Source organism: Mycobacterium sp. NPDC004974 (assembly GCF_053600815.1).
Genome location: NZ_JBSGAQ010000017.1, coordinates 1 through 57671 on the forward strand (window position 1 = coordinate 1; position 57671 = coordinate 57671).

At 64.8% G+C, this 57671-nt stretch carries 55 protein-coding genes; 30 read left to right on the forward strand and 25 right to left on the reverse strand.

The window, feature by feature from the left end:
* The first annotated feature begins 217 nt into the window (after nt 1–217).
* Complete coding sequence (locus ACWEFV_RS28220) at nt 218–715, forward strand: hypothetical protein (protein ID WP_450072597.1); 498 nt, start codon at nt 218–220, stop codon at nt 713–715.
* Here the strand turns inward: ACWEFV_RS28220 and ACWEFV_RS28225 are convergent, their stop codons facing one another.
* On the reverse strand, nt 716–1408 hold the full coding sequence (locus tag ACWEFV_RS28225; protein WP_450072598.1) for a hypothetical protein: 693 nt from the start codon (nt 1406–1408) through the stop codon (nt 716–718). It abuts the gene before it with no gap.
* Between the two features lie 54 nt (nt 1409–1462).
* On the opposite strand from ACWEFV_RS28225, the gene ACWEFV_RS28230 reads away from it, so the two are divergent.
* Both ACWEFV_RS28230 and ACWEFV_RS28235 read left to right on the forward strand, forming a co-directional pair.
* Nucleotides 1463–2203 carry a hypothetical protein gene (locus tag ACWEFV_RS28230; RefSeq protein WP_450072599.1) on the forward strand — a complete coding sequence of 247 codons (741 nt, stop codon included), beginning with the start codon at nt 1463–1465 and terminating at the stop codon, nt 2201–2203.
* 14 nt (nt 2204–2217) lie between these two features.
* Complete coding sequence (locus tag ACWEFV_RS28235) at nt 2218–4212, forward strand: YhgE/Pip family protein (RefSeq protein WP_450072701.1); 1995 nt, start codon at nt 2218–2220, stop codon at nt 4210–4212.
* A gap of 61 nt (nt 4213–4273) precedes the next feature.
* On the opposite strand, the gene ACWEFV_RS28240 is transcribed toward ACWEFV_RS28235, so the two are convergent.
* Nucleotides 4274–5743 carry a carboxyl transferase domain-containing protein gene (locus ACWEFV_RS28240; protein WP_450072600.1) on the reverse strand — a complete coding sequence of 490 codons (1470 nt, stop codon included), beginning with the start codon at nt 5741–5743 and terminating at the stop codon, nt 4274–4276.
* A 26-nt stretch (nt 5744–5769) separates the two neighbouring features.
* Between ACWEFV_RS28240 and ACWEFV_RS28245 the strand changes: the two genes are divergently transcribed.
* From ACWEFV_RS28245 to ACWEFV_RS28270, 6 genes are all read left to right on the forward strand, one after another.
* Entirely contained in the window at nt 5770–6504 is a 735-nt protein-coding gene (locus ACWEFV_RS28245) for an enoyl-CoA hydratase (protein ID WP_135458191.1), read from the forward strand.
* A gap of 1 nt (nt 6505) precedes the next feature.
* Nucleotides 6506–7621, forward strand: coding sequence for an MBL fold metallo-hydrolase (locus ACWEFV_RS28250; RefSeq protein WP_450072601.1), 1116 nt, complete (start codon nt 6506–6508; stop codon nt 7619–7621).
* Nucleotides 7622–7680: 59 nt separating this feature from the next.
* The gene (locus ACWEFV_RS28255) at nt 7681–9267 is read left to right on the forward strand and encodes a serine hydrolase (RefSeq protein ID WP_450072602.1); all 1587 of its coding nucleotides are present in this window, start codon (nt 7681–7683) and stop codon (nt 9265–9267) included.
* Nucleotides 9268–9295: 28 nt separating this feature from the next.
* Complete coding sequence (locus ACWEFV_RS28260) at nt 9296–11788, forward strand: cation-translocating P-type ATPase (protein ID WP_450072603.1); 2493 nt, start codon at nt 9296–9298, stop codon at nt 11786–11788.
* Nucleotides 11789–11856: 68 nt separating this feature from the next.
* Nucleotides 11857–12036 (forward strand): antitoxin, encoded by a 180-nt coding sequence (locus ACWEFV_RS28265; RefSeq protein WP_135458181.1) that lies wholly within the window; start codon nt 11857–11859, stop codon nt 12034–12036.
* Nucleotides 12037–12039: 3 nt separating this feature from the next.
* The gene (locus tag ACWEFV_RS28270) at nt 12040–12489 is read left to right on the forward strand and encodes a type II toxin-antitoxin system Rv0910 family toxin (protein ID WP_450072604.1); all 450 of its coding nucleotides are present in this window, start codon (nt 12040–12042) and stop codon (nt 12487–12489) included.
* Nucleotides 12490–12560: 71 nt separating this feature from the next.
* Here the strand turns inward: ACWEFV_RS28270 and frdD are convergent, their stop codons facing one another.
* The 10 genes from frdD to ACWEFV_RS28320 all read right to left on the reverse strand — a co-directional run bounded on the left by frdD (nt 12561) and on the right by ACWEFV_RS28320 (nt 22298).
* Complete coding sequence (gene frdD, locus ACWEFV_RS28275; RefSeq protein WP_135458177.1) at nt 12561–12920, reverse strand: fumarate reductase subunit FrdD; 360 nt, start codon at nt 12918–12920, stop codon at nt 12561–12563.
* Complete coding sequence (locus tag ACWEFV_RS28280) at nt 12917–13291, reverse strand: fumarate reductase subunit C (protein WP_450072605.1); 375 nt, start codon at nt 13289–13291, stop codon at nt 12917–12919. The genes frdD and ACWEFV_RS28280 overlap by 4 nt, the downstream gene beginning before the upstream one ends.
* Nucleotides 13288–14031 carry a succinate dehydrogenase/fumarate reductase iron-sulfur subunit gene (locus ACWEFV_RS28285; protein ID WP_450072606.1) on the reverse strand — a complete coding sequence of 248 codons (744 nt, stop codon included), beginning with the start codon at nt 14029–14031 and terminating at the stop codon, nt 13288–13290. Before ACWEFV_RS28285 ends, ACWEFV_RS28280 begins: the two co-directional genes overlap by 4 nt.
* 1 nt (nt 14032) lies before the next feature.
* The gene (gene frdA / locus ACWEFV_RS28290; protein ID WP_135458171.1) at nt 14033–15775 is read right to left on the reverse strand and encodes a fumarate reductase (quinol) flavoprotein subunit; all 1743 of its coding nucleotides are present in this window, start codon (nt 15773–15775) and stop codon (nt 14033–14035) included.
* A gap of 9 nt (nt 15776–15784) precedes the next feature.
* Nucleotides 15785–16027, reverse strand: coding sequence for a hypothetical protein (locus ACWEFV_RS28295; protein ID WP_135458169.1), 243 nt, complete (start codon nt 16025–16027; stop codon nt 15785–15787).
* A gap of 77 nt (nt 16028–16104) precedes the next feature.
* Complete coding sequence (locus tag ACWEFV_RS28300) at nt 16105–17586, reverse strand: acyl-CoA synthetase (protein ID WP_450072607.1); 1482 nt, start codon at nt 17584–17586, stop codon at nt 16105–16107.
* A complete protein-coding gene (locus ACWEFV_RS28305) occupies nt 17583–18368 on the reverse strand; it encodes an SDR family NAD(P)-dependent oxidoreductase (RefSeq protein WP_450072608.1) in 786 nt (261 codons plus the stop codon). Before ACWEFV_RS28305 ends, ACWEFV_RS28300 begins: the two co-directional genes overlap by 4 nt.
* Before the next feature lies 1 nt (nt 18369).
* Nucleotides 18370–19923 carry an AMP-binding protein gene (locus ACWEFV_RS28310; protein WP_450072702.1) on the reverse strand — a complete coding sequence of 518 codons (1554 nt, stop codon included), beginning with the start codon at nt 19921–19923 and terminating at the stop codon, nt 18370–18372.
* Between the two features lie 18 nt (nt 19924–19941).
* Complete coding sequence (locus ACWEFV_RS28315; protein WP_135458163.1) at nt 19942–20679, reverse strand: GntR family transcriptional regulator; 738 nt, start codon at nt 20677–20679, stop codon at nt 19942–19944.
* A gap of 5 nt (nt 20680–20684) precedes the next feature.
* Nucleotides 20685–22298, reverse strand: a complete 1614-nt coding sequence (locus tag ACWEFV_RS28320; RefSeq protein WP_450072609.1) for an SMP-30/gluconolactonase/LRE family protein — start codon at nt 22296–22298, stop codon at nt 20685–20687.
* Between the two features lie 162 nt (nt 22299–22460).
* Between ACWEFV_RS28320 and ACWEFV_RS28325 the strand changes: the two genes are divergently transcribed.
* From ACWEFV_RS28325 to ACWEFV_RS28385, 13 genes are all read left to right on the forward strand, one after another.
* Complete coding sequence (locus tag ACWEFV_RS28325; RefSeq protein WP_450072610.1) at nt 22461–23318, forward strand: SDR family NAD(P)-dependent oxidoreductase; 858 nt, start codon at nt 22461–22463, stop codon at nt 23316–23318.
* Nucleotides 23319–23347: 29 nt separating this feature from the next.
* Nucleotides 23348–24679, forward strand: a complete 1332-nt coding sequence (locus ACWEFV_RS28330) for an aromatic ring-hydroxylating oxygenase subunit alpha (RefSeq protein WP_450072703.1) — start codon at nt 23348–23350, stop codon at nt 24677–24679.
* Between the two features lie 65 nt (nt 24680–24744).
* On the forward strand, nt 24745–25917 hold the full coding sequence (locus tag ACWEFV_RS28335) for an LLM class flavin-dependent oxidoreductase (protein WP_450072611.1): 1173 nt from the start codon (nt 24745–24747) through the stop codon (nt 25915–25917).
* Nucleotides 25914–27761, forward strand: coding sequence for a flavin-containing monooxygenase (locus ACWEFV_RS28340; RefSeq protein ID WP_450072612.1), 1848 nt, complete (start codon nt 25914–25916; stop codon nt 27759–27761). The genes ACWEFV_RS28335 and ACWEFV_RS28340 overlap by 4 nt, the downstream gene beginning before the upstream one ends.
* Complete coding sequence (locus ACWEFV_RS28345) at nt 27758–28600, forward strand: TauD/TfdA dioxygenase family protein (protein ID WP_450072613.1); 843 nt, start codon at nt 27758–27760, stop codon at nt 28598–28600. The genes ACWEFV_RS28340 and ACWEFV_RS28345 overlap by 4 nt, the downstream gene beginning before the upstream one ends.
* On the forward strand, nt 28597–29517 hold the full coding sequence (locus ACWEFV_RS28350; RefSeq protein ID WP_450072614.1) for an SDR family NAD(P)-dependent oxidoreductase: 921 nt from the start codon (nt 28597–28599) through the stop codon (nt 29515–29517). Before ACWEFV_RS28345 ends, ACWEFV_RS28350 begins: the two co-directional genes overlap by 4 nt.
* A complete protein-coding gene (locus tag ACWEFV_RS28355) occupies nt 29514–30665 on the forward strand; it encodes a CaiB/BaiF CoA transferase family protein (RefSeq protein WP_450072615.1) in 1152 nt (383 codons plus the stop codon). The genes ACWEFV_RS28350 and ACWEFV_RS28355 overlap by 4 nt, the downstream gene beginning before the upstream one ends.
* A gap of 33 nt (nt 30666–30698) precedes the next feature.
* Nucleotides 30699–31853, forward strand: a complete 1155-nt coding sequence (locus ACWEFV_RS28360) for an acyl-CoA dehydrogenase family protein (protein WP_450072616.1) — start codon at nt 30699–30701, stop codon at nt 31851–31853.
* Between the two features lie 5 nt (nt 31854–31858).
* A complete protein-coding gene (locus ACWEFV_RS28365) occupies nt 31859–32779 on the forward strand; it encodes an acyl-CoA dehydrogenase family protein (protein WP_450072704.1) in 921 nt (306 codons plus the stop codon).
* The gene (locus ACWEFV_RS28370) at nt 32776–33939 is read left to right on the forward strand and encodes an acyl-CoA dehydrogenase family protein (protein ID WP_450072617.1); all 1164 of its coding nucleotides are present in this window, start codon (nt 32776–32778) and stop codon (nt 33937–33939) included. The genes ACWEFV_RS28365 and ACWEFV_RS28370 overlap by 4 nt, the downstream gene beginning before the upstream one ends.
* Complete coding sequence (locus ACWEFV_RS28375) at nt 33939–34973, forward strand: acyl-CoA dehydrogenase family protein (RefSeq protein WP_450072618.1); 1035 nt, start codon at nt 33939–33941, stop codon at nt 34971–34973. Before ACWEFV_RS28370 ends, ACWEFV_RS28375 begins: the two co-directional genes overlap by 1 nt.
* 18 nt (nt 34974–34991) lie before the next feature.
* Nucleotides 34992–35549: a hypothetical protein gene (locus ACWEFV_RS28380; RefSeq protein ID WP_450072619.1), complete on the forward strand. Its 558-nt coding sequence runs from the start codon at nt 34992–34994 to the stop codon at nt 35547–35549.
* Between the two features lie 39 nt (nt 35550–35588).
* Nucleotides 35589–36395, forward strand: a complete 807-nt coding sequence (locus ACWEFV_RS28385) for a VOC family protein (RefSeq protein ID WP_450072620.1) — start codon at nt 35589–35591, stop codon at nt 36393–36395.
* A gap of 38 nt (nt 36396–36433) precedes the next feature.
* On the opposite strand, the gene vph is transcribed toward ACWEFV_RS28385, so the two are convergent.
* Complete coding sequence (gene vph, locus ACWEFV_RS28390) at nt 36434–37297, reverse strand: viomycin phosphotransferase (RefSeq protein WP_450072621.1); 864 nt, start codon at nt 37295–37297, stop codon at nt 36434–36436.
* Nucleotides 37294–37737 (reverse strand): cupin domain-containing protein, encoded by a 444-nt coding sequence (locus ACWEFV_RS28395; RefSeq protein WP_450072622.1) that lies wholly within the window; start codon nt 37735–37737, stop codon nt 37294–37296. Before ACWEFV_RS28395 ends, vph begins: the two co-directional genes overlap by 4 nt.
* A gap of 19 nt (nt 37738–37756) precedes the next feature.
* Between ACWEFV_RS28395 and ACWEFV_RS28400 the strand changes: the two genes are divergently transcribed.
* Together ACWEFV_RS28400 and ACWEFV_RS28405 are read left to right on the forward strand one after the other, a co-directional pair.
* Nucleotides 37757–38200, forward strand: coding sequence for a hypothetical protein (locus ACWEFV_RS28400; protein WP_450072623.1), 444 nt, complete (start codon nt 37757–37759; stop codon nt 38198–38200).
* Nucleotides 38201–38203: 3 nt separating this feature from the next.
* Entirely contained in the window at nt 38204–38809 is a 606-nt protein-coding gene (locus ACWEFV_RS28405; RefSeq protein ID WP_450072624.1) for a GNAT family N-acetyltransferase, read from the forward strand.
* Here the strand turns inward: ACWEFV_RS28405 and ACWEFV_RS28410 are convergent.
* Nucleotides 38806–39252 (reverse strand): Hsp20/alpha crystallin family protein, encoded by a 447-nt coding sequence (locus tag ACWEFV_RS28410; RefSeq protein ID WP_450072625.1) that lies wholly within the window; start codon nt 39250–39252, stop codon nt 38806–38808. The two genes, ACWEFV_RS28405 and ACWEFV_RS28410, sit on opposite strands and share 4 nt — an antisense overlap.
* A gap of 524 nt (nt 39253–39776) precedes the next feature.
* Here ACWEFV_RS28410 and ACWEFV_RS28415 point away from each other — a divergent pair.
* Nucleotides 39777–40949 (forward strand): Cmx/CmrA family chloramphenicol efflux MFS transporter, encoded by a 1173-nt coding sequence (locus ACWEFV_RS28415; RefSeq protein ID WP_450072626.1) that lies wholly within the window; start codon nt 39777–39779, stop codon nt 40947–40949.
* Here the strand turns inward: ACWEFV_RS28415 and ACWEFV_RS28420 are convergent.
* From ACWEFV_RS28420 to ACWEFV_RS28430, 3 genes are read right to left on the reverse strand one after another with little or no spacing between them, the layout of a single operon-like run.
* Complete coding sequence (locus tag ACWEFV_RS28420) at nt 40915–41784, reverse strand: winged helix-turn-helix transcriptional regulator (protein ID WP_450072705.1); 870 nt, start codon at nt 41782–41784, stop codon at nt 40915–40917. The genes ACWEFV_RS28415 and ACWEFV_RS28420 overlap by 35 nt on opposite strands.
* 34 nt (nt 41785–41818) lie before the next feature.
* A complete protein-coding gene (locus ACWEFV_RS28425) occupies nt 41819–43270 on the reverse strand; it encodes a carotenoid oxygenase family protein (protein ID WP_450072627.1) in 1452 nt (483 codons plus the stop codon).
* 2 nt (nt 43271–43272) lie between these two features.
* A complete protein-coding gene (locus ACWEFV_RS28430) occupies nt 43273–44487 on the reverse strand; it encodes an acetyl-CoA acetyltransferase (RefSeq protein ID WP_450072628.1) in 1215 nt (404 codons plus the stop codon).
* Nucleotides 44488–45136: 649 nt separating this feature from the next.
* Between ACWEFV_RS28430 and ACWEFV_RS28435 the strand changes: the two genes are divergently transcribed.
* Nucleotides 45137–45955: a mycofactocin-coupled SDR family oxidoreductase gene (locus ACWEFV_RS28435; RefSeq protein ID WP_450072629.1), complete on the forward strand. Its 819-nt coding sequence runs from the start codon at nt 45137–45139 to the stop codon at nt 45953–45955.
* Between the two features lie 56 nt (nt 45956–46011).
* Here ACWEFV_RS28435 and ACWEFV_RS28440 read toward each other — a convergent pair whose 3' ends face one another.
* Nucleotides 46012–46731, reverse strand: coding sequence for a DUF1326 domain-containing protein (locus ACWEFV_RS28440; RefSeq protein WP_450072630.1), 720 nt, complete (start codon nt 46729–46731; stop codon nt 46012–46014).
* A gap of 105 nt (nt 46732–46836) precedes the next feature.
* Between ACWEFV_RS28440 and ACWEFV_RS28445 the strand changes: the two genes are divergently transcribed.
* Entirely contained in the window at nt 46837–47274 is a 438-nt protein-coding gene (locus tag ACWEFV_RS28445) for a rhodanese-like domain-containing protein (RefSeq protein WP_450072631.1), read from the forward strand.
* A 24-nt stretch (nt 47275–47298) separates the two neighbouring features.
* Here the strand turns inward: ACWEFV_RS28445 and ACWEFV_RS28450 are convergent, their stop codons facing one another.
* Nucleotides 47299–47823: a hypothetical protein gene (locus ACWEFV_RS28450; RefSeq protein ID WP_450072632.1), complete on the reverse strand. Its 525-nt coding sequence runs from the start codon at nt 47821–47823 to the stop codon at nt 47299–47301.
* On the reverse strand, nt 47810–48751 hold the full coding sequence (locus ACWEFV_RS28455) for an oxidoreductase (protein WP_450072633.1): 942 nt from the start codon (nt 48749–48751) through the stop codon (nt 47810–47812). Before ACWEFV_RS28455 ends, ACWEFV_RS28450 begins: the two co-directional genes overlap by 14 nt.
* 395 nt (nt 48752–49146) lie before the next feature.
* Between ACWEFV_RS28455 and ACWEFV_RS28460 the strand changes: the two genes are divergently transcribed.
* Both ACWEFV_RS28460 and ACWEFV_RS28465 read left to right on the forward strand, forming a co-directional pair.
* Nucleotides 49147–50307 (forward strand): tyrosine-type recombinase/integrase, encoded by a 1161-nt coding sequence (locus ACWEFV_RS28460; protein WP_450072634.1) that lies wholly within the window; start codon nt 49147–49149, stop codon nt 50305–50307.
* A gap of 49 nt (nt 50308–50356) precedes the next feature.
* Complete coding sequence (locus ACWEFV_RS28465) at nt 50357–51304, forward strand: AbiTii domain-containing protein (RefSeq protein WP_450072635.1); 948 nt, start codon at nt 50357–50359, stop codon at nt 51302–51304.
* 102 nt (nt 51305–51406) lie between these two features.
* Here the strand turns inward: ACWEFV_RS28465 and ACWEFV_RS28470 are convergent, their stop codons facing one another.
* From ACWEFV_RS28470 to ACWEFV_RS28485, 4 genes are all read right to left on the reverse strand, one after another.
* Nucleotides 51407–52552, reverse strand: coding sequence for a hypothetical protein (locus ACWEFV_RS28470; protein WP_450072636.1), 1146 nt, complete (start codon nt 52550–52552; stop codon nt 51407–51409).
* Between the two features lie 269 nt (nt 52553–52821).
* Nucleotides 52822–54129 carry an AAA family ATPase gene (locus tag ACWEFV_RS28475; protein ID WP_450072637.1) on the reverse strand — a complete coding sequence of 436 codons (1308 nt, stop codon included), beginning with the start codon at nt 54127–54129 and terminating at the stop codon, nt 52822–52824.
* A 332-nt stretch (nt 54130–54461) separates the two neighbouring features.
* The gene (locus tag ACWEFV_RS28480) at nt 54462–55106 is read right to left on the reverse strand and encodes a hypothetical protein (protein WP_450072638.1); all 645 of its coding nucleotides are present in this window, start codon (nt 55104–55106) and stop codon (nt 54462–54464) included.
* A gap of 184 nt (nt 55107–55290) precedes the next feature.
* A complete protein-coding gene (locus ACWEFV_RS28485; protein ID WP_450072639.1) occupies nt 55291–55518 on the reverse strand; it encodes a hypothetical protein in 228 nt (75 codons plus the stop codon).
* A 552-nt stretch (nt 55519–56070) separates the two neighbouring features.
* On the opposite strand from ACWEFV_RS28485, the gene ACWEFV_RS28490 reads away from it, so the two are divergent.
* Nucleotides 56071–57246, forward strand: coding sequence for a hypothetical protein (locus ACWEFV_RS28490; RefSeq protein ID WP_450072640.1), 1176 nt, complete (start codon nt 56071–56073; stop codon nt 57244–57246).
* Nucleotides 57247–57671 lie beyond the last annotated feature (425 nt).

Sequence of the window (57671 nt, forward strand, 5' to 3'; positions counted from 1 at the left end):
CCGATGATACTACCCTTTCGGGTGGAAAAGTAGGACACCGCCGAACACAAATTAAGAATCGCCCCCCACTTTTTAGTGGGGGGCGATTCGCTTTTTAACCCACAATTCCATTTCCGATATTCGCAAGTATTAATTGCGGCGGCGCTGTGGCATTCGTCCGTTGTCGCGTCGTCGTCGCGGGCGAGTCGCAGTCGATGTTGTGCTCGGGCGATGAGTTTTGGCGGCGTGGCTGCTCTACCCAAGTGTGAAGTGTTTGCGTGCCGTTAAGACAGCGGCGGACGCCGATGGCTGCGACGATGAGGGTATGTCGGCCGCCGCGCACGTCTGCACTGTTCTGGGGCGGCGGACGTGTGCGCTCTTGGGTGCCGGCTCGGCACTCCTGCATGCGGTGATGCTCGGCTCGTCTGCCAACCCGGCGGCCGGGGCGGTGCTGGCCGTCATGATCGTGGGTTGTCTGTTCTGCGCGGCACATCTGTGGCAGCGCGGTACTTCCGCAATCTGGTGCACGATCGCGTTGATGAACCTGGCGATGGTTGCTTTACACATGCCGATGCCTTCGCACCATCATGGCGTGGTTCTGGCCGGAGCTGCGATGCCGGCGCCGGCTTCAGCGATGGCGGCGGTGATGACATTGGCAGTGGTGCTGGCGCTGACCGAAGCCACCATCGCCGCAGTGGTGCTGTATTACCGCACCCGCCATACCTCGGTCATCTGATCAGGCCTCCAGCTCTCCGACGATCCTGCGCTCGATGCTCGCCCGGGTGCTGGCCGGCAGCACGATGAGCCCTTCGAGCTCCTTCTGGGCTCGCACGTAGGCGCTGCGGCGTTCGTCCGGTGTGGCGCCGTCGTCGGAGGCGAGTCGCAGCAGTTGTTGGGCCCGGGCAATGCGGTCCTGGGCGGCTTCCGAGAAGTCACTGCGTCGCCGGCGGATCGCCTCGGCCTCGGCGATGTCGAAGGCCGTCACGTAGTCATGCACCGCGTCGCGGTATTCGAGTTGGGCGTTGCGGTCGCCGAGCAGATCCTCGGGTTTCTCGGGCCGGATCAGATCGGCGCGCCCGCGCGCCCGGTGAAACGCGATCGTCAACGGGTCCCGCATGTCGGTCATCAGCGGGAAGTCCAGCAGTTTGGCGAGGTCGATCTCGTAATCGAGCCACCGGGCATCGGTGCGGTCATGCTGTTCCAGCACCTTGGTCAGCTCCCGTTGGTACTTCGTGTCAGCCGATTTGGCCGCCCCGGCGGCCCTGGCGATCTCGACCTTCGTCTGCTGCTTGATGCGGTACCGCTCGAGTCGGCGTTGGGCCCGGCGCTCGTTGGCAGCGGCGACGGCCCGAATACCGCCGCCGACCATTCCTCCCAGTGGAAAGATCAGCCACCAGAAATTTCCGGCGAAGTGCCACAGAGGCTCCACAAATCCAGAATGCCATTCCCGGTGCGGGCCCATCGGATGTGTTGTGATTGGCCCATGCCTGAGCAAAGTCCAGAGCCTGATCCCGGCGCGGACGAGCAAAAGCCTCCAGCCATCACCGCCCGCGGGATCACGATGCGTGGGCCGTGGGGTCCGGTTTACGGCCCAATCGATCTCGATATCGCCGAGGGCGGGGTGACGGTGTTGGCGGCACCGGCCGGTACCGGCCGGACCGCGCTGCTGATGACACTGGCCGGGCGGATGAAAACGGTGCGCGGAAAGCTGACCGTGTTCGGACATACCCGGGTGTCCGACATCTTCCGGTCTGCCGCGCTGGCCGGGATCGATGAGCTCGACACGGTGTCGGAGTCGGTGACCGTGCGCGACCTGGTGACCGAGCAACGTCGTTGGGACGCACCCTGGTACACGCTGGTCGGTCGGTCCGACGCCGACGACCTGGCGACGATGTGCGCCCCGGTGTTCGGTGATCTGCCGCTGCCGTCGTTGACGCAGTATTTCGACGGGCTCACCGAGCTCGACCAGCTGCTGCTGCGTATCGCGCTGGCCAATACCAAAACGCCACCGCTGCTGGTGGTCGGCAACCTCGACCATCTCACCGATGACCGCAATCGCGACGCCGTGCTGGGGCGTCTGATCGCGTTGGGGGAGAAGCAGACCGTGATCACCGCGACGGTCAACGGGGTGCCCGGCGATCTGGCGTTGGCGGTGCGAGATCAACTGACAGTGCCCAACACCACGCCGGCCGAGCTGGCCGGTTCGCAGAAAGGTGGCGAGTAGCCGTGCTTGCCGGAATGTCGCTGGGCACCGACCTCAAGCGTTTCTCGCGCGGCACGTTGCCTCGTGTCGCGCTGGTGACGGTCATCCTGTTGCCGCTGCTCTACGGTGCGATGTACCTGTGGGCTTTCTGGAACCCGTTCGGTGAGGTGAACAAGGTTCCGGTGGCGCTGGTCAACGAGGACCGGGGCACGGTCGCCGAAGGACAACTGATCAAGGCCGGTGACGAGGTCGCCGATGCGTTGGTGGATTCGGGTCAGCTTCAGCTGCACCGGGTTTCGGCGCAGGAGGCGGCCGACGGGTTGGCGAGCGGCAAGTACTACTTCTCGATCACGCTGCCCGAGGATTTCAGCACCAGCATCTCGTCACCGTCGGGCGGCTCACCGCACCAGGCCGACGTCCGCTTCACGTTCAACGACGCCAACAACTATCTCGGCTCGATCATCGGCCAGAATGCGGCTCGTGAGGTGATCAACCAGATCAACGCGAACATCGGTGAACGCACGGTCGGCACCGTTCTGACCGGATTGACCGACGCCGGAGCCGGCCTCGTCAAGGCATCCGACGGTGCGCAGCAGTTGGCCACCGGGAGCGCCGCGGCCAATGACGGTGCGCACCGCCTCTCCGCCGGGGCCGACGCCCTTTCCGCGGGCCTGGTCACCGCGCGTGACGGGTCCGCGCAGCTGGCCGCGGGCACCAGGCAGCTGTCGGCGGCGGTCGACAAGGCAACCGATCCACTGCTGACGGTGCTGGACCGGGTCAGTGGACTCGGTCTGGACCCCAACGAGGTTGGCATGGCCGCACAGCGGCTCTCGGGTGCGGTGCGCTCGACCACCGACCGGATCGCGGCGTTGAACATCGACCAGGCCCAGGCCGCGGCGATCGTCGACCAGGCGGTCGGCATCCTGCGCAACAGCCCCGATCCCGCGGTGCGCGACACCGGGGAGTTCCTGGCCGGCGCACAACGGCTCCTAGTCGCCCGCGGCCTCGACCCCACCACCGATGAGGGTCTGATCCGCCTGCGCGACAACGCCACCCAGTTGGAGAACGAGCTGGGTGACCCGAACAGCAAGCTGCGGGTGTTCATCACCAAGGCGGTCACCGGCGGGTTGCGCTCCGACGTCGTCAAATTGCGCGACGGCGCACACCAACTCAACGACGGCGCCCAGCGGCTCAACAGCGGGCTGGTGCAGCTTTCCAGCGGAGGGCGCCAACTATCCAGTGGGGCAGGCGAACTCGCCGCGGGCACGGAAAAGCTGCAGGCCGGCAACCAGCAGCTGGCCACCGCGCTCAAGCAGGGCTCGACCCAGGTGCCGTCCTGGACCCCGCAGCAGCGCACCGAGGTGGCGCGGACCCTGGCCGCCCCTGTGGCGCTGGACATCCAGACACACAATCCGGCCGCCACGTTCGGCACCGGATTCGCGCCGTTCTTCCTGCCGCTGGCGTTGTTCATCGGTGCACTCATCATCTGGATGTTGTTGAAGCCGTTGCAGTCCCGCCCGGTGGTCAACGGACTGGGGGCACTGCGGGTGGTGCTGGCCTCCTACTGGCCCGCCCTGCTGATCGTGTTCTGCCAGGTCGTCGTGATGTACGTGGTCGTGCATTTCGGGGTGGGTCTGCAAGCGAGATACCCGCTGGCCACCGTGGCGTTCCTGCTGCTGGTCGCGGGCACGTTCCTGGCCCTGATCCAGGCGTTCAACGCACTGTTCGGGGTGTCGGTGGGCCGGGTGGTGACGCTGGCCTTCCTGATGCTGCAACTGGTCTCGGCCGGCGGTATCTATCCGGTGGAGACCACCGCGAAACCCTTCCAGATACTGCACCCGGTCGATCCGATGACGTACGCGGTCAACGGCCTTCGCCAGTTGATCGTGGGCGGGATCGATTCGCGGTTGTGGATCGCGATCGCGGTGCTGTTCGGTGTGCTGGTGGTGTCGCTGGCCGGCAGTTCCTGGGCCGCGCGAAGAGACCGGCAGTACACCATGGACAGGTTGCACCCGCCGATCGAAGTGTGACAGGTGATTTGTGGAGTTCTAGCCGCGCTGTGGACGGCTGAAACTCCACAAATCGCTGGAGTCAGAGCCCGATCCGCCGGTAGCGGTCAAGCCGGGTCTGCAATCGCTGCTCGTCGGGCACCGCGCGCAGTTGGGCCAGCTCGTTGGCGATGGCCGTCGACAGCCGCTCGGTGAAGGCCCGCGGTTCGTCGGCGGCATCGGGATGTTCGGGCACGATCGCGTCGGCAATGCCGTTGCGTAGCAGGTCGACAGAGCGAACCCCTTGTCCGGCAGCCAGTTCCGCGGCATGTGCGGTATCGCGGTACACGATCGCGCTGGCGCCCTCGGGCGGCAGCGGGGCCAGCCAGCCGTTCGCGGCGGCCAGCACCCGGTCGGCGGGCACCATCGCCAGTGCGGGACCGCCGCTGCCCTGGCCCATCAGCACCGACACCGTGGGCGTGTTCAGCGTGACCAATTCGGCCAGGCAGCGGGCGATCTCGCCGGCCAGCCCGCCCTGCTCGGCCTCGATAGACAGGGCCGGGCCCGGGGTGTCGATCACCAGTACCAGCGGCAGTTGCAGTCCGGCCGCCAAGGCCATGCCACGTCGTGCCTCCCGCAGTGCGCCGGGCCCGACCAGCCCACCCTCGCTGTGGCGCTGGCCGAGCACCACCGCGGGCTGCCCACCAAAACGGGCCAGGGCCAGCAGCATCGTCGCGGCCTCGCCGCGTTCGGTACCGGACAGCAGCACCCGGTCGGTCGCGCCGTGCCGCAGCAGGTAGCCGACCCCGGGCCGGTCCGGGCGCCGCGAAGCCAGTACCGACTCCCAGGCCGGCACATCGGGCAGAGGCTCGGGGGCCGCGGCGGCGGGGGGCGGGCCAGGCGGGTCGGCGACCACGCGCAGCGTGCGGTCCAGGGTGTCGCGCAGCAGCGCGAGCGGCACCACCCCGTCGATCACACCGTGGGCGTGCAGGTTTTCGGCGGTCTGCACGCCGGACGGGAAGGGTTCGCCGTACAGGTGCTCATAAACCCGTGGGCCGAGAAAGCCGATCAGCGCACCCGGCTCGGCGGCGGTGACGTGCCCCAGCGAACCCCAGGAGGCGAACACGCCGCCGGTGGTGGGGTGGCGCAGATACACCAGGTAGGGCAGGTGGGCCTGCTTGTGCAGTTCGACGGCCGCGGCGATCTTGACCATCTGCAGGAACGCCACCGTGCCTTCCTGCATACGGGTGCCGCCGGAGCTCGGTGAGGCCAGCAGCGGCAGCCGCTCGGCTGTGGCTCTCGTCACCGCGGCGGTGATCCGCTCGGCGGCGGCCACCCCGATCGACCCGGCGAGGAAGTCGAACTCGCACGCCACCACGGCCACCCGGCGGCCGAAGATGGTGCCTTCCCCGGTCAGCACCGACTCGTCGAGCCCGGTCTTCGCCGACGCATCGGCCAGTTCGCGCTGGTAATCCGCAGAGCGGGCGACCTCGACGGGCGGTGCGTCCCAACTGCGGAACGAGCCTTCGTCGAGCACTGCATCACGAAGCGCGCGGGCGCCGATCCGACTCACGGCGCCAGCCTATATAGGCTGGCCACATGATTGGTGTGACCAGAGACGGCAATGTCCTGACCCTGGAACTGCAACGCGAAGAGCGGCGCAACGCGCTGAACTGCGAGCTTGTCGACAGCCTGCGGGAAGCGGTCGAGAATGCTGCCGAGCAGGACGTCCGGGCAATCGTGCTGACTGGGGCCGGCTCGGTGTTCAGCTCAGGCGCGGACCTGACCGATGCCGCGGGCATGGCCGAAAAGCTCCCAGACAAGGCGCTGGCGCTGAACTTGGCGATCGACAGGACCCCGGTTCCGGTGATCGGCGCGATCAACGGCCCGGCGATCGGCGCGGGCGTCATCCTTTCGATGATCTGCGATCTGCGGGTCGTCGCCCCTGACGCCTACTTCCAGTTCCCCGTCGCCCGGTACGGCCTGGCCCTCGACAACTGGAGTATCCGCCGGCTGACCTCGCTGGTCGGCCACGGCCGGGCGCGGGGAATGCTGCTCGGCGCCGAGAAGCTCACCGCGGAGACCGCGCTTCAGACCGGGATGGCCAACCGCATCGGCACGCTGGCCGACGCGCAGAAGTGGGCCGCCGAGCTTGCCGGGTTCGCCCCGCTGGCGCTGCAGCACGCCAAGCGGGTGCTCAATGACGACGGTGCTTACGAGGAGTCGTGGCCGGCCCACAAGGAGCTGTTCGACAAGGCGTGGGGCAGCCAGGACGTCATCGAAGCCCAGGTGGCCCGGATCGAGAAGCGCCCGCCGAACTTCAACGGGGCCTGACGTGCTGCGCGCTGCGCTGCGGTTGGGCACCAGGTCGGCTTCGGTGCTGGCCGGCGGGTGGTTGGTGCGCGCGCTGAACGGGACCTATGCCTCGGTGGGGGCCCTGCCTCGCGACATCCGCCCGGCGGCGCAGCGGTCCACGCAGTACGCCGACGGTGTGTTCGTCAACGTCGAGCCGGCATCGCCCGGGATCAGCATGAGCTCCGAAGAGTGGCGCATGCTGATCGCCGAGATGTTCGCCCCGCGCTCGGCCAGCCGGCCGCCCGGGCCGATCCCGCTGGCCGAGCCGTCCGAAAATGCCGACGGGGAAGCCGCGGCCTGCGCGGTGTCCTGGTACGGGCACTCCACCGCGCTGGTCGAGATCGATGGCTACCGGGTGCTTACGGATCCGGTCTGGAGTCAGCGCTGCTCGCCGTCGCGGGTGGTGGGACCGCAACGCCTGCACGAGCCGCCGCTGCCGCTGGAGGCGCTGCCGGCCGTCGACGCCGTGGTGATCAGTCATGATCACTATGACCATCTCGACATCGAGACGATCCTGGGGTTGGTCCGCACGCAGCGGGCGCCATTCGTGGTGCCGCTGGGGATCGGCGCGCATCTGCGTAAGTGGCGGATTCCCGAAGACCGCATCATCGAGCTGGACTGGAACGAGAGCCACCGGATCGGCGAGCTGACCCTGGTGTGCACGCCGGCCCGCCACTTCTCGGGGCGGCTGTTCCAGCGCAACACCACGCTGTGGGCCTCGTGGGCTTTCATCGGGCCGCAACATCGGGCGTTCTTCGGCGGCGATACCGGCTACACCAAGAGCTTCTCCGAAATCGGTTCGGAATACGGGCCTTTCGATCTGACCCTGCTACCGGTCGGTGCTTACCACACGGCCTGGCCCGACATTCACATGAATCCCGAGGAAGCGGTGCGCGCCCACCTGGACGTCACCGATTCCGGTCTGCTGGTGCCGGTTCACTGGGGCACGTTCCGGCTGGCCCCGCACCCCTGGGCGGATCCGGTGCGGCGGTTGCTGGCGGCGGCCGACCCGGCCGGGGTGCCTGTCGTGGTGCCGAAGCCCGGCCAGCGGGTCGACCGGGAATCTCCTGTGGTGGACCCGTGGTGGCAGATGTAGCCCCACTTGTAACCGCATTGCACCGAGCCCGGGCGGGTTTGCGGGCATACTCGCGTCCTGTGTCGAACCTTCGCGTCGTGGCGCGTACCGCCGCAGTGGGCCTCGCGGTGGGTGTCGCCGCCCTGACGGGCTGCGCCAACGCCACCCAAACCGCCCAGCCGATCGCCGACCAGCCGCCGCCGCTGGTGCCCGCGATGCCGTTGCCGGAGAACGCCGTGCACAACGCTGTCGCCAGGCTGGACGGTATCGCCGAGGAGCTGGTGCGCGATGCGAAGATCCCCGGTATGGCCGTCGCCGTGGTGCATGGCGGAAAGACGGTGTACGCGAAAGGTTTCGGCGTCCGCGATGTGCGTGACGGCGATGCCGACGGCAACCGGGTGGACGCTGACACGGTGTTCCAGCTGGCCTCGCTGTCGAAATCGCTGTCGGCCACCGTGGTTGCCCAACAGGTCGGCGCGGGTGCTGTCGAATGGGACACCCCGGTGGTTTCCAAGCTGCCATGGTTCGCACTGTCGGACCCCACCAGCACCCGGCTGGTGACTGTGGGAGACATGTTCGCGCACCGGTCGGGTCTGCCCGACCATGCCGGGGACAAGCTCGAGGATCTCGGCTATGACCGGCGCTACGTGCTGGAGCATCTGCGCCGGCTCCCTCTGGAACCGTTCCGGATCTCCTACGCCTACACCAACTTCGGGCTCACCGCAGGGGCCGAGGCGGTGGCGGCGGGTGCCGGGAAGGACTGGGCGGACCTGTCCCGGGAGGTGCTGTACCGGCCGCTCGGGATGAGCTCGACGAGTTCGCGTTTCGCCGATTTCCAGGTCAGGGCCAACCGGGCCGTCGGGCACATCCGGATCGACGACCGATACGAGCCGCAGTACGTGCGGGATCCCGACCCACAATCGCCTGCCGGCGGGGTGAGCTCCTCGGTCAACGATGTCGCCCGCTGGCTGGCCATGGTGCTGGCCAACGGCAAGTATGCGGACCGGCAGATCGTCGACGAGAAGGCGCTGCTTCCCGCCCTCACCCCGCAGGCGGTGTCGAGCCGTGCGACGGAGCCCGCGATGCGGTCCGGGTTCTACGGTTACGGGTTCAACGTCGGGTCGACCTCGGCCGCCCGAATGCAACTCAGCCATTCTGGGGCTTTCGAGCTTGGGGCGGCAGCCAATTTCGTCGTCCTGCCGTCGGCCGATGTGGCCATCGTGGCGCTCACCAACGCCACACCGACGGGCGTACCGGAAACGCTGACCGCGGAGTTCGCCGACCTGGTGCAGTTCGGCGAGGTGCGCGAGGACTGGCGCAAGCGATTCGCCGACGCGTTCGCCGAGATGGATGCGCCGGAGGGCGAATTGGTGGGCAAGCAGCCGCCCGCGGATCCGGCACCTGCCAAGCCTCTTTCGGGCTACACCGGGGTGTATCGCAACGATTACTGGGGGCCGGCCACCGTGACCGAAAAGGACGGGAAGCTGAACCTGGCGCTGGGGCAGAAGCTCAGCGTGCCGCTTGAGCATTGGGACGGTGACGTGTTCACCTTCAGGTTCGTCACCGAAAACGCCCCGCCGGGGACCATCTCCAAGGCGACGTTTTCCGGTGACAGACTGACGCTGGAGTATTTCGACGAGGACGGGACGGGGGCTTTCGCCCGATGAGCAGCTTGCGCGAAGAGAGGCAGCCCCGATGACCATGACCACAGCAGCCGGTCTGAGCGAAGCCGAGGTGGCCCAGCGGGTTGCCGAGGGTAAGTCCAACGATGTCCCGACGCGTGCCGCGCGGACCATCTCCGAGATCATCCGCGGCAACGTGTTCACCCGGATCAATGCGATTCTGGGTGTGCTGTTCCTGATTGTGATATCGACGGGGTCGGTGATCAACGGCGCCTTCGGCCTCCTGATCATCGCCAACAGCGCGATCGGCATCATTCAGGAGATCCGGGCCAAGCAGACCCTGGACAAGCTGGCCATCGTGGGCCAGGCCAAGCCCACCGTGCGCCGCGAATCCGGTAGTCGCGCAGTGCTGCCCAGCGAGGTGGTGCTCGACGACATCATCGAACTCGGGCCCGGCGATCAGATCGTGGTGGACGGTGAGGTTATCGAGGAATCCAACCTTGAGGTCGACGAGTCGTTGCTGACCGGTGAGGCCGACCCGATCGTCAAGGAACTGGGCGAGGCGGTGATGTCGGGCAGTTTCGTGGTCGCGGGCTCCGGCGCCTACCGGGCCACCAAGGTGGGACACGAGGCCTACGCCGCCAAGCTGGCCGAAGAGGCCTCCAAGTTCACCCTGGTGAAATCCGAACTGCGCAACGGCATCAACAAGATTCTCCAGGTCATCACGTACATGCTGGTGCCGGCGGGGATGCTGATCATCTACAGCCAGCTGTTCACCACCGACCCCGAGATGCTGGATTCGCTCAAGCAGACCTACCACGACATCGTCGACAACGAGGGTGGTTGGCGAGAGTCACTGGCAATCATCATGAGTCAGATCTTCACCACCGATGCGGTGTGGCATGAACCGGTGCTACGCATGGTGGGTGCGTTGGTGCCGATGGTGCCCGAAGGCCTGGTGCTGATGACATCACTCGCGTTCGCGGTCGGGGTGGTGCGGCTGGGCCGGCGCCAGTGCCTGGTCAATGAGCTTCCCGCGATCGAGGGCCTGGCCCGCGTCGACGTGGTGTGTGCCGACAAGACCGGAACCCTGACCGAAAACGGTATGCGGGTAAGTGATCTCAAGCTCTGCCAGCAGGGCCGCGAAGATGCTGTTGCGCAGGTACTGGCGCAGCTGGCCTCCGATGACGCCCGGCCCAACGCCAGCATGGTGGCGATCGCCGAGGCCTACGGCACGCCGCCGGGCTGGACAGCCACCGCGACGGCCCCGTTCAAGTCGGCCACCAAGTGGAGCGGCGCGTCTTACGGCGAGCACGGCAACTGGGTGATCGGCGCCCCGGATGTGTTGTTGGACTCCAGCTCACCGGTGGCCGAGCAAGCCGAGGAGATCGGTGCCAAGGGGCTGCGGGTGCTGCTGGTCGGGTCCTCCGATCTGGCGGTCGACGCGCCGCGGGCCCCCGGAACCGTCACTCCCGTCGCGTTGGTGGTGCTGGAGCAGCGGATCCGGCCGGATGCCGGTGAAACGCTCGATTACTTTGCTTCCCAGCATGTCTCGGTCAAGGTGATCTCGGGTGACAACGCGGTGTCGGTGGGCGCGGTGGCGGGCAAACTGGGCCTGCACGGCGAGACGATGGACGCCAGGCAGTTGCCCCACGAGCCGGAGCAGCTGGCCGACGCGCTGGAGGAGTACACCACGTTCGGCCGGGTGCGCCCGGATCAGAAGCGGGCCATGGTGCATGCCTTGCAGTCGCGCGGGCACACGGTGGCCATGACCGGGGACGGCGTCAACGACGTGCTGGCCCTCAAGGACGCCGACATCGGTGTCGCGATGGGTTCGGGCAGTTCGGCCTCGCGCGCGGTGGCTCAGATCGTGTTGCTGGACAACAAGTTCGCCACGCTGCCCTACGTGGTCGGCGAGGGCCGGCGGGTGATCGGCAACATCGAGCGGGTCTCGAACCTGTTCCTCACCAAGACCGTCTACTCGGTCCTGCTGGCGATCCTGGTCGGGTTGGCCGGGTTGTCGTCCAAGTTGTTCGGCACCGATCCGCTGTTGTTCCCGTTCCAGCCGATCCACGTCACCATCGCGGCCTGGTTCACCATCGGCATCCCGGCATTCATCCTGTCGCTGGCCCCGAACAATGAACAGGCCCATTCGGGTTTCGTGCGCCGGGTGATGACGGCGGCGCTGCCCTCGGGCGTGGTGGTGGGTACTGCCACGTTCGTCTCCTACCTGGTGGCCTATGAGGGCCGGGCGGCCGGCCTGGTGGGGCAGACGCAGGCCTCGACGGCGGCACTCATCACCTTGTTGGTGTCTTCGTTGTGGGTGCTGTCGGTGGTGGCCCGCCCGTACGAGTGGTGGCGCGTGGCGCTGGTCGCGGTCTCCGGGCTGGCGTATGTGCTGATCTTCTGTTTGCCGCTGGCTCAACGCCTGTTCATGCTGGATCCGTCGAATCTCAAGGTCACCGCAATCGCGCTGGGCATCGGCCTGGTCGGGGCCGCGTTGATCGAGGCGCTGTGGTGGGTCCAGGGCATGGTCCTGGGGGAGAAGCGCCGGTTGTGGAGATAGCTGGCAGCGGGGAGAATGCGGAGCGTTCGGTAGACACCGAGAAGGTATCGAGAAGATAGGGTGGGATGATGGGATTCCTGGACAAGGCCAAGGACCTTCTGTCGCAGAATGCTGACAAGGTCGAGCAGGCCATCGACAAGGCCGGCGACATCGTCGACGAGAAGACGCAGGGCAAGTACTCCAGCGTGGTCGATAAGGCGCAAGAAGCGGCGAAGAACGCCCTCGACAAGGAAGAACCGCAGCAGTAGCTTATGGCCAAATTGTCTGTCTCCGTCGATGTTCCGTTGCCGCCGGAGAAGGCGTGGGAGTACGCCTCTGATCTGTCCCGATACGACGAGTGGCTCAGCATCCACCGGGCATGGCGGTCGAAGTTGCCCGAAACCCTGGAAAAGGGCACGGTCATCGACTCGATCGTCGAGGTCAAGGGCATGCTGAACCGCGTGAAGTGGACGCTGGTGAATTACAAGCCGCCGCAGTCCTTGACCCTCAACGGCGAGGGCCGTGGCGGGGTAAAGGTCAAGCTGATCGGAAAGATCACGCCGGCCGCCGTTGATGGGGGAGAGGGCGCGAAAGTGTCCTTCGATGTCCACCTCGGCGGACCTGCGCTGTTCGGGCCGATCGGCATGGTGGTCGCGGCCGCGCTCAAGGGCGATATCCAGCAGTCACTCAACAAGTTCAGGGCGCTCTACGCGTCGTCGTAATTTCTCTCGCCGAGCAGACGCAAAACTGCCCTTTCTCTAGGGAAAACAGGCAGTTTTGCGTCTGTTCGCCGTTAGAGGGTGAGCAACACCCAGATCGCTGCGATCGAGCCCAAAGCGGCCGCGCCGTAACTGCAGACCGCGATCGCCCGGTCGAAGCGACCGAGTTTCAGGCCGTGCTCGAGCATGAAGCGGAACCTGTGGGCCCAGTGGAAGAGTCCCAGCACAAAGATGCCGGCGAGCACGATCCTGGTCAGCGGATTGCGCACCACGGCCAGCAGATGTGTTGGATCTGGGGCGTCGAGAAGGCCGAGTGGGAACACCACGCCGAACAGCAACATCAGCACCGGTAGCGTCAGCGCGGTCACCATACCGCCGGCCGAGAACAACAGCCAGAAGTACGGTTCCGGTGTCCGACGGGCCGGCGTGCTCATGTCAGCACCACCCATGCGATCACCGCCGAGACGACGAGCCATGCGAGGTAATGGCCGGCGAGCACCGCGCCCGCGGGCACCCGCCGGCCCCGCAGGTGCACGATCATCGCGCGTGGCGCCAGGCTGAACCAGGTCACGGTGTGCAACAACAGCAATGCCAGCGTCACCAGGTTCAGTGCGATCACCAGCGGGTGGCTGCTGAAATCCTGAAACCAGTCATAGCGGCCCGTGCCGAGCGCCCACACCAGCAATCCCAGATACACCACCGACCAGGCCACGGCTTTGCAGCTGGCCTCGCGGAGCATGTACCGCAGGTAGGACGGTCGTTTGACCCACCACAACACGGGCACCGGCTGTCGATACGTCGTCACTGCGCGGCCCTCGGGAGAAGCAGGCTCTTCACCGAATGTGTTGCGGCCGTGAGCTTGTAGCGCTGGATCGCGCCGGCCGGATCGACACCCTTCGGGCAGGCCACCGAGCATTCACCGACATAGGTGCACGCCCAGGCTCCGTCCGCGGCGGCCAGCACATCGCGCCGGTCCTCCTCGCCTTCGTCGCGGGAATCCAGGTTGTACCGCTGGGCCAACGCGATCGCCGCCGGCCCCAGGAAGTCCGGGTCCAGCGCGTAGACCGGACACGCCGAATAGCACAGCATGCAGTTGATGCACATGCTGAACTTCTTGAACTCCTCCATTTCGGCTGGGGTTTGGAGGTATTCGGCATCCTCGGCCGGGGTGTCGCCGTCGCGGATGATCCATGGCTTCACCCGGGGGAGTTTGGTCATGAAGTCGCTGATGTCGACGACGAGATCGCGGATCACCGGGAAGTTGCGCATCGGCTCCACCCGCACCGGCCCGGGCAGATAGTCGACGAGAAAGGTGGCGCAGGCCAGTTTCGGGTCACCGTTGACGGTCATGCCGCAGCTGCCGCAGATCCCCATCCGGCAGGACCACCGGAAGCTCAGCGTGCCGTCGAGCCGGTCCTTGATGTAGTTCAGTCCGTCCAGGACCGCCCACTCCCGGGTGAGCGGAACATCGTAGGACTGCAGCACCGGCTCGGTATCGGTTTCGGGTCGATATCGAGCCACCTCCATGACAATTCGGTCAGCCATCTCATCTCCCGTAGACGCGTTCGCCCGGTGGCCAGCGGGTGATTTTGACCGGCATATAGTCGATCCGCGCTGAGCCGTCGGGCTCTCGATGGGCCATGGTGTGGGCGAGGAACTGCTCGTCGTCGCGGCTGGGGAAGTCGGTCCGCTGGTGAGCGCCGCGGGATTCCGTGCGGTGTGAGGCCGATTCGATGATCGTCTGGGCGATGTCGAGCATTCCCGACAGCTCCAGAAACGCCAGCAGCTCCGTGTTGAACGTGTGGCTGTGATCGTCGATGCCGGCATTGGCGAAGCGCGCCTGCAGTTCCCGCACCTGCTCGGCCGCCTTGGTCAGGGTGGGGCCGTCGCGGTAGATACCGGCCGCGGTCTCCAGCACGCTCTGCATGTCGGTGCGAATGTCGGCGATGCGTTCACCGCCGCTTTCGGCGCGCCGGCTCAGGTCGTGTTCCAGGCGCTGCTCCTCGGTGCGGGCCTGGGTCTGCACCGAGGCGGAGGCGGCACCGGCCCGAGACACGTACTCGGCTGCGGCGCATCCGGCCCGGGCGCCGAACACCAGCAGCTCGGGCAGTGAGTTCGAACCCAGCCGGTTGGCCCCGTTGATGCTGACGCACGCGGTCTCACCGGCCGCATAGAGACCGGGAAGTGTTGTGGCGCCGCTGATGTCGGTGTGGACCCCGCCCATCATGTAGTGCACGACGGGTCGCACCGGCACCAGTTCGGAGACCGGGTCGATGTGCTGATAGTCGCGGCACAGTTCCCGGACGAACGGAAGCTTGGCGTCGATGAGCTTGGCCCCCAGGTGTCGTAGGTCCAGGTAAACAACCGGACCGTAGGGGGTTTCGTCAGTACGGCCTTTCTCCAGCTCGTGGATGAACGCCTGCGACAGCCGGTCGCGCGGACCGAGCTCCATGCTGCGCAGCTTGGGTTCGGGTGTGGGCGTGCCCAGGTCGTAATCCTGCAGGTACCGGTAGCCGTCCTTGTTGAGCAGCCATCCCCCCTCGGCGCGGGCGGCCTCGGTGATCAGGATGCCGGTGAACGGCAACCCGGTGGGGTGATACTGCACGAATTCCATGTCCTTGAGCGGTGCTCCGGCCCGGAACGCCAACGCCATTCCGTCGCCGGTCTTGATGTTGGCGTTGGTGGTGAACGGGAACACCCGGCCGCATCCGCCGGTGCACATGATCACCGCGTCGGCCAGGATGGTCTCGATGCGTCCGGTGGCCAACTCGATCGCGACCAGACCGCGTACCGCGCCGTCGTCGACCAGCAATGTGGTGGCGAACCATTCGTCGTAACGTGCGATGCCCGGATAAGAAAGCACCCGCTGGAACAAGGTGTGCAGCAGGTGGAATCCGGTCTTGTCGGCGGCGAACCAGGTGCGCAGGTTCTTCATGCCGCCGAAGGCGCGGACGGCGATGTGCCCGTCCGGGGTGCGGCTCCACGGACAACCCCAATGCTCGAGCTGCATGAGCTCACGGGGTGCCTCGGCGACGAACGCCTCGACCGCATCCTGATCGCAGAGCCAGTCCCCGCCGGAAATCGTGTCGTAGGCATGCTCGTCGATGCTGTCGTCGGCTCCGGCCACGGCGGCCGCACCGCCTTCTGCCGACACCGTGTGGCTGCGCATCGGGTACACCTTCGACACGATCGCAACGGACAGACGCGGGTTCGCCTCGGCGATGGCGATCGCGGCGCGCAGACCGGCGCCGCCCCCTCCGATCACCACTATGTCGTGTGAGGCCGTCATCGGCGGTTCTCAGACTTCGAAAGCCTCATGTTCGCCGCAGCGCTCGTCTCTCAGGACTTTGCCGTCGTGCCTGATGGTGCGGATGCTGACGCAGCCGTCGTGGTAGGTGTGCCGAATATCGCGGCAGCCGCAGGCGAACGTGAAGTCGTCGAAGCTCAGGCCGTCGTCGTCATTCTCGATGTGGTGGTCGCCCTGTGTGGTTCGTCCACAGGGTGCCTTCTGGCTGGGGAAATGCGTCGTTGTGGCGGTCATCGTCCCGCCTCCTCGGGTCCGGCGTAAGTGATCCAGATCACCTCAGGGTATGCCTGTCGCAACCCACCCGTCCATGGCTACTTCAACTGGTCCCGGAGTTCCCGCTTGAGCACCTTGCCGTAGCTGTTCTTGGGCAGCGCGTCGATGAACTCGTAGCGCTTGGGCCGTTTGAACCGGGCGATGCGTTCCAGCAGGTGAGCGTCGAGCGCTGCCGCGTCGATCTCGCCGGTTCCGGCGGCGACCACGAACGCCACCACCACCTCACCCCAGTCCGCATCTGGTGCCCCCACCACGCCGGCCTCGACCACGCAGGGGTGTTCCAGCAGTGCTTCTTCCACCTCGCGGGGATAGATGTTGCTGCCCCCGCTGATCACCACGTCCTTGGAGCGATCGCGCAGGGTGAGGTAGCCGCGCGCATCGAAGGAACCCATGTCGCCGGTGTGCAACCAGCCGTCCTTGAGCGTGGCGGCGGTGGCGACCGGGTTGTTCCAGTAACCCGACATGACGACGTCCCCGCGGCAGACGATCTCGCCGATCTCGTCGACCGCAGCTGGGGTGCCGTCTGCGGTGAGCACGGCGACCTCGACGCCGGAACGCGGATACCCCACCGAGCCCAGCGTCGCATCGTCGGCATCAATGTGGTCGCGACGGCGCAGCCCGGTGATCGTCATCGGCGCTTCGCCCTGCCCGTAGAGCTGCACGAAGATCGGGCCGTAGGCCGCCAGCGATTTCTTGAGGCTGTCGACGTACATCGGTCCGCCCCCGTACACCACGGTTTTCAGGTTCTCGGGCCGGGGCCGGCCGGTCTGGATCAGGCGCTGCACCATGGTCGGTGCCAGAAAGGCGCTACTGCCGGGGTGGTGGCCGCACAGATCCAGAAACTCGTCGGGTTCGAACGCCGCGGATTCGGGCACCACCTGGCGGGCGCCGCGCAGCACGTAGGGCGGGATGTACAGGCCGGAGCCGTGCGACATCGGGGCGCCGTGGATCAGGCTGCAGTTATCGTCCGGGTCGTCGAAATCGGCCAGGTGCGCCACCGTCATCGCCATCAGGTTGCGGTGGGACAGCATGGCGCCCTTGGACTTTCCGGTGGTACCACTGGTGTAGAACAGCCAGGCAAGGGAGCTCGGGGCAGTGGTCGGCGGGTCTGCCGGCTCAGCGCCGAACCGGGCCGAGTAGCTGTCGGTGCCAATGGTCTCGACGGGTACGTCGGTTACCGTGGCCAGGCCGTCGGCGATCTTGGCCGACGCGAACACCTGCGCCGCACCGGAATCGGCCAGGATGTCGGCCATCTCGCGGGGATGCAGCTTGTAGTTGATCGGCACGAACACGCACTCGGCCGCCCAGATGGCGAACATCAGCTCGACGATCTCGGGCCGGTTCTCGCTGGCGACGGCGACGCGGGTGCCGAGGTCGCCGAGAGACTTCAGCGAGGTGGCCAGCCGCAGCACGCGGTCGCGCAACTGTGCCCAGGTGAGCAGTTGACGTTCGCCCAGAAAGACCGCGCCCCGGTCACCGAACCGGGCGGCGGCCTGATCGAGCACCGCGAAAACGTTCATGACTGAGACCCATCCTCAATCCATTTGGCGCGCAGCGCGAAATCGGAGAGATACTTCGTCGAGCTCCAGCCGCCGTCGACGACGATGGTCTGCCCGTTGATGAAGCTGCCGCCGTCGGAGCACAGGAACGCCACGGTGGCGGCGATGTCCTCGACCCGGCCCAGCCGGGTGTGCGGGGTCATCTCGGTCTGCATCTTGCGGAAGCCCGGATCGTCGAGACGTCGCTCGACCATCGGGGTGACGGTGACGCCGGGGGCCACCGCGTTGCACCGGATGCCCTGCGCGCCGTATTGGCACGCGATGTGGGTGGTCAGTGCGGTCAATCCGCCCTTGGCGGCCGAGTACGCTCCGCCGCGCAGCCCACCGACGATGGCGAAGGTAGAGGTCACGTTGATGATGGCCGAGCCAGGTCCCATGTGGGGCAGCACATCTCGCGCCAACCGAAAGGGCGCCCGCAACATGATCCCCAGGAAGCGGTCCAAGGTTTCGTCATCGGTCTCGTGCAGGGGTTTGGGGCTGCCGATGCCGGCGTTGTTGATCAGGAAGTCGATGCGGCCCCAGCGGGACAACGCCGCCTCGACGATGCGCTGTGGTGCGTCATCCTCGGTGAGGTCGACGGCCAGGGTCGCGATCCGGTCCGGGTCACCCACCGCTCGTTCGAGTTCGGCGAGCCGGTCCTGGTCTCGGCCGGTTCCGAGCACGGCCATGCCCGCGTCGGCAAGCGTGGTGGCACAGCCGAATCCGATGCCGCTGCTGGCTCCGGTGACGATCGCGACCTGCATTCTATTCGCCCTTCAACCGTGCTCGGATCTGATGCTTCAGTACTTTGCCCGCGTCGTTCTTCGGCAGAGCATCCCAGATCTCCACCTGCTCGGGTGTTTTGAACCGGGCCAGACCATGCTCGGCCAGGACCCGGCCCAGGTCGGTCACGTCGGGGCGCGGACCGTCGGCGGTCACCAGTACCGCGCAGGCACGTTCCCCGGTGCGGTCGTCGGGCAGGCCGACCACGGCCACCTCGATGATGCCGAGGTGACCGATCAGAAGGTCCTCGACTTCCTTGGGGGAGATGTTCTCGCCGTTGCGGATGATGAGGTCCTTGGTCCGACCGGTCACTTGAAGGTAGTCGCCGTCGACCCATCGCCCGAGGTCCCCGGTGCGGAAGAAGCCGTCCTCGTCAAAGGACTCGATCTCGTCCTCTGGGTGCAGGTACCCGAGCAGCATCTGCGGGCCTCGGGCCCGGATCTCGCCGGAAACCAGCCGGATCTCGGCGATGCCGGGACGGCCGTCGGTCTCCGCGGCGTGCTCGGTGCCCCCGGGGATCAATGAGCCGACAGTGGTGACCGGAACCTCGGTGGAGCCGTACACCCGGCTGACCGCGGCCCGCTCGAAGTAGTCCGAGGCCCGCCGGATGAGCGAGGGCGGCACCGATGCGCCACCGCAGATGAACACCTCGAGATCGGGCAGCCGGGTGCCGGATCGTTCGGCGGCCCCCAGGAGCTGCTCCAGAAACGGTGTGGCCCCGGCCATGTGGGTGCACTTGCGTTCGGTCAGCAGGGCCACGCCGTCCTCGGCGTTCCAGCGCTGCATCAGCACGGCGGTGCTGCCCAGTAACAAGGGGCATTCGAAGGCGTAGATGGAGCCACCGATGTGGGCGATGGGGGACGGCACCAGGAAGGTGTCCCCGGGATCGATCATCCAGTGCTCGCGCAGCTGCAGGATCAGTGCGTTGATCGAGTTGTGGCTGTGCAGCACGCCTTTGGGTCGCCCGGTGGTGCCTGAGGTGTACATGATCATCCGGACGTCGTCCGGGTCGAGCCTGGGCAGGTCCCGGTCGGGCGCGGCGGGCAGGGTGTCGAATGCGCGGTGCGGGCCCGGATCCCCGCGCAGCACCACCACTTGCGGAGGTGTGTCCATCTGACCGCACACCCGGGTGAGCATCGCGGCGTAGTCGTGGTTACCGAACTGGGCGGGGATGAAGATTGCGCGACTGTGCGCATCGTCGAGGATGAAGCACAGTTCCCGGTCGCGCAGTGAGGGCAGGATCGGGTTGACCGTCATGCCGGCGAGTGTGGCGCCCAGGTAGATGGTCGCGGCCTCGTGCCAGTTGGGCAGCATGAAGGACACCACGCTGCCCACCGGCATCCAATCGGTGAGCTGCAGTGCCAGTGCCCGTGCCCGGTCGTGCAATTCGCGGGCCGTCAGGGTGATGTCACCGTCGACCACCAGTACCCGGTCGGGGGTGTCACGCGCCGCGTCGGCGAGGGCGTCGGCCAACGTGGTGGACACCCACAACCCTCGGGCGTAGGCGTCCGCCGCACGCGCCTCGTCCCGTCGCACCAGATTCCGCACGGTGCCTCAGCCCTTGACCCGGCGCATCGTCATGGAGTGGCGGAACCGGTCCGACGGGTGGGTGTTGACGGTGACCTGGGCGATCTCCCCGTCGGAGGTGGTGTAGGTGCGTTGCATCTGCAGGGCCGCGGTGCCTGCGGCGACCTTGAGGCCCGCGGCGAGCTCCGGCGACGTGACGATCGCTGAGATCTCCTGGTGCACTTGGACGATGCTGACCCCGAACAGATCCTCGATCAGCGGGAAGATCGGACCGGAATGTCGCTGCAACAGCCGCCCGACGGCGGCGAAGCTGCGGTTGATGAAGTACTCGGTGCGGCACACCGGTGCCGGATCGCCATCGGCTTGCCGGTAGCCGCGGACCGCCAGCCATTGCTCGCCGAGCGGGAGTCCGGTGCGTTCGGCCAACTCGCCGTCGATCGTGACCATGGCGTTGGACTCGATGGTGAACTGGGCGCCGGTGGCGAAGGCCAGCAGGTCGTTGATCGAGACCACGTCCTGGGCATAGGTATTGGTCGCGGCCCGCTGGGCCACCGTGGTGCCGGCCCGCGGCCGCGACGTGACGAGGTTGTCGTCGCGCAGACGCCGCAGCGCCTCGCGCACCGTGTAGCGGCTGACTTCGAAGCGCTCGCACAGTTCGTGTTCGGTGGGCAATTGTGAGCCGACGGGGTACACCCCGTCGACGATCTCCTTGCGTAGGGTGCGTGCGACTTGGAGATAACGGTGGTCGGCGGGAGTGACGGTCATGGGTGTCAGCCCCTGCGCAGCGCCAGCACGCTGCCGTCGCCGTCGGCCGAGATGTACAGGGTTCCATCGCCTCCGGCGGTGATCCCGGCGAACGGGCCCTGCGGGCCGGAGAAGGGGGGCATGCCCTTGAGCGGCTTGGGGGTCACTCCGGGCGGCGGGCCGACCGGCAGCCCGGTGGCGATCGTGGTGCGGCCCGCATCGTTCAGGTCGTAGCCGATCAGTTCTTTGCTGCCCGAGTCGACGATGTAGAGCACGCCGTCGCGCACGAGAATGCCGTGCGGCGTGTGCAATCCGTCGACGAGCGGCGCGGCACTCCCACCGCTCACCCGGAGAACGGCACCGGCCACCGACACCAGCGGTGCACCGTCGGGTCCGATCACCACCCCGACCGGGGTGTCCAGGCCGGAAGCCAGCACGCTCACCGAGTCGTCGTGCACCGAAAGCAGCCGTCCCGCACCCTGTTCGACGACGACCACCGAGCCATCGGGCGCCTGTGCCACGCCGTAGGGCTGGTCGATACCGCTGGCGAGTACCTGGCTCACCTCATCTTCGGCGCCGCCCGGGCGGAACCGAGCCACCGTATCCGCAGCGGTAGTGACGATGAATTCTCCTGGCCCCGAGGCGATCACCCCGCGGAGGAAGCCCGGATAGCCGGGGGAAAACAGCATTGCGACGGTCTGCAGGCCACCGTCGGGGCCCACCCGGTAGAAGTAGGTGCCGTCGGCGACGTAGAGATCGCCGTCGGAGCCGACGGTCAGATCCAGCGGCCAGTTGAGCCCGCCCGGCAGCAGGGCCTCGGTGCCGCCGCCCGACAGGATCTCGGTGATCTCGCCGGTGAAGTTCGAGACGAACAGCCGGCCGTCGACAAAGGTGCAGTTGTCCAGGCCGGGGTTCAGCTGGGCGAGCAGCGTCTGCTCGCCGTTGCGCGGGTCGATGCGCAGCACCTGGCCGCTGGCCACCTGGGTGGAGACGATCAAGCCGTCGGCGTCGAACTTGACCGAGTCCGGTACTCCGAGCCCGCCGGCCACCACCTGGGGGTAGCCCCCGTCAGGATCGATACGCCAGATCTCGTTCGCGCCCATCACCGGGAAATACAGCAGCCCGTCGGGGCCCACCTCCATGGCATTGGGCGAGGGCACGTTCTCCAGCAGGATGCGCGGGGCGCCGCCGGATAGGTCGAACTCCATCAGCCGGCCGCCCTCGCGGCATTCTCCGACGAACAGCCGACCCTGATGGACGGTGATGCCGTTGGCCGAGGGGATGTCGTCGCGCAGCACGCGGGTGGTGCCGTCGGCTGCGCGCACGCTGACCCGGCCGTCCATTACCTCGGTGGCGTAGAGGTTGCCGCTCGAGTCGAACGCCACGTCGTCAGGGGCGATGATGTCGCCGCCCTTGGCACTGACGGTTTCCAGCCGGTCGGTTCCCAGGTCGAGCGCGCTGATCTGGCTGCCGGTGACCTGGGCGACGTAGATACGGCCGTCCGGGCCGGTGCGCAGGCCGTTCGCGCCGAAAAGTCGGCTGGGGCCCGTGACCTGCTCCAGCGTCCAATTCTCGTCCACGGACGGGTTTGCGGTGTACCTCGCGTTGGCGATGCCGGGATTTGCCGATAGGGCGCTCATGACCTCGGACGTTAGCAACTTGCCGTAGTCCAGACAATAGCCATCGAAACCTCAGATCCACCCTTGACGGTTGAATAACTGCTGCGGAATAGTGTTCTCCAATATGAAGATCGTCATTTGTTGTCCGGACAATTAAGACAATCGAGTCGGCAAGGGTTGCGAATGGACAGTTCCCTGAGCTTGGACGGCCGGGTTGTGGTGGTGTCGGGCGCCGGTGGTGGCGGCATCGGCACCACCGTCACGCGGATGGCGGCCGAAGCCGGGGCCACGGTGGTGGCGGTGAGCCGATCGCGGGACAACCTCGACACGCACGTCGCACCGCTGGCCGACAAGGGACTGAACGTGGTGGCGGTGGCCGCCGACGCCTCCACCGATGAGGGCATCGCGACGGTGCTGAATGCGGTGCGTCGCGTTCAATCTGACGGGCGGGGGACGCTGTACGGGCTGGTGAATGTCGCCGGCGGCGCGGCGCCGTCCACCTGGATGCCCGCCACCCGGGTGTCACGGGCCGACTGGCGCGAATTGTTCACCGCGAACCTGGAAACCATGTTCTTCATGAGTCAGGCCGTGGCCGAAGAGATCCGCGGCCAGGGGACCGGAGGCTCGATCGTGTCGGTGTCCTCGATCAGCGGGATGAACACCGCGCCCTATCACGTCGCCTACGGCACGGCGAAGGCCGCGATCGTGGCGGCCACCCGCACGATGGCCGCAGAGCTTGCCGCCGAAGGTATCCGGGTCAATGCCGTTGCTCCCGGGGTGACCGAAACCGCCGCCTCGGCAACCTATGTCGATGCCGACCCCGACCGTGACCAGCGGGCGATCGCGATGGGCCGGCGCGGTACCCCCGAGGAGCAGGCGGGGGCCATCCTGTTCCTGCTCTCGGATCTGTCGAGCTACATCACCGGCCAGACCATCCTGGTCGACGGCGGGCTCAACCTGCGCTGGACCCATCTCGGCGCCGACAACACCTCGCTGTTCCTCAAGGACGACGACTTCCGCGCGGCCATAAGGAGGCATTAGTGACCGAACCAGAAGAACTGTCCGACCCGATGACCATCGCGGTCGATGCCTACATCTCACCGGAATACGCACGCAATGAACGGGATCGGCTGTGGCGCAAGGTGTGGCAGCAGGTCGGCCGGATCGAGGATCTGCCGGAGGTGGGCAGCTACCTCACCTACGACATCCTCGACGATTCGGTCCTGGTGGTACGCACCGCGCCCGGCTCGTCGGCGGGATCCTTCGCCGCCCATCACAACGTGTGCATGCACCGCGGGCGGCGGCTCGTCGACACCCCGGCCGGCGCCAAGAATGCCTGCGCGCGCACCCGCAAGTCGTTCATGTGCGGGTTCCACGGCTGGACCTATGACCTCAAGGGGACCTGCACCCACATCCGGGAGCAGGACGATTGGCAGGGCGCACTGACACCGGAGAACACCCACCTGTCCGGAGTCCGGGTCGACACCTGGGGTGGCTGGCTGTTCATCAACATGGACCCCGACTGTGAACCGTTGGCGGACTTCCTGTTTCCGGCCGCCAAGATCCTCGACCCGTTCGGTCTGGAGAACATGCGCTACAAGTGGCGCAAATGGCTGAAGTTCGACTGCAACTGGAAAGTCGCGATGGAGGCCTTCAACGAGACCTACCACGTGTTCACCACGCACCCCGAGTTCAACCAGTTCGGTGAGTTCAAGGGCTGGGCCAAGGCGCAGGGCAGGCATTCCAACATCGGTTATGACGCACCGAAGGACATGGAGGAGACCAAGTCCAAGATCCGGCTCGGCACCGGTGATCCGCGCATCTCCACGGCCGAGATGCAGGTCTACACCATGGAAGAGACCAACGCGACGACCACGCAGACACTGGTCAACGCGGCCAAGCGGCTCGTCGACGAGCTGCCCGAGGGCACGCCCGCCGACAAGGTGCTCGAGCACTGGCTGTCCTCGGCCCGCCGCGACGACGAGGCCCGCGGCGTGGTCTGGCCGACGATCCCGCCCGACATCCTCGGGCAGAGCGGCACCGCCTGGCAGATCTTCCCGAACTTCCAGATCGGCCAGGGCCTGACCAGCGCGCTGTGCTACAGCGCCCGGCCCGATCCGAGCTACGACCCGGACAAGTGCATCTTCGAGGTGAGCGTGTTCGAGCTCTATCCCAAAGGCGAAGAGCCGCAGACCGAATGGGAATACACCCCGTCCGACAGCCCGAACTGGCGCTCGGTGCTGCCGCAGGACTTCTCCAACATGGCCGCGGTGCAGCAGGGCATGAAGTCGGCCGGGTTCCCGGGCACCAAGCCGAATCCGTACCGCGAACGCAGCACCGTCAACCTGCACTACCAACTTTCCAAGTACATGGGCACCGGAGAGCCCACCGACATCCAGTGATTTGTGGAGTCTCAGCCGTCGCGGACACGGCCAACACTCCATAAATCGCCCACTAAGGAGCGAACATGAAGGTCAATCTGGGTACGGGAGCGCAGAACTCCCACGACTGGGAGCGCGTGCTCGCCGGTGACTTCAGCACCCCGCCGGCCACCCCGGACTACAAGTGTGTGCAGGCCGCGCTCGCCCTCGGCGATCTCGCCGAGCCGCTCGGCTTCGACGGGATCTGGTTCCCGGAGCACCACGGCACGCCATATGGCATGACGCCCAACCCGATTCAGGCCCTCACCTATTTCGCCGGACGCACCGAGCGGGTCAGCCTGGGTACCTTCGTGGCGGTGGTGCCGTGGTGGAACCCGATCCGGCTGGCCACCCAGATCGCCTACCTCGACATCGTCTCCAACGGTCGCTACACCACGATCGGCCTGGGCCGCGGGGTGTCCAAGGGCGAGTTCGCCGCGGTGGGCGTTCCGCGGGAGGAGAGCCGCGACCGCTTCAACGAGACGCTCGACATCCTCAAGCTGGCCTTCTCCGGTGAGCGGTTCTCCTACGAGGGCAAGATCTTCTCGTTCCCCGAGATGTCGCTGCGCCCGGAGCCCATCAGCACCGACCTGTTCGACCGCATCTACAGCTCGTCCTCGACGGCTGAGTCGCTGGAGATCCTGTCCCGGCGCGGCATGGTGCCGCTGTTCGTGGGCAACAAGCCGATCACCGATGCCGGTGAAGAGGTGCGCAAGGTCAACACCTTCCGCGCCGAGGAGGGCCTGGGTCCCTGTCAGCCCAAGAACGTGATGTTCATGTACTGCGTGGGCTCCGAGGATGAGGTTCCCCAGACCGAGGAATGGATCTGGACCGCCAACCGGGATGTCAACGTGCACTACGGTTTTGCCGACGCATCCAACTTCCAGGGTGTCAAGGGGTACGAGGCGTACGCCGCGCGGGAGGCCAGTGCGACGGCCGTGCTGGCATCCGAGGTCGGCAACCAGAAGAAGGGCGGCCCGCCCGGATACCACGCGTCCAACCTGCTGATCGGCACCCCCGAGACGGTGTTCACCAAGCTCAAGGCCGCGCAGGAGGCCTGCTCGTTCTCCGAGGTCACCATCGTTCCTCAGTTCGGCACCATGCCCTACGAGAAGGCCATGGAATCGGTCAAGCTGTTCGCCGCCGAGGTTCTTCCCGCGGTGCACGACATGCCCGCCCCGCTGCACGCCGCCGCGCTTCCGGAGAAGGCCAACGTATGAGCCAGCCGAACACCTGTGGCCCCACCGACACTCCCGCCGATTTCGACATCGACGCAATCCGGGAGCGTTACGCCGCCGAGCGGGCCAAGCGGTTGCGGCCCGAGGGTGCCGACCAGTACCTGGAACTGGAAGGTGATTTCGCGGGGTTCTACGAGGTCGACCCGTACACGACGGTGACCGAGCGAGACCCGATCGTCGAAGACGCGGACGTCGTCATCCTCGGAGGTGGCTTCGCCGGCCTGCTGGCCGGAGCGTATTTGAAGAAAGCCGGTGTCGAGGGGATCCGCGTCATCGAGATGGCCGGTGACTTCGGTGGGGTGTGGTACTGGAATCGTTTCCCGGGAATCCAGTGCGACAACGACGCCTACTGCTACATCCCGTTGCTCGAAGAGCTCGACTTCATGCCGTCGAAGAAGTTCGCCGACGGCGCCGAGATCTTCCAGCACTGCCGCAACATCGGTAAACACTTCGGCCTCTACGACGGTGCGCTGTTCTCCACCCAGGTGCGCGAACTGCGTTGGGAGGATGACACTCAGCGCTGGCGGATCAGCACCGACCGGGGCGACGACATCCGGGCCCGCTTCGTCGTCATGGCCCAAGGTTCCTACAACCGTCCGAAGCTGCCGGGCATCCCGGGCATCAAGGACTTTGGTGGCCACGTGTTCCACTCGGCGCGCTGGGATTACGACTACACCGGCGGGGACGCCGACGGCGGCCTGCACAAGTTGGCCGACAAACGGGTCGCCCTCGTGGGCACCGGCGCGACGGGTATCCAGCTCGTGCCGCATCTGGGCCGTGACGCCAAGCAGCTCTTTGTCTTCCAGCGCACCCCGTCGTCGGTCGACCAGCGTTCCAATCCAGCCACCGATCCGGCCTGGGCCGCGACCTTGCAGCCGGGATGGCAGGAAGAGCGCAAGCGGAACTTCCACAACTGGTCGCCGTTCGTCGGGGTGGTGTTCGGCGAGCCGGATTTGGTCTGTGACTTCTGGACCGAGCTCGGGCGCAATCTGACGGCGCGGATCGCGGCCAGCGGTGACCCGGCATCGGTGACCATCGAGCAGATCATGGCGTTCCGTGAAGAAGAAGACTTCAAGATCATGGAGCGGCTGCGGCGTCTGGTGGCCGACATCGTCGAGGACCCCGCGACCGCCGAGGCGCTGAAGCCGTACTACCGATTCATGTGCAAGCGGCCGACTTCAAGCGAGCAGTATCTGGCTACCTTCAACCGTCCCAACGTGAAACTCGTCGACGTGTCGGCATCCAAGGGTGTGGAAAGGCTGACCGAGAAGGGGATCGTTGCCGACGGTGTCGAGTACGAGGTCGACTGCGTGATCTTTGCGAGCGGCTTCGAGATCTCCACCGAGATCAGCCGCCGGTTCGCGATCGAGCGCATCGTGGGCCGCGACGGATTGTCGTTGTTCGACTACTGGCAGAACGACTACAAGACCCTGCACGGGATGACCAGCCGCGGATTCCCCAATCAGTTCTTCATGGGCTTCATCCAGGGCGGCGTCTCGGCCAATACCACTGCGATGTTCGAACAGCAGGCCAAGCACATCGCCTACATCATCGCCGAGGCCCAGAACCGGGGTGCCACCACGGTCGAACCCACCCAGGAGGGCCAGGACTCCTGGGTCTCGACGGTGCGCGAACTCTCGATCGACAACTCGGCTTTCGAACTGTCGTGCACGCCCGGGTATTACAACAACGAGGGACGCGGTGGCGCAGAGCGCAACGGCGCGTTCCTCGGAGATTTCTACTCGCCAGGGTTCTATGCCTTCGACGATCTGATCGCGCAGTGGCGGGCGAATGGCGACCTGGATGGATTAGAGCTCACCACATGACGACGACAACTGCCCTGCAGACCCGGGATATCAAGCCGCGCATCGGAACCGAGATCCGGGCCGACAAGGCCACGCTGCTCTCGGGTGAACACTCCGGGCGGATCCGTGAACTGCTTGAGCAGCGCGGGGTGCTGGTGTTCCCGCAGATCGGGTTCACCGACGACGAGCAGATCGCGTTCACCGAGACCCTCGGCACGTTCGCCCCGGAGCACCACGGCGAGAAGCTCTACAAGGTCTCCCTCGACACCGAGGTGAACAAGCAGGCCGACTATCTCAAGGGGTCGCTGTACTGGCACATCGACGGAACGATGAACGAGGTGCCGATCCTGGCCTCGCTGCTGCAGAGCGTGGCGCTGGGCAACCCGGAGGAAGGCGACACCGAGTTCTGCAACACCTACGCCGCGTACGACGACCTGTCCGACGAGGACAAGGCCGAGATCGAGGGTCTGCGGGCGATGCACTCGGCGTGGAACACGCTGTTCTACTACGACCCGGAGCCCAGCGCGAAGGCCCTACGCCGCATGATGGCGATCGGTGACCGTGAACTGCCGTTGGTGTGGACCCACCGGTCCGGCCGTAAATCACTGGTTCTCGGTGCCACCGCGCGCCACATCGTGGACGCGGACGGCCCGATCGACTTCCGCGCGAGCGCCGAACTGCTGGTACGGCTGCGGGATTGGGCCACCCAGCCGGACTTCACCTACCGGCACAAGTGGACTGTCGGCGACCTGGTGATCTGGGACAACACCGGGACCATGCACCGGGCCACGCCGTATGACCCGACGTCGGGGCGGCTGTTGCAGCGCACCAAGCTCGAGGGCGAGGAGCCCTTCGCTTGAGCACCCTCAGATTCGACGAGCGCGTCGCAGTCATTACCGGCGCCGGCCGGGGACTGGGCCGCGAGTACGCCCTGCTGCTCGCGTCGAGGGGCGCGAAGGTCGTCGTCAACGATCCCGGTGGCGCTCTCACCGGGGATGGCCCCGACTCGGGGCCGGCGCAGGACGTCGTCGACGAAATCGTCTCAGCCGGCGGGCAAGCCGTCGCGGTCACCGATTCGGTGGCAACACCCGAAGGCGGCCAGGCCATCATCGATGCGGCCGTCGAGCGCTTCGGTCGCGTCGACATCCTGATTCACAACGCGGGCACCGTCCGGCGCGCATCGCTCAAGGAGATGAGCTACGACGATTTTGAAGCCGTGCTCGACGTGCATCTGCGCGGCGCATTTCACGTTGTGCGCCCGGCATTTCCACTCATGAGCGAAGCCGGATACGGCCGCGTGGTGCTGACCTCGTCGATCGGCGGGTTGTACGGGAACCATGAGGTGGCCAACTACGCGGCGGCCAAGGCCGGGATCCTCGGGCTGTGCAATGTGGTGGCGCTGGAGGGCGCCGCCGACGGCGTGTTGTGCAACGCGATCGTGCCGGGCGCGGTGACTCGGATGGCCGAAGGCCTGGACACTTCGGCGTATCCGCCGATGGGCGCGGACCTGGTGTCACCGGCCGTGGGTTGGCTGTCACATGAATCCTGTTCGGTCACCGGCGAATTCTTGGTCGCGATCGCCGGGCGGATCGCCCGCGCCGTCGTCGCCGAATCGCCAGGCGTGTACCAGCCGTCGTGGACTGTCGAGGAAGTCGGTGAGCAGATGGACCGCATCCGCGATGCGAGCGACCCGGTGATCTTCCCGGTGGTTCCCGACGGCCACGCCGATCACATCCGGTACAGCTTCGGACGATCAGCAGAAGGGGTCAGCTCATGACATCCGGTCCACTGCAGGGCGTTCGGGTCATCGACCTCACCGCCATGGTGATGGGGCCGTACTGCACGCAGATCATGGCCGACATGGGTGCCGACGTCATCAAGGTCGAGACACCGGCGGGCGACAACACCCGCTACATCTCGGTGGGCCCGGCTCCCGGCATGAGCGGCGTGTTCATCAACGTCAACCGCGGCAAGCGCAGCGTGGTGCTGGATCTGCGATCGGAGCAGGGCAAGGCCGACCTGCGCGCCCTGATTGCCGACGCCGACGTGTTCATCCACTCGATGCGGGCCAAGGCCATCACCAAGCTCGGCTTCGGCTACGACGAGGTGGCGGCGATCAACCCGGGCATCGTCTACACCAATTGCTATGGGTATGGCCGGCGCGGCCCAGACGCCGACCGGCCCGCGTACGACGACACCATCCAGGCCGAATGCGGATTGCCCGCGGTGCAACAGCAATTGACCGGTGAGGCCTCCTACGTGGGCACCATCATCGCCGACAAGGTGGCGGGGCTGACCGCGCTGTACGCCACGACCATGGCCCTGTTCCACCGGGAGCGCACCGGCGAGGGGCAGGAGGTCGAGGTCAGCATGTTCGAGACCATGGCCTCCTTCATGCTGGTCGAACATGCCAACGGCGCCATGTTCGACCCCCCGCTGGGGCCTGCGGTGTACCCGCGAGCGGTCACCCCCAACCGCAAGCCGTACGAGACCAAGGACGGTCACATCGCGGCGCTGATCTACAACGACAAGCACTGGAACGCCTTCATCGACCGGGTGCAACCCGCTTGGAACACCGAACAGTTCGCGTCCCTCGAGCAGCGGGCCAGGCAGATCGACACGGTATACGGGCTCGTGGCCCAGACCCTCAAGGAACGCACCACCGCGGAGTGGCTGGATCTGTTCGCGGAGTTGGAGATTCCCGCGGCCCCCATGCTCACCCCGGACGCGCTGTTCGAGAACGAGCACCTCAACGCCGTCGGACTGTTCGAGACCATCGACACCCCGCACGGCCCGGTCCGGATGCCTGGTGTGCCCACCTGGTTCTCCCGGACCCCGGGCCACGTCGCCGGGTACGCACCGGAACTGGGCGCCGATACCGCCTCGGTGCTTGCCGAGCTCGGCCCACGCGACATCGCCGGATAACGGGCGGACACAGCAGGAACAGGAAGGCCAGGAGTGGATTTCGATTTTGGCGAGGCGGCCGACACACTGCGGGGTGAGTTGCGCGCGCTGATCGCCGACCAGGTGCCCGCCGATTTTCTCGGCGCGTTCACCGATGACCCCGCCGATCTGGCGGTGGCGCAGCAGTTCTGCCGGACGCTGGCACAGCAGCATCTGCTGTGCATGTCGTGGCCGAAGGAGTTCGGCGGCGGCGACGCCTCGGTCTGGGAGCAGACCGTCGTGCGTGAGGAGATGTGGGCGCACCACGAGCCGCGCGGTGCCCAGTACATGGGCGTCAACTGGGTCGGGCCGATCATCATGCGGCACGGCACCGAGGAACAGCAGCGTAAGCACCTGCCGCCGATCGCCAATGGTGAAGTGATCTGGTGCCAGGGCTTTTCCGAACCTGAGGCCGGGTCCGACCTGGCCTCGCTGCGCACGTTCGCCCGCCGGGAGGACGACGGCTGGCGGGTCAACGGTCAGAAGATCTGGACTTCCTACGCCACCATGGCGCAGTGGATCTTCCTGCTGGCGCGCACCTCAAAGGGCGAGAAGAAACAGCAGGGCATGACTATCTTCCTGGTGCCGATGGATTCCCCGGGAATCCAGGTGCGCCCGATCCGCACCATGATGGGCCCGCATCACCTCAACGAGGTGTTCTTCGATGACCTCAAGGTGACCGAGGCCGATGTGCTCGGCACCGTGGACCAGGGCTGGTCGATCGTGCAGGACGTGGTGTCCTTCGAGCGCGTCGGCATCGCCCGTTACGCGCGCTGCGAGCGACTGCTGCAGGCCGCGCCAGAGGTGCTCGGAGACAAGTGGGAACAGCTGCCCGCCGAACTGCGGGGCCGGTGGACGCGGATGCTCTCGCACTGCCGCCGGGCCCGGCTGATGGCCTACCGGGTCGTGTCGATGCAGGCCACCGGGCGGGTGAATCCCGGTGACTCCGCGGCTTATCGGATCGCGGTGACCAGGCTGGATCAGGAGAGCGCCGAGGTGCTCATGGAGATTGCCGCAGCCCTGCCGCGCGGCGAGGACAACCGTGCCGAGTACTTTCGCGCCGAGGTCGAGGACCACTGGCGGTACTCGCAGGCCTCCACGGTGTCCTCGGGCAGCATCGAGATGCAGCGGATCCTGCTGTCGCGGACCATGCTGGCCGGAAAGGCGTGACGGCGATGATTCTGGATCTCAGCGATGACGCCAAAGAGTATGGCCGCGAGGCCCTGAAGGCGTTCGAGTCCGCCGGTGGCGATCAGCTACTGGCCCAGGCCGACGCCAAGCCGGGCACCCGGGCCGGGCTGGTCATGCCTGTGCTGGAAGGCCTTGGTGTGTTCGAGCTCGAACCACGCAGCGATGCGGACTCACTGGAGGCCGCGGCTGCGGTGTGCCGCAGTGCCGGATATTGGGCGCTGCCGTATCCGGTGGCCGAGCGATTGGCGCGCCCGGCGGATCTCGACGTCGACGGGCTGGTCGTCATCGACGCCGCTGCGCCCGAGGCCGCGCTGCAGGGGCTGGACAACCGTTGGGCCGCAGTCACATTGGATGGCACACGCAGCACCGTGACCGCCACCGGTGCCTCCGGTCCGTCGTTCGCCACCGCGCTCGAGCTCTCGACTGTGGACAGCACGGGCCTGGCTGACGTGGCGCTGGCCCTGGCGCTGCCGTCGTGGACCTTGCTCGGCATGCTGGACCGGGCCATCGATCTGACGGTCGCACACGTCAGCCTGCGCAAGCAGTTCGGTCAGCCGCTGTCGTCGTTCCAGGGCGTGCAGTTCCAGCTGACCGATGCCGAGGTGGAGCGCAGCGGTGTAGACATCCTGGCCAAGTACGCGTTGTGGAGCGTGGTCACAAACCCAGCCGATGAGGCGATCAACGATGCGCTGGCATTGCGCCTGGCCGCGATCGAGGCGGCCGAGGTGGTGTTCCGGGTGTGTCATCAGCTGCACGGGGCCGTCGGCTTCTGCGATGAGACCACGCTGTCCTGGCTGTCGCGCTACAGCCAGCCGTTGCGCCGCTTGCCATTCGGGGTGTCCAAGACCCGTGACACCCTGACCGCCCGGCTCGGCCGGCGTGGACTCACCGGGTTGTTCTCGTGAGCGACCTCGACGAGTTCCGGGCCACCGTGCGGGACTGGTGTGCACAGCACGTCCCGAAAGACTGGCGCGCCAACCAGACCGGCGTCGGCGACGACGAGTTCGTCTCCTTCCAGAAGTCCTGGTTCGCGCAGTTGCACACTGCCGGATACGCCGTGCCGCATTGGCCCGCGGAATGGGGCGGCGGCATGTCGGTGGCCCAGCAGATCGTGCTGTATCAGGAACTGGCCGCGCACGATGCGCCCCGGCTGGTGCTGGCCTTCGTCGGCATCCATCACGCCGCCTCCACCCTGCTCGCCGCGGGTACCGAGGAACAGCAGCGCCGTCACCTGCCCGCGATCCTCGACGGTGAGATCTGGGTGCAGGGGTTCTCTGAGCCGGAGGCCGGATCCGATCTGGCCGCGCTGCGCACGACTGCCCGCGCCGACGGTGACAACTTCATCGTCAACGGGCAGAAGCTCTGGGCCAGTGGCGCTCTGCACGCCGACTGGTGTCTGCTGCTGGCCCGCACCGATCCGGAAGCGCCGAAACGGCACGGCATCTCCTACTTCCTGATGGACATGGCCACACCCGGCATCGACGTGCGGCCCATCCGCAATGCCGTGGGGGATTCGCATTTCTGCGAGATCTTCCTCAACGACGTCACAGTCCCCGCGGCCAATCTGATCGGCCCGGTGAACAGAGGTTGGCAAGTGGCCCAGGCCACGCTCGGCGCCGAGCGCGGCATGACCATGCTGGAGTTGTCCGAACGGCTGGGCAATGCGGGCTTCAACTGGCTGCTCGAAGCCGCGCCGGGCGAGGATCCGGTGGTGGCGGATCGGTTGGCGCAGTTCGAGATCGAACTGACCGGCCTGCGTGGGCTGTGCCGGGATCTGGTGGAACGCACCGAGGCAGGGCAGGCCGGCCCGGCCGACGCCTCGATCGTCAAGCTGTACTACAGCGAGTTGTTGCAGCAGATGACCGGATTCGGCGCCGAGATCGGTGGCCTGAACGCCCACACCGTGCTGGCCAAACCGGCCTCCAGCGGGTGGGAGTCGGGTGCCTGGATGCGCGATTTCATCGGATCGTGGGAATGGACCATCCCTGGCGGAGCCAGCGAGATCCAGCGCACCATCATCGGTGAGCGTGGTCTGGGCCTGCCCCGAGAACCGAGTGCGGTGTGATGAGCGAGTTTTCCGAGCTGCACGACGAACTGCGTTCGGTAGCAGCTGATCTGCTGGCCAAGGACACCATTGACTGGCCACTGCTGGTCTCGGCGGGGTGGGTCGGACTGGACGCCCCCGAGGAGGTCGGCGGTGCCGGCGCGACATTCGCCGAAGTGGCGGTGATCTGCGAGGAGATCGGTCGAGCTGCGGCACCCACCAGCTACCTGGGCGGTGCGGTGCTGGCCATCGGTGCGCTGAACGCGTTGCAACCCAACGAGTGCCGTGACGCATTGTTGCAGGCGGTGGTGGCCGGGAACTCCCGTGCCGCACTGACCCTGCCCGGGGCAGGCGAGCCGGCGCCTTTCGAATTGGCCACCACCAGGCTGGGCTGGCGTGTCCACGGCCGGGCCGCCTTTGTGTCCGATGCGGCCGGAGCTCAGCGGCTGCTGCTGCCCGCCCGCGACGCCGACGGCGTCCCGGTGCTGGTGGACGTGGCCGCGGAGGCACCGGGGCTGACGGTCACCGAGCAGCCCGTGCTCGACGAGACCCGCAGGCTCGCCACCGTGACGGCCGAGGGGGTGGAGGTCGACGAGGACGCGGTGTGGCGGTTCGACGGGGACCCAGAAGTGGTGCTGGGTGCGCTCACCGAACGTGCCGCGCTCGCGGTGGCCTGCGACAGCCTGGGCGTCGCGCAGGCCATGCTCGACGCGACGGTGTCCTACACCGGGGTTCGCCAGCAGTTCGGCCGTCCTATCGGCTCGTTCCAGGCCGTCAAGCACGCCTGTGCCGACATGCTCGTGCGAATCTCGGTCGCCCGTCAGCTGGTGAATGCGGCCATCATGGCGCCGGCACCGCTCATGGTGTCCATGGCCAAGGCCAACGCCACCGAGGCGGCCGTCGAGGTGGCGGGCAAGGCCATGCAGTTGCACGGCGGCATCGGCTACACCTGGGAGAGCGGCGTGCACGTCTATCTCAAGCGGGCCGCGCTCAACCGTTCGCTGTTCGGCTCGCCCGCCGAACACCGCAGAAGGATCGCGCAGCGCTACCGGTGAGCTGCGTACAGTAGCCGCGTGCGGGGGATGGGTGGCGTTGCCGCCGCGATCGGTGTTTGCCTGTGGCTCCTGGTGGCGGCGGGGTTCGGGTTGTCCGACTATTACCGGTTGCGTCCGTTTCTGTTTCATCCCGTGATATTCGGTGTGGCGGGCAGTCTGGCACTGGCCGCGGCACTCGGTTTGTTGATCCGCCATCGGGTGCTCAAGTGGTCGGCCGTCGTTCTGGTGGTCCTGGCAGGCCTGGGCTGGGGCGGCACCGTGTTGTTTGCGCTGTTGCTTGCCGGCGGACACGAGAGCGAGGTGAAACGGCTCCCGTCACCGGACGGCGGCATGGAGCTGGTCGTGTTCAGTGGCGGCGGGTTCACGATCGACCCGATAACGTCGGTGCGGGTGTACACCAACAACGGTCTGCTGTCGCGGCAGAACTATCTGGGCTGCTTCAACGGTAAACGCGACGGGCTCAAAGAAGTCGAATGGACGGGTCCGCGGACGGTGCGCATCGAATTGTCGCGCGGCGGGACGATCACCATCGTGCTGGATGACGCCGGGCGGCCGGACCAGACAACCAGCTGCTGAATCGGCGATGAGTTTCCGTCACGGCGCCGGTCGATACGAATGACCGACCACTCACCGCTAAGGAGAAATATCGTGGTTACCCGTCAGAGCGCGCCGCTGGGCGCCCCCAACTGGATCGACCTGACCACGTCCGACGTCGAGCGCGCCCAGCAGTTCTACGGTGCGGTCTTCGGCTGGACGTATGAGACCGGCGGCCCCGAGTACGGCGGCTACGTGACCGCATCAGTCGACGGCAATGTGGTCGCCGGTCTGATGCGCAATGACCCGCAGTGGAACGCCCCGGATGCGTGGACCACCTACCTGCACACCGCCGATGCCGATGCCACGGTGGCGGCGACTATCGCGGCCGGCGGGAGCAACTGCGGCGGCGTGATGGACATCCCGGCCAAGGGCCGGATGGCGATGATGACCGACACCGCCAACGCGTTCTTCGGGATCTGGCAGCCGGGCGGGCACGAGGGCTTCGCAGTGTTCAACGAGGCCGGCGCGCCGGTGTATCACCAGCTGACCACCAGCGACTACGCCAAAGCGTTGGACTTCTACCGGACGGTGTTCGGCTGGACCACCCAGACCGTTTCGGACACCGACGAATTTCGGTACAGCACAGCATCATTCGACGGCGAGGAACTGGTGGGCGTGATGGACGGTTCAGCGTTCATCCCCCAGGGTGCGCCGTCGGCCTGGACCACGTTCTTCGGTGCCGATGACGTGGACAAGACGATCGAGCTGGTCGTCGCCAACGGTGGCTCGGTGGTGCGTGCGGCCGAGGACACCCCCTACGGGCGGCTGGCCGCGGTGGCCGATCCGACCGGTGCCGGGTTCAATCTGTCGTCGTTGCAGGGCTGATCGCGTGTGATCCGGGGTGCGCGGCGTACCCCGGATCTTCAGCGGTAGTTGGTTAGGCCATCAGCGAGTTCTTCCTCGTCGCCGTCGCGGATTGCGTAGAGGGCTTGCTGCAGAGCGAATGTGTCGCGGATCGTGGCAATGCGTGCAGGGAGTGCGTGGCTTGACCAGTTACCTGGAGCGAGTACTCGCTCCAGGAATTCGGGGCTATAGCTGGCACTGATCGCTGCGAGGTCCTCGGCGGGGTCGCTGAGGGTGACATCGTCCCAGTCGAGGACCCCAGCGAGGTGCGGCAGGCCGTCGCGCCACTCCCACAACACGTTCTCAGCTCCGAGGTCGCCGTGCACCACTGCTTGGGTGAGATGGGGGAGGTTGTCGAGTGCTGCGAGTTCTCGCTCCGCGCGTAGGCGCCCGTTGTCGGACATGAGCTGGAATAGCTCCGCGCGTACGCTCCGTGCGAACTGGTGCCACCGGTCTTCCGGGACCTGAGGGAACACTGCTCGTACCGTCTCGTCGGTGCCGGCTCGGGCCAGATCAGACAGCAGCGTGGTGTACTGGGCCGCCACCGTTTCGACCACGCGGTCATCGTTGAGTGCGTCGTTTTCCAGCGGTTCCCCGGGGATCCGGGTGAGCAGTAGGAATGGTGTCTCATCAGTGCCGTGGGCACCGCCCTGGAGGAGCGGCTCGGGTGTGCGGAAGCCGAGGTTGAGGCCCGCGAGTGCGCGTAGTGAGGTCACCCGCCCGGGCAACCGCTCAGCTGCTGCCGGAGTGCGAGGAAGACACACGACGCGATCTGATCCGATGACCACGACGTGGAATTGCCCGTGACGTACTGAAAGGTCGTCGGGTTTGTCGTCGGGTAGCAGATGGCTCAGCAGAGTGCGGTGTGCGGCAACGATGCTCATTCAGTCGCGCCGAGCGCGAAGTCGGCGAAGTCGAAGCCGGGCACCACGACACAGCTGACCAGGGCGGGCTCCGCATCACGAGGCTTGGCGCGTTGCCAGTGGCCGGGCGGCACCAGCAGTTGCGGGTGCTGTCCGGCGGCGATGTCCGGGCCCAGCAGAAGGCTTGTCGCGGTGTCTCTTTCCTCACCGATCTCCAGCACGAGCGGACTACCTCGATGGTGGAACCACAGCTCGGCGCTACGGACCGTATGCCAGGCCGACTGCTGGCCGGGCATCAACAGGAACAGGATCGCGGTGCCGGCGCTGCGCGGCCCCGAGTAGCCCGTCGGCAGCGAGGCCTGGCTCACCGTCAGTTCGCTGCGCCAGGTCTCGCGGTACCAGCCCCCCTCGGGGTGAGGGGCGAGATCGAGCTGTCTGGCCCAGTCGGGTAGTTCGGTCACACCCGATAGTCTCGTCGCTATGGTTCGTCTTCGTCCAGGTTGGCTGGTGGCACTGTGTGCTGCGGTTCTGGTGGTCGTGGCCTGGTTGCCGTGGCTGACCACCAGTGCCAACGGCGGCGGCCGTGCGAATGCGATCGGCGGGGCGGTGGGCAGCATCGTGCTGCCTCATGGTTTCGGCGCCGGGCAGCTGATCGTTTTGCTGGGGGCCGGCCTGATCGTGGCCGGGGCGATGGCCGGGCGTGGCCTGTCGCAGCGGTGGGCTTCGGCTGCGGGACTGGTGATTTCGCTGGCGCTGGTAGCGGTGACGGTGTGGTACTACACGCTCAACGTGAAGGGGCCGGTGGCGGCGGGCTACGGCCTGTACGTCGGGGGCGCCATGGCGGTGTTGGCCGGGTTGTGTTCGGTGTGGTCGCTGTTGTCGACGTTCGGTCCGATGAGCGCTCGCGCGAAGAGAATGGGATAGCTCGTGAGTGAATTCGTGACGCCGTTGGAGATGGCCGGGCAACGATGGGTGACGTTGGAGCCATTGACGACCCGGCACATCCCGGAGATCGACGCTGCCGCTGCGGACGGTGAGCTGGGGACGCTCTGGTACACGATGACGCCGCGGCCCGGCGGTGCCGCCGAGTGGGTGCAGCGCATGTTCGAGCTGCGAGCTGCCGATCACGGCGTGACCTTCGTGGTGCGCAACCTCGACGGCAAACTGGTGGGGTCTTCCAGCTACCTGCATGTCGACGGCCCGAACCGAAGGTTGGAGATCGGGCACACGTGGTACACCGCTGCAGCGCGGCGCACCGGGGTCAACGCCGAGACCAAGCTGTTGATGCTCGGCCATGCCTTCGACGAGTTGAATTGTGTGGCAGTGGAATTCCGCACCCACTTCTTCAATTTCGCCAGCCGTGCGGCCATCGAACGGCTCGGTGCCAAGCTCGACGGTGTGCTGCGCAGCCACCAGTTGGCGCCCGACGGCTCCCGTCGTGACACCGTCGTCTATTCGATCCTGGATATCGAATGGCCCGCGGCGCGGTCCAGCCTGAAGTTCAGGCTGGACCGCCGTGGCGAGACCGGCTAATCCGCGTCGACAGTGGTTTCGATCGACTTGCGGTCGGCGCCGTGCGCGACCTCGATCTTACGAGGCCGTGCGCGCTCGGCCACCGGGATGGTGACGGTGAGGACACCGTTCTCGTACGTGGCGGAGATGGCCGACGTATCGATCCCGTCGCCGAGCGACAACTGGCGTCGGTAGCTGCCGAAGAACCGCTCATTCGCCAGCCATTGGACGGACTCCTCGGTGCGTGCGGTTCGACGCGCCGAGATGGTCAGGGTGCCGTTATCGACGTTGACGTCCACCGAGCCCGGATCGATGCCCGGAAGGTCGGCCGTCAGAACATAGTGGTCACCGATCTTGCAGAGGTCCATCGGCATGAACCGCGGTGTGCGAGTTGACCCGGAATCACCTGACAGCAAACTCCTGGTCAAAACATCAAGATCGCTGAACGGATCAAAACGAAGCACAGTAACTCACCTCCCGTAACGTCTCAGAGCCCGCCACCCTGGCAGGCAGCCAATCACTGTGCACCGCCGATATTAGCACTCGACCAGGATGAGTGCCAGACATTTTCTGGCCATTTTTCGATGATTGTTGCATGTCAAAGACGTGGGATTCGGTGGGAGGTTTTCATAGCGGCGGTTGAGGCGGCATGGCGCTTCCGTAGCGCTGCAGACTCGAGCGGGAATGCCGCGCGCCCCTGACAGGGGGCATGACGCCGGCGTCTCTGTCGATAGGCGGGGGAGACTGACCCAGCCATCAGCAATCTCTTCCCGGGAGGTCGCGGTAGCCTGTGCCGGGTGAATTCGGTTGCGTTCAGGGTGCGGGCCTTTAGTAGGGTGGCGGCATGTCGAGTCCTGAAGCGCACAAGTTGGGGGCTTTCGGTCACGCCGTCAGCCCCCTGAATCACTGACACTTCAGCTTCCTTTCTCGGGGTGCTGGCCGTGGTGACGAGACGTCTCCTGTTCGTTCTCTTGCCTCGGAGTACTCGATGCCTCTCGCTCTATATCTTCTTGGCCTGGCGGTTTTCGCCATGGGCACCTCGGAATTCATGCTTGCCGGGCTCGTCCCGGATATCGCTGCCAGTCTCGGTGTCACGGTCGGCGCTGCCGGCCTACTGACCTCCGCCTTTGCAATCGGAATGGTCATCGGTGCGCCTGCCATGGCCGTGCTCGCGCGCCGGTGGCCGGCCCGGACCAGCCTGCTCGGCTGTGTGATCGTCTTTGCGCTCTGCCACCTCGTCGGCGCGCTGACACCGAACTTCCCGGTCCTCTTCGGCACCCGTGTCGTCGCCGCACTCGCCAACGCCGGATTCCTGGCGGTCGCGCTCAGCACGGCCGCCGCGCTGGTAGCGGCGGACCGGAAGGGGCGCGCGTTGTCGGTACTGCTCGGCGGGACGACAGTGGCGACCATCGCGGGTGTGCCCGGCGGCGCGGTGCTGGGTGCACTGTTGGGATGGCGGTCAGCGTTCTGGGCGATCGCACTGCTGTGCCTTCCCGCCGCACTCGGCATCCTGCACGGGATTCCCGTTCGCTCTGAAGGGAATTCGGCCCCCGCGGGCGATGACCCTCCGCTGCGTGATGAGCTCGCTCAACTCAAATCGCCGAGACTGGCATCGGCCCTGCTCCTCGCCGCCCTGGTCAATGCGGGCACGTTCGCCGCTTTCACGTTCTTGGCGCCCATCGTCACCGACATCGCCGGCTTGCCGGAGCTGTGGGTGCCGGTGGTGCTGGTGCTCTTCGGGTTCGGGTCGTTCATCGGTGTGACGGTGGCCGGCCGGTATTCTGATCATCGTCCCCGCCTCGTCATCGGGGTGGGCGGCCCGTTGTTGTTCGCCGGCTGGATTGCGTTGGCCGCCTTGGCGGCTCATCCAGTGGTGCTGCTGATTCTGGTCCTGGTGCAAGGAATCTCGGCGTTCGCGGTGGGGAGCACCCTCATCGCGCGGGTGCTCTACGCGGCCTCCGGGGCTCCGACAATGGGCGGCTCGTACGCGACGGCGGCGCTGAACATCGGAGCCACCTGCGGACCGGCGCTGGCCGCCGCGGCGCTCGTCGGCCCGGCCGGAAATCTCGGGCCGGTGTGGGTCGCTGTCGCGCTCACCGGGATTGCCCTACTGACGGTGCTGGCCATCACGATTCGACGGCGGACACCGCTGCCCCGGTGAGCCGATCGCCGCAGTGATCGCACCTCAGCACCGAGGAGAAACCGTGCCCGCGGTCGGTGTGCGTGAGGATCACCGCGGGGCCTTCGACGCCGGGGAATGACCGCTGCGCCCAGGCCAGCGCCGTCACCAGCACAGGCAGGAATGCGGCGCCCTTCGGCGTCAGCCGGTACTGCGGGTCCTCGTCGGCGGTGGTGAGAATGCCGTTGGCCCGGAAGGTCTGCAAGCGGTCGGCGATCGATGCGGGCGGGGCGGACAGTATCCGTTGGAAGGCGGAGAACCTGGTGGTGCCGGTGAAGGCAGCGACCAGGATCGCGAACGCCCAGCGGTTGCCGAGCACGCTCATGGTCTGCGGGAACAGGCCGGAGGGAGAGTCACGCCGATCGTCAACGGATCGGCGGCGGGTCGTCACCTCCGGCAGCGACCGCGACCAGCCCCCGCTCGGCCCCCACTCGGCGGTCACCTCGCCGGCAGCCGTTGGAATCCCGCACGCGCCGCAACTGAGCACCGGCGTGAAATCGGCACCGCAGGCCAAGTGCCGCATCCGAGGTAGTGGCTCACGATGTTCGGACACCCAGTGGCGTTCCCATTCCCAGATCGACACGAGCACCGGCCACAGTGCCCGACCGCGCTCGGTGATCAGGTATTCGTCACGTGGCGGCCGCTCCTGATACCGGTGACGTTGCAGCAGACCGTCTTCAGTCAGGGAACCCAGGCGGCGGGTCAGTACCGAGTTGGAGATGGGGAGCCGGGTTTGGAACTGTCCGTAGCGGGTGGCACCCAACAGGGCCTGCTGCATCACCAGCAGCGTCCACTCGTCGCCGACCAGGCCCAGCATCTGGCCGACGGCGTTGGTGCCCCCGGCGGGTGTGTCAGTCACGCACCAGCCATCGGCGCAGCTCGTCACCCGGAGCCCAGGTGGAGTGGGTTCCGCTGGAAACGCGTTCCGGCAGAGCGAGTTTGCACACCGGCCCATCTACGACCCGGGCCGCCTCGAACATCAGGCAGTAGGACGCGTCGTCGTTCATGTCGGTGGTGATGGTGACCAGGTAGCCATCGTCCTCGCCGCGGCTGCCCACCCGGGGCGCCATCGCGGTCTCGCTGCCGTACACCCCGTCCTCGAAGGCATAGCGCTGCTCGGACCCGGTGAACAGGTCGTGGCGGACCAATCCGTCGAACAGGAACCAGCCCGGCTTACCCGTGGCGGCATAGGCGTAGCGGTAGTCGCGTCCGGCATAACCGGGGTTGATCATGCCGAATTCGGTGATGCTGTCGGACAATTGCTCCTCGCGGGTCTGGCCGGTGACGAGGTTGAACCGCCAGCGGTGCAGCCTGGTCTGCATCTTGTCGAGCGCCAGGGCCGGTGCCGCGTTGCCCTGGAAGAACCCGTCGAGCACGATGTCGTCACCGTCCTCGTAGGCGTTGGTGAAGTGCAGGACGTAAGTGGTGTCGGCCTCGAACCACTTGACGTCGCCGGCGGCACCGCGGCGGGGGAGGACGGCGAACCGGGATGGCATGTCGCGGTGCAGTTTTGGCAGGTGCACGTTGTTCTTGAGGAACTCGGCATCCCAGAACAACGGAAAGTCGTTGAGAATCACGTAATTCTCCGTGAACGCCATGTCGTGGGGCAACCGGGGCCCGGGCAGTTCGACGTCGACGTAGTGCACCAGGCGGTTGTCAGCGTCCACCACGCCGTAGTGCATGTACGGCGCCTGCTTGCCGTAGTTGAAGAACAGCAGTTCACCGGTGGCATTGTCGGCCTTGGGATGTGCCGACACACCCCAATCAGCGGGGAAGGCCCCACCCCAGTCCTCCTTGCCCAGGGTGTCGCCGGTGTACGGGTCGACGCGGTACAGGTCGCCACACTGGTAGAAGCTGGTGAGCGCGACCCCGCGGTGCACCGTCACGTCCGTGCTCGAGGCGTCCTTCATCAGGGTGCGGGCGCCCCAGCCGTGGTCGCGCCGGGCCAGTTCGACGGGCTCGGCGATACCGGGCCACAGTGGCCCGCCCGCCTCGTTTTCGGCCAGGAAGCCGTCGGTGCGGATGAACCTGTTGCGGTAGAACGCTTTTCCGTCGCGGAAGCCGACGATGTGCAGCATTCCGTCCCCGTCGAAGGGGTGGTAGGTCTGAAACGCCGGATGCAGCGGGTTCTCGGTGTTGCGGAGGTAGACACCGTCGAGGTCGGTCGGGATCTCGCCGTCGACGACCCGCAGATCGTCGGCATCGAATTCGGTGGTCTGCGGCCGCCACGCCCCGGTGCGGTAGGGGTGGCTGTCGTCCTCGGGCAGGGTGGACAGGAACTTGGTCACGATCTCGGTGTGCATGTCTACTCCTTGCTCGCCGACACGACAAAGCTGACGGTGGTTGCGGTGCTGCCGCCAAAGTTCAAGGTGCCGAAGTTCTTTGCGTTCTCGACCTGGTACGGCCCGGCGGTGGCGCTGACCTGTTTGGCGGCGTCGAGCAGCATGCGGACCCCGGTCGCGCCGACCGGGTGGCCGCCGCCGATCAGCCCACCGCTGGGGTTGATCGGCAGCCGCCCGCCGATCTCGATCTCGCCGTTCTCGACGGCCTTCCAGGATTCACCGGGGCCGGTCAGCCCGATGTGGTCGATGGCCAGGTACTCGCTGGGAGTGAAGCAGTCGTGGACCTCGAACCCGTCGAGATCGTCGAGCCCCACGCCGGCACGGCCGAAGGCATCCAGCACGGCGTGGCGTACGTGCGGCAGCAGGTACGGATCTGTGGCGCTGTGATCGAGCTTCTGCCGCAGGCCGAGCCCGACAGTGCTGTGGCCCCAGCCGTCGATGCGGGCGATCGGCCGGGCGTCCGGGTGCGCGCGCAGATAGGTGTCGCTGACCAGCACCAGCCCTGCTCCGCCATCGGTCATCTGGCTGCAGTCGAAGCGGCGCAGCCGGCCTTCCACCACCGGATTGGTGGCATCGTCGTCCCCGATCGGATCGGGCACCGTCCAGTCGCGGGTCTGGGCGTTCGGGTTGGCCCGGGCGTTACGGAAGTTCAGCGCGGCGATGGCGCGGAGGTGCTCGGCATCCAGGCCATAGCGCTGGTCGTAGGCGTCGGCTACCTCGGAGAACATCGATGGCCAGACGAACTTGGCATCGTCGGCTTCATGACCGGTCCAGGCGGCGGCGCCGAGGTGGGCCGCGGCGGTATCGCCGGGCACTGTCTTCTCCAGCTCCACCCCGAGGACCAGGGCGCTGTCGTAGGCGCCCGAGCGTAGGTCGGCGATGGCCGCGAGGATCGCGATGCTGCCTGACGCGCATGCGGCCTCGTGACGGGAGGCCGGGGTGCCCCACAGGTCCGGATGCACCGTGGCCGGCATCGCCCCCAGGTGGGCCTGGCCGGCGAACAGTTCACCGAAGGCGTTTGCGACATGAACGACGCCGACGCCGGTGGCGTCGACTCTGGCGCTGCTCAAGGTGTGGTCGACGACCTCGCGGGTGAGCTCGGCGAAGTCGATTCCCTGGCGGGAGAGATTGCGCGCGAAGTCGCTCTGGTAACCGCCGAGAATCCAGACGTCCTCCATGAAGCCGAAGCTACTACAACTAAGAGAGTGACTCGGGCGATTGAAACAAATAACGCCGTGGCGAAAATCCATGCCTGGATTCCCGCCACGGCGTTACCCGTGGTTAAGCCGACTTAGTCGTCGTGACCGTGGCCATGCCCGCGGCCGCGGCCGTGCCACCCGTTGTCGTACCAGCCCCAACCGGGACCCTCCACGCAAGCCTGTACGTAGCCGTACGGTCCGGTCGCGCAGATATTGGGACCGGCCGATGCAGGAGCGGCCCCAGCGACTGCCACTCCGACCGGCACCGCCAACGCACCCAGCCCGACTGCAGCGGCCCTCATTAGTTTCGAACGGATCATTTTCACCTCCGGGTTGTTTGCTGTGGTGGAGCTCAGAACCCCCGACTGTAGATAACATTAGTGCATCTCACGATGTTCCCGGGAATTGCCTGGGAGCCTGCCATGCAGCCAATTTGCTCTCCGGAAGCTCTCCCCGGTCACGGCGTTGAATTCATTTGCCAAGGGAAATAGGGGTGTCGGATGGCTTCTCGGGGTGTTGCCAGCCACCTGCTGTGACGCCTGGGTCGCGTGGTGTGGCAGGGGCCTTCGACGAGTTTTGCCGAGGCCGGTGGTCTCCATTCAAGGACCGAACTACAGGAGGGGTATTCGTGGGAGCGCTGGACGGCAAGACGGCTCTGGTGACCGGAGGGGCGCGCGGGCAGGGGCGTGCGCACGCCACGACGTTGGCGCGTGAAGGCGCCGACATCGTGGTGTGCGACATCGCGGCGCCGGTCGAATCGGTCGACTATCCGTTGCCCACGCCGGCCGACCTGCGGCGGACGGTGGAGGAGGTGTCCGCGCTCGGCCGGCGCTGTCTGGCGGTGATCGCCGATGTCCGCGACCTGGCGGCCATGCAGTCGGCGGTGGACACCGCGGTCGCCCAGTTCGGAGGTATCGACGTGGTGCTGGCCAACGCCGGGATCGCCAGCAGCGAGCCGATCGCGACCATGTCCGAGCAGCGGTGGCAGACCATGATCGACATCAACCTGACCGGCGTGTTCAACACGTTCCGGGCCGTGCTGCCCCATCTGATCGAGCGCCGGGCCGGGCGCATCGTGGCCACGTCGTCGATCGTGGCGGGCACGGGCGCCACCAACTCCGGTCACTATGCCGCGGCCAAGGCCGGGGTGGTGGCCCTGGTCAAGTCGGTGGCATACGAGGTCGCCGAGTACGGCATCACGGTCAACGCGGTGCTGCCGTCCGGGGTGAACACGCCGATGATCCACAACCCGGCGACCTACAAGGTGATCCGGCCGGACCTGGAGAACCCGGGCCTCGACGACGTCGAGGAGATGTTCGCCCAGGGGCGGCCGCGCCCGGGTCTGCTTGAGCCACAAGACGTCGCCGATGCCGTGCTGTACCTGGTGTCGGATCGGGGCCGGCTGCAGACCGGGGAGTCGATGGTCTTGTCCAACGGGTTGAACTGACCCGGGCCGACGCCGGGCGGAGGCTCAGATGCTTCCGCCCGGCGTCGGCGACCGACTCAGCAGCCGCAGCTGCAGGACGACGAAAGTTCCGCGTCCTCGGTGGCCTCACCGGACTCCGAGCCCTCGGACCCGGGACGCCAGTCGAACGGGAAGTGCTTGCTTGAGCCACCGCTGTGCTCATGTGACCAGTCGAAGCCGACGGCGTGGTCCTCTTTGACCACTCCCCACGTGGCAACCTGGCCCGGACCGACCTCCGCGCCAGGCGCATTGGTGGTGGTCACCCGGCGGTTCGGGTCAGCTGTCGGACCGGTCAGCGCCTCGACCCGCAGGTCGACCTTGCCGGGAATCTCGGCGCGCCAGTAGGCGAGGTCCTCGGCGGCGTCGAAGTTGATCGGGGCGTATTCGATGCCGCGCAGTTCCTCGATCAGGCTGCCGAATTCGGCCGGCCAGCCGCCTTCCTTGCCGGTAAAGATGCGCTCGAGTGCATCACGCTGAGCGGCGTCGCCCTTTTCGTCGATGTAGAACATCAACTTCATCGTCGCGTTCGGGTCGCCGATCCACATGTTGCCGGCGAACTCACCGAGTGCGATCACGCTCAGACCCGCCAAATCGGTGTCGCCGTAGTGTCCTTCGCGGACGTGCCACACCAGGGTGAACAAGCAATCTCCATGCGTCGGCTCCTGGGCGAAGCTGCACGGGCAAGGCAGCTTGCAGCTGCACACGTCGAACCATTCTCCGCGCAAATGCCAATCGACCTGCGTCGACGAAGTTGTCATCGATCTCGCTCCTTCTGTTGATACCCCTAGGGGGTATGTGACCAGGCGACCGTATCAGTGGTGAAGTGCGGTGCGCAAGTACCCCCTAGGGGTATCATTGTGGCCATGCTCAAGCGGATGTGCGTAGGAGTGTTGACCGTCGTCGCCTCGATGTCTCTGGCCTCATGTGGCGCATCAGCCGGCCCGCCGTCAGCCGCCACCATCGAATCCGGCACGGTGAACGTTGAGCATCATCGGCTGGTCGGTGCTGACGAATTCGCCACCGCTATAGGAAGATCCGACACGCTGACCGTCAACGTCCACGTGCCCTACCAAGGCGACATTCCCGGCACCGACCTGTCGATTCCATTCGATCGGGTCGCCGAGCAATCCGACCGGCTACCTGGTGATCGCGACGCCACGATTGCGATCTACTGCCGAACCGGACCCATGAGCGCGACTGCCGCCGAAACGTTGAGGTCGTTGGGCTATACCGACGTGGTCGAACTCGCGGGTGGAATGAAGGCCTGGCAGGCCAGTGGTCGTCCCCTCGTCGGAAACTGAGCCTCCAGCAATTGAACTGACGTATCAGTCCGAGGACAGGGTGAGCAGGCGCCGCAGGATCCACACGACCCGCGCGAGCGACGCGACGGCCGCGACGGCTGCCCCGACGATCGCCGTCTGGAGCCACCAGTAACCGGTATCAAGATTGGCGTCGGTCATCAGCCCGGCAATCGCCACCACGAACAACGTGAACAGGGCCGGGAGCACCGACACGAATGCGGTGCCCACCCGGCGTTTGTCGTCGGCGGGTAACAGCTTGTCCACGGTGGTCATCGGCGCCCGCAGCAGGTTGACCAGGATCGAGATGCTGGTCAGGGTGAACCCGCCCATCGTCGCCGCCACCGTCGCCAGAATCTGGTAGGCGGTTCGGCGGGTGTCGTGGGGAACCTCGGTCAGGGCCCACGGCAGCCAACCGGCCCTGCCCAGTGTCAGCCACACGCCGACGACGATCAGGGCGAGCAACCAGTCCGTCCATTGATGACGAACCCAGTTGTGCTGGAGCCTTTCCCGCAGGCTGAACTGCATCACCGGGCGCTTATTCGCGTTCATCGTCGGGTATCTCTATGAATGCGTCGGAATACGGCGCTGGGTTGCCGGGAACCTCAGCCACGGCCGAGAACAGATACTCGCGGTTGCGAGTCAGCGACTGCCGCAACAGCTCTCGCGCATATGCGGTCGATCGCTCCGGATCGTTCAACCGGTCGGCATCGACCTGGGTCTTCTCGACGAACCTGTCTTCGAGCAGGTCGACCGATTGTGGGGTGCCGCTGATCGATCCGACGACGCGCGCGCTCTCGAACTCCGACAGTGCGCCGGAACCTCGCAGGGTGTCGATCAGTTCGCGGATCCGCCGGCGGATCGCATCCTTCTGTGTTCCGGTGCCGCGACGGCCGACCGAGATACCGATGCGGACGACGCCGTCCTGGGCCAGCGCGCGGGCGCCGTCGAGCGCCTGGACCCAGTCACCACCCACGAGTTCCCGATTGATGCGATTGGCCGGGATTGCGACGTCCACCCTCGACACGCTCATCTCGTCAAGTGCCTGGTCGAGGTTCTGGGTAAGCACTGGCTCGATGCCCACTTCTATCTCGAGCTTGTGCTCGAGATAGTCGACCAGCCGCCGGGACCGGGGACCGTCACCGCTTGTCAGCATGGCAACGATGTTGCGCTCACCGAACAGGCAATACGTCGGTTCCAGCAGACCCTCATCGGGAGTCAGCCCGATCGCACGCCGGGCGCCGGCGGCGCTGCCGATGCTGGGCAGGTTTTCCCGGCGCACCTTGTCGAGGATCAGCATCCGATCATCACGCGTGCCGTGTGCGATCAGCAGCATCCCGTCGGGGCAGCGGCGGTAGCGGTTGAGGCCGTCGGCCTCAGCTCGCGTGAGCCGCCGAACCACCTGCTCGGCCGGAAACTCACCGGGCAGCGGAGCACCGTCCGGCTGCAAAAGCCGCCAGTACTGCACCGTGCGGTTCACTCTGTCATCCCCCTGAATGGTCGATCTGCCGCTGACGTTACTGGCGCCTGCCGACAAGATCGGGGACTCGCGAAGCCTCACCCGAGGCAAGGCAAAAAGTTGTGGTGCCCCCGGCAGGATTCGAACCTGACAGACGCGGGTAGGGCCAACTTGCTGACTGACCTGCAATTACGTTGGGGCACAGCCGATTACGGCTTGTTTGTTTCATACCAACACACGCAACTGATCACCCTTGCTGATAGCATGGAAAGCACGTTAAGAGCACGTTGGTGGCTAACCCGCAGGTCAGCGCGCAGTGTGTCAGGAACCAATTTCACATCTTGAATCAGAGGGACCGAAACGTGTTGGAACTAAGCAGCGTCCAAGATTTAGACGCACATGAGCAATCGGACGTTGTGACCAAGCCGCGCAACCCTAAGTACAAAGGGGCCAAAAAGGGCCACCGGGGTTGGGGGACGGTGCGCAAGCTGCCTAGCGGGAAGTATCAAGCGTCCTATGTCGGCAGGGACAACATGCGTCATAAGGCTGACGGCACGTTCGATAGCAAGATGAATGCCGAAGGTTGGCTAGCCAATGAATCGGCCTACATGGAGCGTTGCCGTATGACCGGTGAGGCGTGGAAATCTCCCGCTCAGCGTGCGGAGGAATCGAAAGCAACGGTTCTGTTGCTTTGCGACTACGGCAGGCAGTGGATCGAACAGCGACCGTTGAAGGAAACCACGCGGGTCGAATACTTCAGCAAGTGGAACAACCTGATTGAACCTGCCCTGGGTTCAATCGCGCTGGCCGATCTGTCTGCGGAAGCGGTACGCGCTTGGTATGCGGGTCTGGGGTCTGACCAACCAACCAGGCGCAAGCACGCCTACGCATTGCTTCATGGCATCTGTAAAACCGCGCTCAAAGATGAGCTGATCCAGCGCAACCCCTGCCAGATTGACGGCGCGATGACTACGCGGCGCAAACGTGAGCCTGAGATTCTGACACCGGCAGAACTGGCAATCGTGGTGGGCGAGATTCCCGCACGGCTTCAAGCCCTGGTGCTCTTGGCTGCATGGTGCGGTATGCGTTGGGGTGAAGTCACAGAGCTTCGGGCCAAGGATTTCAAAGCCGATTGTTCAATGGTCGCGATTGCACGCGGTGTGACCCACAAGGGCCAGTGTCGAGTAGCCAGCACCAAATCAGACAAGGTGCGCAAGGTGCTGATTCCGGCTGCGATCCAACCGGCGATCAAAGCGCACATCAAAGAGTGGGCTGACCCGTCGCGTGATGGTCAGTTGTTCGTGCCGATTCGTGGCGGCTGCCACGTAAACGATCAGGTTTTCGCAGAGACGTGGTACCAACCGGCTTTGGACAAGGCCAACCGTCCTGGTGTCCATCTGCATGACTTGCGTCATTTCGGTGCAACGATGCTGTCTCACGTTGGCGCAAGTGCGGCTGAGGTCCAGGCGTTCCTAGGCCATTCGACTCCCCACATGGCTATGCAGTACACAGCCGCCACGGACGAACGTCGGACGCTTCTAGCGCAGCGCATGTCGGAACTGGCCGAAACTGCGTAGTGGCGGCAAGCGGGCAGTATTGACGGGGCCGTATGGCAATATGTTCGCCGTGGGCGACGGGGACATTCTTAAGGATTTGCGCGACCAAGTTCTAGACGACGATCAACCGATTGCCGGGCTACTACGCAAGTGTCTAGCGCTTGGTGCTCTAACAGATTCAGATGAACTGCGAACGTGGGCGAACAACGAACTCAAGGGCTATCCCGATGATGCTCCCTTACCGCCATACCGCTCAATTACCGCACCGCTGTACATCGACACCATCAGTGGAAATTTTGTCTCAAAAGGCCAGCAGATCAATCACTTACAGATACCGAAAGATTTGCGCGGCGGTGTCCCAGAAGCTCTAGCGTTCAGACAGCCCATTCAAGAGGTGGCGCAGATGGCTACCTCAGCCAAGCAGTATCAGAGAATGGGGTACGGGTCATTTTCCCTGGTGGCGGCTGAATGGACAAAGAAGCTGGGGATGTTCCAGAGCGTCAACGCAATCTACTTCAGTGTTGCGACCACAGCTATCGGCGGGATCGTAGATACGGTGCGAACTGCGTTGCTAGAGATAGTGATTGACCTGACCAAAGATGTTCCTCTAGACAAACTGCCTAACAAGGCCCAAGTTGATTCGGCGGTTCAAGTGCACGTTGGTTCAAACGATAAGTACGAAGTGAACGTAAGTGGTTCGAACTCTGGCATCATCGGACAGGGTGCAGGTTCTACGCAGATTCAAAACCAGTCTGTACCAAAGGAACTGGTTGATTTGATCGGCACGTTGCGGGCTACCTTGCCGAAAATCACTGATGATGAGAAACGAGCAGATGCAGAGCAGGCGATAGCCGATTTTGAAGAGTCAGTATCGGAGGATGATCCGAAGCCGGACAAGATCAAACGTCGCTGGGGACTGCTTGAGCGCGTAGGTACTGCACTTGGCAGCGCAGTGCTTACGCAAGCAGTCAAAGAGGGTGCGCCCGTGGTGATGGACCACCTTCAACTCTTGACGTAAAGCACCTGTTGAATGCCCTGTGGCAGGTCTGCAACCTGACGGGGTGAACCCATCTACACAGGTAGGACGTTCGACGGTCAAAATCGTGCTTTCCACGTGCTCTTAATCGTCTAGCCCGCTTTCCAGCCCCGCCAATCGTCTACTGATTTCTTGGGCCTCACGTGCAATTCTCATCGCTTCAAACCCGCTGACCGTGGCACCCGGCCGAGCTGGCCTGCCGTACTCGCGGGGGCCTGAGTGACCCTCTGCGCCGTTTTGCAGGTCGGGCCGGTGGGATGGCCTAGCCGAACTAGGTTCGACCGTCGAAGACGACACCAGGGGGTCGCAACGCTCATCTGCACTCAAACGGGTGCCCGCCGGTGTTGGTATATCTGCCGGATTCGGTAGCGGGGGCTTCGTTCCGTAGGTTTCCGAATTCCCCTGCTGCGCAGGGTTTTCGGGGCTGTAATCGAAAGAATCACCAGAACCGATCACGCTGTCTATCAGATCGTTTGTTTCGATACCCAAACCGTTCGAACCATCTTGCGTCGCTGGTGTTCTGGGGCCGGAATAGATGCCCTCAAAAACTTCATCGAAACCGGTAGGTTGCTGACTGCCGGGCGATAGGACAACTTCGGTTGGTGCCTTCAATCCGATTCGATCTAGTGCGGAATCTGTTGCCTTGAGTCGTGTTTCCGGCTTGATCTGGTCATCTGTTGAGAAGTTCAACAACTGTTGCACCAACTGATCGGCTGCCATTTCGAGACGGACTCTGGCGGCTTGCTTAACCTGTGGTGCGCGGCCTCCATGCGCGTCACAGACTCGAAACCCATTGCGCACCGGCCTTTTGCAACGGCCCGAACCGTCTGATACTTCTGCACGGCAACGGGTGATCTGGACGCTGTAAGGCTGTGCGTTCCACCACTGTTCGGAAAACTGTGGGTGTTTTCTGGGCGGATTTGACTCCTCTTCTGTGACTGCGATTTTCGGAAGGGGTACCGGTAGATGGCTCGCGGAATCCCCACCCCCTATAGGGTCACGCTTTTCACTCGATTCATCCTCAACAACCTCAGCGTCAATGATTTCACGCTCTTTGGCCCGCTTCCGCTTGTACTCGGTGATTACATCAACCGGCTCTCTTCCGTCTAGTTCTGCCTGCCGGTTCTCGATCCGTTGCAAAGCATCAAGCTTCCGGTTCAATCGAATCTTCGCGTTCCGCCGATCTTTGTTCTTGATCCGTCGCGGGCTGTCGGAATCGTTCATAGTCATGTCAATCTCCAATTTCGTTGATCTAACAGCTGTTTCAGTTTGAATACTTTTGGGGTGAATGTGTGTGGCCTGCTGGGCCGCATGTTCGGATATGCCGTGTGAAAAATTTTTTATCCGGTGTGCGGGTGAGTGTGTGTGCCGCACCTAAAGGTGCAGGCAGCACATACACACACACCCACATACACCTACCGGAGATGCCCGGTCGGGGTGTACTTCTCGCACACCCAAACACACCCACACACATGCGATTCAACAGTGAAACCGGTTGCCTAGTCATCTGATTCAGCACCCATACGTTGTAGCTCCATTTTGGCCCGCGCTTGCTTGGCGCGAGCTATCCGCAGATCTTGGGGTAAGTCTTTCAACTCAGAGAACGATGCAAACCCATAGTGCAGCAGTGCTTTCCCGCGTTCGATCTGAAAAGCGTAGCCCTGTTCCACTAGGTAGTCGCGCAACGATTCACGCCAGCGATCCTTACCGATTACCTTGCGACCTTTGCCTTTAACGTTGTCGTGCATGTAGTTCACCACAGCGTTCTGCGTGCGGAATGAATCGCCTATGTCTGAAAGTAAGCGATCTAACAAGCGCTCCATGCACCACGTCGGCCGCTCGTTTGCCGTCTTTTCCTGTGAATCCTGTTGGTTCTCTTCTGTGTTGGGAACCGCAATCTTGACGGCATAGTTGTCTGAATCGCGAGCATCCATGATGAAGTCACCAACCCAATGCGATTGGTCCTTAGGCTCATACGCAACACCGTAGGCGCGAACGCCGCCGGGGCGATCTTTGCTCACGCGCACGGTTGACTTGCCGATCTTGCCCTTGGCGAACTTCTCGACCGAAATGAACCGGTACGCAGCGCCATCCAAACCGCTCATCTTGTGCTGCGAGCCAATCGGCATGGCGTGATTGTCGCTGTCTCTGGGAACGTGATCCAAACACACAACGGCAGCACCAGTGCGCTGCGCGACCGATTTGGGTAAGAGCTTCTGCCACTTGGCGATATCGCCGCCCTGGTTGTCTTTGAGATCTTCTAGCGCAATCGATTCGGTGACGCCATCAAGAACAACCAAGTCAAACGGTGGCTCTTGACTCAGACTGTGTTCAAAGCTGCTTCGGGCCTCTGCGGACGTCAGCGATTCCTCTGGCCGAATGTAGGCAAACCGTGCGGGGTTGTAGATCACAGCCTTGGTTACGCCAATTTGAACTAGCCGCCAACCGATTCCACGTGCATCATCCTCAAAGTCCAGATACAGCACACGGCCCCCAGCGGCTAAGGTCTGAGCGGCGAAAAACAGCGCAGCCCAAGTTTTTCCACATTCGTACGTCCCGAAAAACCAATGAATCTTGCCCTTGTACAACATGAGCTGACCATCGGCGCGCATACCCAAATCCGGCACGATTTCGCCGCGTACCATCGCGGCGGCCATATCCACCGGAAGCCACGAGTTCGATTGTTCATGCGCGGGTTCATCTTCCGATTCAGTCCAATCACGCGGATCCCGCAGAAGCGGGTGAGAATAGTCAATCGCAGGGTCAACAGGAATACCGTTGCGCGGCAACTCGGTTCGAGCTACCATGAGGTTGTTCCTTTCGCGAGGACACTGGGCCATGCCATCGGCCTTTTCCTTTCTGTTCAGCAGATCACCGGCTAGGCCATCCTCTACCTAGCCGGTTTTCTGTGCCTCCAAAATGGTTCTGCTAATGAACGTTGGTGTATAACAATCTAATTCAGTGGGACAGTGCTACGCCGGCCGATTTTGAACGGGTTTTGCCGGCCTGCCTTTGGGTAGTCGAAAGCTACAGCAAGGCAACGTCAGTTGCCGCGCAGGAACCACCAACCACCTAACGCGAGCCTGCCACCAGCACCGACCCGCAGACCAACAGCAACAGCGGGCGAGTGTTTGATTGATTAATACGGCAGCCCGTCATACGTAGAGGCATCATCGTTGCGCCAGCCGTTGGAACCCTGCGGGATCACGAAGCGGATTCCATTGATCAGGAACGCGGCGGGTACTTGATCATCGGGGTAATCGGTGGAATCCCACATCGTGAACCCTTCCACCTTGGGGTTTGGACGTGGGTTCGTCCATCTTGGCTGCCAGCGGCCATCGATCAACTCACGGTCAGAATCGTTCGCGCCGGTCGAGGAACCGATCAAATCCTCTAGGCACTGTGTGCAGACCACAAACACAAGCAGGTATTCACCCATCGCTTTGGTCACTAGGTACGGCTTAGACCACACAACCTCAGACCCTTCGGTTTGCGGCTTGATGGGGTGGTTGCCCCAATCGCAAGGCCAGTCCGTTTGAGCTGCGATGGAGCACATGACACCGCTGAGAGTGTCATACAGGGTGCCCCGAACCACTCGGACACTTTTCGGGTTGGCCGCAAAGATCACCCTGGGAACGCTGGCTTGTGTCGGGTCATCAGGATCGAACGCTGGCAGATCAATCAGCACGGAATCTTCGGGGCCAACACCGCCCCTCAGCACATCCCAGCTGGCGGAGTGAAACCGCAGGTTCTCGGTACCGATGAACCTGTGTGCCTGCAGCACGGACAAGCACTTTTTGCGTGCCCCGGGCTGTAGGTACAGACACGGCGAGTCCCATTGCCGAACTGTGTCGCCAACAGCGACCATCTGATCAACCAATTGATCAACCACCTTGTGATCTGCGGGCGGTAGACCGGCCTCACGTAGAACGCGGTCTAGATGGCTTTCGTACGGTTCGGTAGACAATTCAAGCTCCAATCACTGTTCGTTGATTTTTGGCGAAACTGAGGGGGCCATGTGCCCAACTGGGTACCGATACGTTGACTACTGCACCGCAGGCCGTGACTTGTTTGCCGATCTTGGACCTACCTGCAGGCCAGTTCAGCCGGTGGATCAGTCCGCACACCGGGCAATCGATTTCTGCCGTGCGTACGCCGTTTTCAGCCAGAATCACGGCGATGACCGGCGCGGTCACGCTGACTCTTCCAAGATTGCGCGCCGTAGATCGATTGTCACGTTGCGCATGGCCTCAATCTGGCGCTGGCGTTGTGATTGCTCTAGATCAACCGGCAATCGAGAAGTGAATCGTGTCTGTATGTCTACCAACCGTTTTAGGGCATAGTCTGCCGGGTGCCGCTGTTGGTATCTCTCATGGGGATTTCTCACCCGTTCAATCGTGAGCGCAATCGATCTGGCGGCATTGGTAGCAGCCGTACGAATCTCGGAATTCTCTGTGGTGGAGGCTAATTCAACGTAACTGCGGCGTTGCCGCTCCAACACTTGGCACAACTGTTCGCGGAGCATGGCTAACCCTCTCTGACCTGGACAAACGCCGACTGTACGCCGAAATGGACTGGGCTGCAAGGTAATACGGTGCTATGCTACGGCTACAGGTCGTCTACACACCTGAGGCCAGAGCACCACGCCAGCGCCGCCGCCGCTTTGCGGATTCTCGGGCTTACCTCATTTCCCCTGAGTTTCCGCAAAGCCCTGGGCGGTTTCCTAGTTTTGGCGAAAGGCTTTGCAAGTGAGCACTTTTACAAGCCCCCGATTCGATACGCGGGTTTGGCCTGTCATCCCGTTTGGTTCAGATGATGGCCTACTCACCGAAGGTGATGTGCTGGCGCGTGTTACGCATACCGCAGATGGTGTTGACCTCAACACCATTTGGCAGACCATGCAGAATGCGACGTCTACGTGGAACGCTCATCGAACCGCGTTGACCGATCTGCTTTCGTACTGGACTACCGCACCCGCTGAGGCCGTTGGACAAGGCCGCAACGAAGATGAGTTTGAGCTGGCGACGGAGCTGGGCGAGCCTGAAAGCCTGCGGCCCCCAAGTGCCTATAACCTGCTTGGCTTTACGTTTGAGGACTATGACCGTGCGGCCCGGTATTCATGGCGGGCACTGCGGGAGATGGATCAACGCCAAGTTTTGGCAGTCCACAACGAAGCGCTCAACGCTGACAACAGCCTAGTCACGAAAACGATTTTGAACCGGCTGTTTTCGCCGGTTCCCGAGTCCAACAGCTTCGGACACACCTGCTACGGGCTTTGGGCTGCCGACGGAATGCGCCCGCCAAACTGGCTCGGTAAATCGTTTGACGCCAACCACACTCACTACAGGTCAACGGGAAACGCTGAGATCGATTCGACGGATCTGCTTGAGGGCATCAAAGCTATCCGTGAGCACGGATACGGGCTTGTTGACTCTGATCAGGTTCTCATTGCACTGGTGAATGAAGCTGAGTCAGAAGTAATTCAAAGCTTCCGGGCCAACGTGGAGAACAACAACAGTGCTGTGAGCCGTTGGGACTTCATTCCGTCAAAGAGCCAGCCAGCGTTTACTTTGCAGGGTGCGGGTCAGTTGATCGGCGAACAACCCGAAGGTCAGATTTTCAACTTGCAGACCGTAGGTAAGTACGGCCCGGTTTTTGTGGTCGAATCATCGTTCGTGCCTGAGGGCTACTTTTCGATTGTCGCCACTGCTGGACCGGGTAACCCTTCAAACTGCATTGGCGTGCGCCAGCACGAGAACACTACCTATCAGGGCTTGAGGCATCTGCCCGGCAACACTGGCGGATATCCGTTGATCGAATCGTTCTATACCCGTTCGTTTGGTGTTGGCGTTCGTCATCGTGGCGCGGCTGTGTGCTACAAGCTGGGCGCAGGCCCGTACACCGCACCGGAGATTCTGAGCTAAATGAATCCCTCAGAGTGGTTATCTGCCAATCTAACTCAGGTGATCGTTGCGCTGGCTCAAGCTGGCGCGGCAATCGAACCTGAATCACTCCCAAAGGACTCACATGGTGTGGACACCGCAACCACTTGATCCGTATGACCTTGCATCAGACCCGCAAGAAAGTGAGTTTGGCTTGCCTGAGGGGTATTTTGACCCGACACAGTACCGGGGCACGATTGCCAGCCAAACTGCTTGCACTGCACCGGTTCAGGTGAGCATTGACCCGCGTATCTAGAACCGCGATACACGAAGCGGGCCATGCGATGGCCGTTCAACTGCGTGGTGGCACCGTTACCGGTATTACGTTGCGACCGGGGCAAGTAACCTACCGCTTGCCCCGGGAACGCAAACGGTTCTTTATCAACGGTATCCGAACGGATGAACCG

Excerpts from the sequence above, each read along its gene's own strand:
- ACWEFV_RS28335 (WP_450072611.1), top strand. The coding sequence starts at position 24,745 with ATGAAGGTCAATCTGGGTACGGGAGCGCAGAACTCCCACGACTGGGAG.
- ACWEFV_RS28265 (WP_135458181.1), top strand. The coding sequence starts at position 11,857 with ATGGGATTCCTGGACAAGGCCAAGGACCTTCTGTCGCAGAATGCTGAC.
- ACWEFV_RS28375 (WP_450072618.1), top strand. The coding sequence starts at position 33,939 with ATGAGCGAGTTTTCCGAGCTGCACGACGAACTGCGTTCGGTAGCAGCT.
- ACWEFV_RS28475 (WP_450072637.1), bottom strand. The coding sequence starts at position 54,129 with ATGGTAGCTCGAACCGAGTTGCCGCGCAACGGTATTCCTGTTGACCCT.
- ACWEFV_RS28430 (WP_450072628.1), bottom strand. The coding sequence starts at position 44,487 with ATGGAGGACGTCTGGATTCTCGGCGGTTACCAGAGCGACTTCGCGCGC.
- ACWEFV_RS28340 (WP_450072612.1), top strand. The coding sequence starts at position 25,914 with ATGAGCCAGCCGAACACCTGTGGCCCCACCGACACTCCCGCCGATTTC.
- ACWEFV_RS28320 (WP_450072609.1), bottom strand. The coding sequence starts at position 22,298 with ATGAGCGCCCTATCGGCAAATCCCGGCATCGCCAACGCGAGGTACACC.
- ACWEFV_RS28420 (WP_450072705.1), bottom strand. The coding sequence starts at position 41,784 with ATGCTGGGCCTGGTCGGCGACGAGTGGACGCTGCTGGTGATGCAGCAG.
- ACWEFV_RS28425 (WP_450072627.1), bottom strand. The coding sequence starts at position 43,270 with ATGCACACCGAGATCGTGACCAAGTTCCTGTCCACCCTGCCCGAGGAC.
- ACWEFV_RS28315 (WP_135458163.1), bottom strand. The coding sequence starts at position 20,679 with ATGACCGTCACTCCCGCCGACCACCGTTATCTCCAAGTCGCACGCACC.
- ACWEFV_RS28235 (WP_450072701.1), top strand. The coding sequence starts at position 2,218 with ATGTCGCTGGGCACCGACCTCAAGCGTTTCTCGCGCGGCACGTTGCCT.
- ACWEFV_RS28295 (WP_135458169.1), bottom strand. The coding sequence starts at position 16,027 with ATGACCGCCACAACGACGCATTTCCCCAGCCAGAAGGCACCCTGTGGA.
- frdA (WP_135458171.1), bottom strand. The coding sequence starts at position 15,775 with ATGACGGCCTCACACGACATAGTGGTGATCGGAGGGGGCGGCGCCGGT.
- ACWEFV_RS28470 (WP_450072636.1), bottom strand. The coding sequence starts at position 52,552 with ATGACTATGAACGATTCCGACAGCCCGCGACGGATCAAGAACAAAGAT.
- ACWEFV_RS28230 (WP_450072599.1), top strand. The coding sequence starts at position 1,463 with ATGCCTGAGCAAAGTCCAGAGCCTGATCCCGGCGCGGACGAGCAAAAG.
- ACWEFV_RS28345 (WP_450072613.1), top strand. The coding sequence starts at position 27,758 with ATGACGACGACAACTGCCCTGCAGACCCGGGATATCAAGCCGCGCATC.
- ACWEFV_RS28270 (WP_450072604.1), top strand. The coding sequence starts at position 12,040 with ATGGCCAAATTGTCTGTCTCCGTCGATGTTCCGTTGCCGCCGGAGAAG.
- ACWEFV_RS28330 (WP_450072703.1), top strand. The coding sequence starts at position 23,348 with ATGACCATCGCGGTCGATGCCTACATCTCACCGGAATACGCACGCAAT.
- ACWEFV_RS28385 (WP_450072620.1), top strand. The coding sequence starts at position 35,589 with ATGACCGACCACTCACCGCTAAGGAGAAATATCGTGGTTACCCGTCAG.
- vph (WP_450072621.1), bottom strand. The coding sequence starts at position 37,297 with ATGAGCATCGTTGCCGCACACCGCACTCTGCTGAGCCATCTGCTACCC.
- ACWEFV_RS28300 (WP_450072607.1), bottom strand. The coding sequence starts at position 17,586 with ATGAACGTTTTCGCGGTGCTCGATCAGGCCGCCGCCCGGTTCGGTGAC.
- ACWEFV_RS28445 (WP_450072631.1), top strand. The coding sequence starts at position 46,837 with ATGCTCAAGCGGATGTGCGTAGGAGTGTTGACCGTCGTCGCCTCGATG.
- frdD (WP_135458177.1), bottom strand. The coding sequence starts at position 12,920 with ATGAGCACGCCGGCCCGTCGGACACCGGAACCGTACTTCTGGCTGTTG.
- ACWEFV_RS28355 (WP_450072615.1), top strand. The coding sequence starts at position 29,514 with ATGACATCCGGTCCACTGCAGGGCGTTCGGGTCATCGACCTCACCGCC.
- ACWEFV_RS28365 (WP_450072704.1), top strand. The coding sequence starts at position 31,859 with ATGATTCTGGATCTCAGCGATGACGCCAAAGAGTATGGCCGCGAGGCC.
- ACWEFV_RS28415 (WP_450072626.1), top strand. The coding sequence starts at position 39,777 with ATGCCTCTCGCTCTATATCTTCTTGGCCTGGCGGTTTTCGCCATGGGC.
- ACWEFV_RS28245 (WP_135458191.1), top strand. The coding sequence starts at position 5,770 with ATGATTGGTGTGACCAGAGACGGCAATGTCCTGACCCTGGAACTGCAA.
- ACWEFV_RS28325 (WP_450072610.1), top strand. The coding sequence starts at position 22,461 with ATGGACAGTTCCCTGAGCTTGGACGGCCGGGTTGTGGTGGTGTCGGGC.
- ACWEFV_RS28260 (WP_450072603.1), top strand. The coding sequence starts at position 9,296 with ATGACCATGACCACAGCAGCCGGTCTGAGCGAAGCCGAGGTGGCCCAG.
- ACWEFV_RS28400 (WP_450072623.1), top strand. The coding sequence starts at position 37,757 with ATGGTTCGTCTTCGTCCAGGTTGGCTGGTGGCACTGTGTGCTGCGGTT.
- ACWEFV_RS28285 (WP_450072606.1), bottom strand. The coding sequence starts at position 14,031 with ATGGCTGACCGAATTGTCATGGAGGTGGCTCGATATCGACCCGAAACC.
- ACWEFV_RS28440 (WP_450072630.1), bottom strand. The coding sequence starts at position 46,731 with ATGACAACTTCGTCGACGCAGGTCGATTGGCATTTGCGCGGAGAATGG.
- ACWEFV_RS28305 (WP_450072608.1), bottom strand. The coding sequence starts at position 18,368 with ATGCAGGTCGCGATCGTCACCGGAGCCAGCAGCGGCATCGGATTCGGC.
- ACWEFV_RS28450 (WP_450072632.1), bottom strand. The coding sequence starts at position 47,823 with ATGAACGCGAATAAGCGCCCGGTGATGCAGTTCAGCCTGCGGGAAAGG.